Origin of the sequence: Bartonella sp. PS7NMGDW (assembly GCF_042193585.1) — a bacterium.
Classification (GTDB): Bacteria; Pseudomonadota; Alphaproteobacteria; order Rhizobiales; family Rhizobiaceae; genus Bartonella; species Bartonella grahamii.
In genome coordinates, this window is sequence record NZ_JBHILX010000011.1 from 1 (window position 1) to 57,419 (window position 57,419).

A 57,419-nucleotide genomic window follows, 5' to 3' on the forward strand; every position below is an offset into this window, starting at 1 on the left:
TTTAAAACTCTTTGAAAAAAAATAAATTGGTACAAAACCTAGTGGCAAAATATACAAAACCCGCTGGCAAGCTACACTGGCAAGCTACAAAGCTACAACAAGCTACATACATACAACACTGGCTGGGGAACTTGGATTCGAACCAAGATTGACGGAGTCAGAGTCCGCTGTTCTACCATTAAACTATTCCCCAATAAGCCAATTTTATCATCTCTAGCAGATTCTACAGTGTAGGCAAGCGCAAAAAATCTTTAGATTATCGATAATAAAGGGCGATAGGAATGTCATTGATTGTTTTAATTTGAATATCAACATCATAAATGTCTTTAAGGATTTCTGGTTGCATAATTTCTTTGGGAGTTCCACAATAGGCTGCTTTTCCATTTTTTAGTGCAACAATCATATCTGAATAAGATGAGGCGAAATTAATATCGTGCATGACAATAAGGATGGTTTTTTTCAGTTCATCAGCTGTGCGGCGTAACTGCTTCATCATAGAAACGGCATGTTTCATATCCAGATTGTTTAATGGTTCATCTAAGAGAAGATAATCAGTATCTTGGCAGATAACCATGGCTATAAAAGCGCGTTGACGCTGACCGCCAGAAAGCTCATCTAAAAAATGATCTTTTAAATCTTGTAAGCCGAGATAGCGTAGCGAACTGTCGATAAATTGTTTATCGTCATGTGTATACCAGCCTTTTGAATAAGGATAGCGTCCGAAACTTACTAAATCGTACACGGTTAAACGGAAGGATAAAGGATTATCTTGACGCAGAATTGAGAGTTTTTGAGCCAAAATATCGTGGGGCATTGTATCAATATCAAAGCCGTCGATATGAATTGTACCATTATGGTGTGGCAAAAGACGTCTTATCAGCATTAAAAGAGTTGATTTTCCCGAACCATTGGGCCCAATGAGAGAAATAATCCCCCCTTTGGGAAGATGAAGGCATAAATTATCGATAATCAATCGTGCTCCGTAAGCCTTGGAAAGATGATTGATCTCAATCATTTTAGTTTTCCCTTCATCAGTAATATTAAGAAAACAATACCCCCACAAAATTCAATGATAAAACTTAAACGTCCTGCCATGTGAAAAATTTGTTCTAAAATAAATTGTCCTCCCACCAAACAAATAATCGCTAATAATATTGCAATCGGCACAACAACACTGTGTTTTGCTTGAGGAGAAAGTTCATAGGAAAGGTTGGCAACCAACAGTCCAAAAAAGGTGACTGGGCCTACTAATGCGGTAGAAATGGAAACGAGAATGGAAACAAAAATAAGGACAGCTGTCGCACTTTTGTGGTAGTTAACGCCAAGATTAAGAGCATTATCACGTCCCAAAGCCAAAATATCAAGAAGATGACGGGAATGCCATCCAATCAGACTCACAATGAAGACAATGATTGTGGCAAAGCTTATGAGTGATGTATTAAATTTATTAAAATTTGCAAACATAATATCCGTTAAATTCATCATTTGGTCTGGATTTAGTTGCAATTGCATAAACATCCGTAAACTGAAAAAGAAGCCGCCTAAAACAACACCAATTAAAAGCGTCAAATGAAGTCCTTTTAGGCTTCCTGAAAAGAGCCAGCGAAAAAGGCTTATTGAAAAAAGAATAAGAATGAGGGCTTCGAGAATGAGTTGTCCTTCTTCATTTAAAAAGGGCAAAGAAAGAGAGCCTACAAAATATATCAGAACAGTCTTTATTAAAATATAAAGTTGATCAAATCCCATAATTGAAGGGGTAAGAAGACGGTTATTAACGATTGTTTGAAATAAAACCGTAGAAACGCTTATTGCATAGGCAATAAGAAGCAGAGAGGAAAGTTTTGTAAGACGAAATGTCCATGTATAAACATTGATATTCCACGTCATGTAAAGACTAATGACAGTACATGCTATGATGATAAGTGTTGTTAGTACACATATTGTTTTTCTTCTTCTATCCAAGACGCTTTCTCCAGCGTAAAAGCAGTATCATAAAAATAAAACTACCGATTACACCCATCATAGTGCTTATGGGAATTTCAAGAGAGGGATGAATTATTCGTCCTACAAGATCACAAATCAAGACCAATCCTGCACCGCTGATGGCCACCCAAGGAGCGGTACGGCGCATATTATCGCCCATGAAATTTGACACAAGGTTGGGCACAATGAGTCCAACAAAAGGAATACGGCCAATGGTACAGACAACAACAGCAGTGATTGAGGCGACAATAAAAAGACCAAAAAACATGACAACACGATAATTCAATCCAAGGTTATTGGTTAAATCTTCTCCCAAACTTGCAACCGTAAAGCGATCAGCAGTACAATAGGCTAGAATACAAAGGGGAAGGGATAGCCATAAGAGCTCATATTTTCCTTCAAGAACCATTGAAAAACTGCCAAATAAGTAAGCTTGAAGAGAGGGAAGTAACATTTCATAATCTGCAATGGCATTGGTTAAAGAGCCAATGATATAGCTTAGCATAATCCCTGTAAGGGGTACAATGAGAGCAGATTTTAGAGGAATGCGGCGCAATAAAAACATAAAAAGTAAAGTGCCTGTCATGGCAAAAAGTGTCGCAACGACCATTTTTCCTAAAACAGAAATATCGGGCAGAAAAATCATAATAAAAAGAATACCAAGGGAAGCAGATTCAACAGTTCCAGCGGTTGATGGTTCGACAAAGCGATTGCGTGTCAATAGTTGCATAATCATACCTGAAAGTGCAAGTGATGCACCTACTAAAAGGATTGCAGTGGTACGAGGAAGACGGGTTTGCCAAAAAATAAGCCACGCATGGGGATCGGCTGCGAAAAGGTCAGAAGGTGTGACATCAGAATAACCAACAAAAATGCTGAGGATAGACAGGAGAATGAGAAGTGTTATGGTTATCCAGTAATTCTTCACGTTAAATCATTTTCTAACAAAATTAAAAAAAGCAAAGACTGCTTAATAAACAATCTCTGCTTTTAAATTTTATTTATATAGCAAGCAAGCTCTTTTGTACGCTTATTTGCTCTTTGTAAAGGCTTCATTGATCTGCTTAGCGGTTTCAAAGAGTCCCGTTAAACCACCACTTGCACGATACCAGCTCCAAGAGTCCAAATAAATAACTTGGTTTTGTTTGCTTGCTGTTGTGCGGTGAACAAGCTCATTGTTAAGCAATTGTGCTGCGGATTGCCCTTCCCGTCCAATTGCGGCATCGCGATCAATCACTAACAACCAATCAGGATTTGTCTCAAGAATAAATTCAGGAGAAATGAGCTGTCCATGTTTTTGTACAGTGAGTTTATCGGTTGCAGGGGCAATTCCGAAAGCGGAATGCAAAATATCAAAACGTGACTTTGGTCCTAAGGCACTGATTTTTCCACCAGAAGTCATGAGTACAAGACCTTGGCCTTTTCCTTTAGTATTTTTACGAACTTCAGCTAAAGTTTCATTGAGTTTTGCAATTTCTTCTGCAGCTTCTTTTTCTTTGCCAAAAATTTTGCCAAGGATAGACAAATTCCGTTCAATATCTGCAAGAGAGTTTTCATTTCCTACAGTTAGATCAATTGTTGGAGCGATTTTGGATAAATCATTATATTTTGCTTGAGTTCTGGAGGAAATAATAATCAAATCAGGTTGAAGGGTGGCAATTTTTTCATAATCGGGTTCAAAAAGGGTACCAATTTTTTCATATTTTGCATCATCAAATTGTTGCAGATAGGAAGGTTTTTTTCCTTCAGGAAGGCCGATAACGGCTTGGATACCAAGGCGATTCATATTATCAAGAGAGGCAATATCAAACACAACAACCTTTTGCGGAGAAGCGGGAACAGAAGTCGTGCCTGAAACATGATCAATCGTTACATTTGTCTGGGTACTGGTATTTGCAATACTCGTATGAGTCCACAAAACCGTTGCAAAGCTGATGGCAACCAGTAAAACAGAAGTCATCCATTTCATATATTTTATCATCGTGATTTTATCCTTTTATCTGATATTACAAGGGGTTGTGCAATTAAAAACTTAACTTTGGTATTTTTATGCACAAAATGAAGCGTAAATAAATAACACTATGTTGTAAAGTTGACTTACATATGTTACAAATCGTTCACTTACCTCATTTTCACTTAATTCTAGTGTTTTTGCAACATTATTTAGAAAGTTTGACATATGATCAATGTATTTAAAAAGCGTACACGTTTGTACGCACTGACAACAAGTGCTTTCTTCTTTTTACAAGGTGTAGATACTTCTATGGGGAGTAGTTGGTTTACACTACCTTCAATTTCATTGCCATCATTATCATCATTATCATCATCATTATCATCATTATCATCATCTTTAACCTCTTTAGGTAGAGGATCGAGCTCAGGAGCTACAACATCACCCGAAGGAGTGGAGACTTCTGGAAGAGCACAATCTAGAACTGGTGATTCTGTTGATAGTGGTTCTGTTCAGGATCAGGCTCGGATTGAGTCTGTTTTAAGTTCTATTCGACCTATTAGTGCTTGTCATTCTAGAAAGAATAATGTTTTTGTTCCTGGCATGATACGGAATATTGCAGGGAGTAGTGTTCGTGTTGCGGGTGGTGCAGGTGCTGTGCCTAATGTTGCGAGTGGTGCAGGTGCTGTGCCTAATGTTGCGGGTGGTATTTCAGATGGTGTGGGTGCTGTGCCGGGGGTTCTAGGTTCAGGCGTCTTATCTACTCAGATAAAAACAGTAGAAAAAGTGGCGCAAGAAGGTGTACCAGGTGGCTTCAGTGGCTCATTAGCTCTTGTACAAGATACATTATCAGGTAATATAGCAGGAGCAGGAGGATTAAACACTGTAGGTCAACAAAGACCAATAATTATATCAGGTGTTCCGAGTGGCGAAAATATAACAAACCTGCCTGCTATTCCAGGTGTTGGTCCAGGTATTATGGCAAATGATACTTTGAGTAGCATGCCAGATGTTCCAGGTACAGGCGGTGTACCTACTAGGAGAGCAAGAGCAACAAGAGCAGAACATGTGGAAGCAAAAACAGCAACAACAGGTGGGAGGAGAGCACGTGCTGGGTTTGCAAGTGTACCAAGTGGATTAGATGGAGAGTTGGCTAGAGTACTAGATGTTCCAAAAACTGTAGATTTGGGGAAATTATTTAATATTCCGCGAGGAGATAATTCAAGTGGTGGTGCTCAAACATATTTTCCAGTGGGGGAAGAGGCGCTAAGCGTACAAAAAGCGAGTGTAGATGGTCTTGGTGGTATGCCAGGTATATCAAGTTCTCTATTGAATTCTTTACCAGCTGATGTATCAGGTAATGTAATCCCTGGTGTGAGTGTATCTGTGCCAGTTGGTAACGGTGTTGGGGCTATAGAATTTATAGATTCTGTGGAGGCTGGAGGATTAGCTGATTTAATCAATGGTGATCAGCGAATATATGGGTCTATTTACTGTAATCAGTCCGGAGTATATACTCTAATAGGGGGGACGATTATAGCGGATCAAGGTGAGAATGCTGTAAATGTGGAATCTCCTTCTGATGATGGGAAAGTAGTTGTTAATTTGGAAGAAGTATCCATTGAAAGTATGAAGATTGAGAAAGAACTTTCTGAAAGTTTATCTTCGGCGGGTATAAAGAATGATAAAGTAGATATAGAGAACATAAGTAATTTATATAGTCGTGATCCGCTTTATGTTGGTGTATATATCGGAGATTCTTCTCAAAATATGAATGCAGAAGTTAATTTGAAAAACTCAAATATTCAGGGGTTTTTTATTGGGCTTCGGGCTGAAGGGACTGGAAAGATCACGATGGTTGGGGGAGGGATTAGAGATACGTATATAGGTGCCCTTGCTAGTGATGGTGGGCAGATTTTTTTAGAGAATGTAGATATTAATGTTAAAAGAATCGGCTTAGTTAGTTCGGATGCATCTGTTATAGGGATGAAGTCTGGGGCAATTAATGTAAAAGAGGGTGGAAGAGGAGTTATTTCTACAGAAGAGGGGATTGTTCTACTAGACGGGACGGCTATTACAGTTGCTGAGGAACCAAAAACTCAAGAAGCAGATGCTTCGGAAATGAGTATAGGGTTATTGTCACTTGGGGGTACTATTTCCTTTAAAAATGGAGAGCTTAAAGCTTCTGATACTATTGCGCTGTTGGTAAGTGGTAACTCTGAGAATAATGTCTATGGAGTTTCGGATGCACTAGATGTGGGGGAGGATGATAGCGATGATGATGATAGCGATGATGATGATAGCGATGGTGGTGATGTAGCTTTGAAACAGCAGAATCTCGACACTGATGGCGTTGTTGGTGAGGTGATCTCTATTGAATCTGAAGCTGGTGCTGTCCTTGATAGTGTTAGTTCCGCGTTTTTTGAGGTTTTATCCTCTGTGGAGGATTTTTTAGGGGGGGATGCCGATTCTAAAGATGCTAATGCATCTTCTGGAATTAATGCATCTTCTAGAATTGCTGCTGAAGGTTCTGCAGATGCGTCGAATGCAGATTCTAGGGTTATCAAGTTAATAGTTTCTGATATTCAAAATTCAACTATTAAATTGACAGGTGAGTCTCGTGGTGTATTTTTTGGTGATGTACCTTCGAATGTGAGGGAAGAAAATGGTCAAACGAGTGTGAGAGAAGAAAGTGGTCAACATGGACAACAGAATCTAGTAGAGGGTGGAACAAAAGATAATAGAGATAGTTTGCATGCAGTTCTTTTGAAAAATACTTCTCTCAAAGTTCCTGATGGTGTGGTCGTTTATGCTAACAGTTTGGATGGGTACGTCGTTGTAAAAGATGACTCAACTCTTTCGGGTGATTTAGTGTTGAAAGCTGAAGAGGGAGCGCATTTGTCGGTTCTTGTTGAAGATTCTGTAGTCATGGGGGGAGCTTACGTTGATGAAGAATCTCAAGCTAGGCTTTTTCTATCTGGGGGATCAGAGTGGTATTTAACAAAGAATCTGCATAATAGTTTGGAAGATTCAGATACGGGTTGTGTAGATTCATGTCTTTCATCTATGAAACTTGTAGATAGTAATGTTAGATTTTTTACTTCTTTGAAAGATGGAAGTACATCTAAGAAAGATATTGAGTATCGAACTCTTCGCATAGGAAATGGGAAGGGAACAGTTTATAGTGCTTCTGCCGCTTCTGCCGCTTCTGCCGCTTCTGGTGCTCCTGATGCTTTTGGTGCTACAATTTACTTCAATGCAAATTTGATGCCTAGCAATACAGAAAAATCTACAGAAAAATCTCAAATATCTGACAGATTGTTGATTCATGGTGATGTTTCTGGGAAAACAATGGTAGTTGTGAATGATACTTCTGATGGTATACCACAAAAGGATACACCTCATAGTATTTCAATTATTCAGGTTTTTGGAAATGCAGAGAGGGATTCTTTTAAGCTGAAAGGTGATTATATTACACGAGAAGGGTTGCCTTATAAGTATGTTCTTCGTGCTTATGGTCCAACTGTTCCTCCGAAAATGCAGTATTTCGATAAGACATTACTTAGAAATAGTAGAAGTGTTTGGGATTTTCGTTTAGAAAATGAATATTTTATACCTCTCGTTTCTGCTTATACTGCTACTGCTAATTTTCAACCTGTTTTTAAAGTTAAGCCACTTGTTGCAGTTGCTTCTCCTAAAACTGAAGTAGATACTAATGCTGATACTGGTGCTGGTGAAGTAAATAATGAATTCACAACTTCTCTTGTACATAGAGAATCTGCATCTGTAGTCTCTGTTCAAGGTAATTCACTTTTGAGATCTGAAACATCTGACGAATTTTATGAAGATGATGAAGATGATGAATATGATGAATATGATGATTATAGTGAATATGATGAAGAAGATGATTTTGAGGAATTTGTATTGTCTGGAGATTTAATGCCTACCGTTTTACCTGTTACTCCATCTTCGTCATCTGTCACTTCTCCTGTGTCCGGAAATTTGGCACCTTTAGTACCTCCAAGAGTTAATTTAAGTGGGAAATCTGATACTGGTAGGGGGCTTGTAATATCTGCAGATGAAATTTCTGTAACACCTGGGTATCATACTGTATCTAAGAGGCCATTACCTATAAAGTCAGCTGCTGCTATGAGGTCTTCTTCTCCTGTGGTTTCTGAGACATCTGCTATACCTTCTAATGGAGCTGCTGCTATGAGGTCTTCTGCTTCTGTAGTTTCTGAGACACCTGCTATACCTTCTAATGGAGCTTCTGCTATGAAGCCTTCTGCTTCTGTAGTTTCTGAGACACCTGCTATATCTTCTAATGTAGCTTCTGCTATGAAGCCTTCTGCTCCTGTAGTTTCTGAGACACCTGCTGTATCTTCTAAAGGAGCTTCTTCTATAAATGCTTCTGCTCCTGTAGTTTCTGAGACACCTGCTGTATCTTCTAAAGGAGCTTCTTCTATAAATGCTTCTGCTTCTGTAGTTTCTGAGACGTCTACTGTATCTTCTAATAGAGCTGTTGCTATGAAGCCTTCTTCTCCTGTGGTTTCTGTAAAGCCTGTTGCATCTTCTAGAGCTGTTGGACGTGTTCTTATGATTAGTAATGCTGGTGGTGGAGATGTTTCTTCTAAGAAAACGGTTTCTTCTACGTGTGATGCTATACAGAATAATGGTGTGAAGGCGTTGCAAACTCCTTATTCATGTAGTGATGGTCAATCTCGGACAATAACCAACCTTACATTGAAGGCAAGCGATAAAACTCAGCATCCTATGCATGTAAAAAATCAGGATACGGTTATTAAGTTAGAGGGGGCCACCATTAGTGGTGCAGATTTTTCTGGTAGAAAAAATAATGTTGATTTTAATGAAATACATGCCGTGAGTGCTGTGCTTGCAGAAGATAAAGCAGAAGTTATTTTGGATAAGAAATCGAAAATCCAATCTTCTGTGATTGGGCTTGAAGCGCAAAGTGGTGGAAAGGTTAAGATGACTGGTGGGACAGTCGATGCGCTTTATGTAGGCGCTTTGGCGGGTTCTGGATCATCTGTTAATTTAAAGGATACAAAAATTAACGTGACGGGGGATTTGGCTGCGGCTGGTTTGGTAAGTCTAGCTGGTAAGGTGTCTATGGACTCTGGGGCTATTACTCTGACAAAAGGAGTGGCTGTGAGGTCAGAAGCTGGGGGAAGCGTTGAGTTAGACAAAGTTGATATTACTGCGAAAAAAGGACAGGGTAAGTTAGATTCCGCAGATAACTTTGGGCGTGCAGCTTTTCTGTTGAGTGATAATGCTTCTGTTGATTTTAAGAATGGGAATGTTGTGACTGATGCTCATGCTTTGTGGATTATGAAGTCTGATGATAATGTGGTTGAGACCGGCTCTTCTAGGAGAAGGAGATCTTCTGAGGTTCGTCCTACTACGAATCATGCAAATATCGAGTCTTCTATTGTTAGAGTGGAAGGTGATGGAACCTATGGTATATATTTTGATGGGGGAATACAGAAAGAAGCGAGTCAACAAAATCGGAGTGAGGATTTAGCAACTGAGAAAGCAATTGTTGTTAAGCGGAGTACTGTATCCAAACAGGAGAAAACACCTATAAGCATAACAGGGACAGTTTCGTTGAAAAAAACTGATTTTGAAGTTGCAAGTGGTATAGCGATCTATGGTAATAATTCTGGTGGTCATGTTTCATTAGAAAATAAAACAACTCTTGTTGGTGACTTGTTGTTGAAGGCTGACAATGATTCCAATATATCGGTTTTGGTTGATAGTTCTATTGTTAAAGGCGATGTGCGCGTTGATAAAAGTTCTTATGCAAAATTAGATTTAATTAATCAATCAGAGTGGATTCTAAAAAGAAGTGCACAGAGGAATTTGGGTACTCCAGATTTAGGATGTGTGGATTCATGCATTTCTTCTGTAAGTCTTGTAAATAGTACTATTGATTTTGCATCTTCGGAATCTGAAGGAAAATATCAGACTCTCCATATTGGAAATGGGAAAGGAATAGTTTATGCGGCACAGGGTAATGCTGCAATTCATCTCAATGCACGTTTAAATCCTCGTGATCCGAGTAATCAGCAAGTCACTGATCGGCTTGTCATTCATGGTGATGTTTCTGGAAAAACAAAAATACATGTACGAGGTGATGCGGGCAATGTAGGAGATGGTAAAGCGAATGCCAAGATTGCTCATACTGTTTCAATTATTCAGGTCTATGGTCAAGCAAAGAAAGACTCTTTCCAACTCGATGGCAATTATGTTGCACTGAGAAACTCACCTTATAAATATACTCTTCGTGCTTATGGTCCAGAAGCGACTTCGAAACAGGAGCATGTGCAACAGAAGTTTGTTAAGGATGGTGGGGAGTTTTGGAACTTCCGTCTAGAAAATCAGTATGTTAAGTCTGTTGGATCTGCTGTCCTTCCTGAACAATTTGTAAGGTCTGTTGTTCCACAGGTTCCAACTTATCTTGTCTTGCCTAATAGCGTATTCCACGCTGGTTTGATGGATATTAGCAATCAAAATAAGCAGTTGGAGACGTTACGGATGACTTCTACAGGAATGGTAGAGGTTCGTGAAAATCCCGCTTTATACTTGCGCGGCTATGGTGGAAGTTACCGTTATGCTTCAGATCTTTCCGCACTTGAATATGGTTACGGAGGTGATCTTGACTATCATGGTGTAGAGGCAGGTGTTCTGCTGCAAACTATTGAAAATGCTGACAGTGCTATATCCTTTGGCGTTATGGGAACTTATGGAAAACTTTCTCTGCAGCCTTTGAATGTTGAGCAAAGCCAGAAGAGTGCATTTGATAAATGGACTGCTACGGTATATGGTAGCATGCAGCATAATGCTGGCTTCTATGTCGACGGTCTTTTATCCTATGGTCTGTTCAAAGGTGATGTTCTCACTCTTGCACGGGGTAAAACAGCAACATTAAAAGGTAATCCTTTGAGTGTTTCTTTAGCTGGTGGTCAGACAATTGCGACAGGATATAAGGGTTTTGTCTTTGATCCGCAGGTTCAGGTTGTGTATCAACATCTCCAGTTTAATAAAGCTCGTGATATTGACAATTTTGATATTGAAATGGGTAACCTTAATCAGTGGGTAGCACGTGTTGGTGGACGCTTAACCAAGATTCCTACAGGTTCTGAAGGCGTGAATGCTATTGCTTTCTATGGTAAGCTTTATCTTGCTCATGGTTTTGAAGGAAAACAGTCTGTGCATTTCAATGATGCTTTCAAGTTAGGAGCTTTTGGTTCTTCTCTAGAGGCCGGATTAGGTTTTAATGCCAAATTGTTGCCACAGTTCTCTCTGCATGCTGATATTCTCTATCAACATAAGCTTAATAAGGCTGGTTTTTCTGGAGCAAGTTTTTCCGGAGGAGTACGTTATCAGTTTTAATATAAGGTACAGTATGTACTTTTTAAAAAAGGCAGCACAATGTGCTGCCTTTTTTCTTTGTAACAACTTGTGTTGCTCTTAAAAGCTTTTCATCTTCTTGATTGAGCAAAAAAAGACATAGTTTGTTTTATGCATGAGAGCGCTTTTCTACGCTAAAGCGAATTCTCTTAAAATTTATGCTGTTTTAGTGCGATAAAGTGCTTCGCTTTTATCGGCTTTTTAAGCGTTCAGCAGTCCAGTATGCGTTAATTTATCCTTTTTGGTACTGTATTGATATTATCTAATATAATATTTGATGTTTTCTAAAACTCGTTTTTGAGAGTTTATTTTCCACTGATTTAACTCATTGTTTTATTTATCTCCTTGTGGATTAATTTTTTAAGGTCACAAGGTTTAGTTGTTTTTTTAATTAATTGCACGCACTGATTTTATTTTTTCTTTACACGAAATACAGAATGCATTATACACCTATAAAGTGCGATTATTAATTATTCTCTTATAGGTGGTTTTGGCGTAGAGCTTCTGCCAAATGTATTGGGATAATTCATTGCACAGTTCAGATGAGCATGATGCATGTTCTTTTTGTTACACTTTTCGTGTTTTGAGGTGTGCAATGGGATGTTTTGCAGGTGCTTTTATTTTTAATGAGAGGGGAAGGAAAGTTTCGAGGGAACTATGATTAAAGTTTTTAGAAATCATGTATGTTTATGTGCTTGTACAACAGCTATCCTCTCTTTGCTTCAAAATGGAAGAGAAGTGTATGCGGCTGCAGAGGGGAAGGATAGTAAACCTTATGTTATAAAGGTTATCCCAGTTGTCTCTGCTAATTCTTCTCCTCATCTTAGCGGGAGTAATAAGCATAAGCTTCCTCTTAGTGGAGAAAGTGGGGGGAGGAATTATTATACTCCTCATCAGATCCATGTTGGCGATAACGATGAGGGTATTCGTGGGGGGAGCGATTATCGTGAGCTGAGTGGAGTGGATGGAGAGAACGGATATCAGAAAAATGTAGATAATACGGTTAAAAATGAGCACTCGGATGGAAGAGGAGTGAATCCTGGGTTTTATTACTATAATGGGTTGTATTATATATGCGATAATTGCGGGGAGTCTAAAGGGGAGTCTAAAATTGATAATAAGTCTTATAAGATTACGAATGAAAACGCTTCCCTCTATCCTGATGAACCTACTGCTATAACGGTAAAAGGAATAGGCACAAGGGTTAGTGGGGAGGATGTGACTGTTAGTAGTCAAGTTGCTGATAAAATTTTTCTCGTGGGGGTGCATGTATTAGAGAACGGTAAGATTGTTTTGAAAGATCCGATTATCAAAAATACAGTTATAGCCCTTCGTGCGAGTGATGGCGTGATTGAGGTAAAAAATGGCAAGATTAAGGAAAGTAATGAGGGTGTTGACGCAACAGAGAATTCGTTTGTTCTTTTAGAAGATACAGAAATTAAGACCGCTAATGGGAACGCAAGCCTTTTAAGTTATGATCATTCAGAAGTTTGGATGTCAGGTGGATCAGTTGATTTTATGAACAGCCATGGGATTTCTTCGATGTTAGGTGGGGAGGTAAATCTCGAGAATGTTAAAATTACTGGGAAGGGTGACAAAGGTAAGGATCGTGCGGTTGTGCATACGGATTTAGGGGGGGCTGTTAATTTAAAGGGGACTACTATTCGTGCTATGGATGTCCATGGCATATTATTAGAAAATACAGTCGATTCTATTCCTCTGCAGGAAGTTAAAGATTTATCAAATGAAGATTCTGGTTCAAAGATTCCTGTGACTGAAGTTAATATGAAATCCTCTTCTGTTACTGTAAAGGGTAAGGGATCTTATGGTATCTATTTGCGGGGAGAGAAGCCATGGAGTGAAGGTGGGGATAAAAAAGAAGAAATTTCATCAGAGGAAGAAAAAGCTTTACCACGATTAGAAGTTGTTAATTTGGATAAAACAGAGTTTTCTGTTTTAGACGATGCGGCTCTTTATGGTAGAAACATTATTTCTGGTGCGGTGGGGTTGGTGCACAGCACTCTTCGTTCAGGGAATTTTTTATTAAAAGCTGAGGAAGGTGCTTCTATAACAGTTTTGGCTGATGCTTCTACTCTTGAAGGTCGCACACATGTTGATAAAAATTCTAATGCCGAACTTTATTTGGGAGGCCGTTCTAAATGGATTTTACAACAACCGTTGCAAAAAGATCAACATGATGCTGCTCATGATTCTTCTATTTCACTCGTTAGTCTTATGGGTGAGAGCTCTATTAATTTTAAAAGAGATGAATCTTCTTCTGCTGATGATTATCAAACTCTTCGTATTGGAAAGGGAAAGGGTGAAGTTTATAGAGCACGGGACGGTGCCTCTATTTCCCTTAATACATACTTGAATAGTGGTGGTGCTCTTGATCATCAAAAGACTGATCGTGTTTTAATTCATGGTGATGTTTCGGGAAAAACAAAGCTCCAGGTGCGTGGAGTTTCAGGAAGTCCAGGAGGATATACGGGAAGGGGAGGAAATGATCAAGGTATTTCAATCATTCAGGTTTCTGGACAAGCAGAGCAAGATTCTTTTCAGTTGGAAGGTGGTTATGTAGCATTAGATAAATTACCTTATCAGTATAAGCTTTATAGTTATGGTCCAGGGTCTCATTTGGGAAAAGCAAGCATGGATCAAAGATTAGTTGAAGGGAACGGAGAATTTTGGGATTTTCGCCTTGAAAGTAGATCTATAGATTCTGATGTTAAACCTAAACCGGATCCCGATCCAATTCCAGGACCAGAACCTTCTCCAGAACCAGCTCCGGAGCCTCATCCTAAGCCGGGAGTTAGGGTTGTTGTTCCGCAGGTTCCGACTTATCTCCTTTTGCCTAATGCCTTACGTCATATTGGTTTGATGAATGTGAACAATCAAAATAAGAGATTAGAATCTTTACGAATTTCTTCTGGGAGCTTATCAGAAAGTCGTGAAAATCCTCTCTTTTTTGTGAGCGGTTATGGCGGCAATCATCGTTATACTTCAAATCTTTCTGCGCTTGAATATGGTTATGGCGGCGAGCTTGATTATAATGCCATAGAGGCAGGTGTTTTGCTGAAAGCAATCGAAAATACGTATGGTTCCACTTCTTTTGGAATTATCGGGGCCTACGAGAGATTTTCTTTGCAACCTTTGAATGTTGAGCAGAGTCAAAAAAGTACATTTGATAAATGGTCAGTTACAGCATACGGTGGTATGCAGCATGATGCGGGTTTTTACGTTGATGGTCTTGTGTCTTACGGTTTGTTTAAAGGTGATGTTCTAACAACTGCACGTGGCAAGACGGCAACATTAAAGGGAAATCCTTTAAGTGCTTCATTGACTGCTGGTAAAACGTTTATGGTGGGGGAGAACGGTTTTGTTTTTGATCCGCAAGTTCAAGTTGTTTATCAATATCTTCAATTTAATAAAGTGCCTGATGTGGATGGCTTTGATATTGATTTAGGAAAACTTCATCAGTGGATAGGGCGTGTTGGAGGGCGTTTAACAAAGAGGCTGGTCGCAACTGATAAGGCTCAAGTTGTTTCTTTCTATGGCAAGCTTCATCTTGCTCACGGTTTTGAAGGAAAACAATTTGTGCATTTTAAAGATGCTTTTCAGCTAGGCTCTTTTGGTTCTTCGTTAGAAACTGGATTAGGTTTTAATGCCCAATTGTCTCAAAAATTTGCGCTTTACGGCGATTTGGTTTATCAGCACAAGCTAACGAAAGCTGGTTTTTCTGGAACTAGTTTCTCTGGTGGTTTGCGTTATCATTTCTAGTTTTGTTGGTGTTTCTGATTAATCTTTGAAAAAGCCACAAGTATAACTTGTGGCTTTTTCTCATTCTCTATTCATTTTGTGTTATAGCATTTTTACGAGAGTGTGACTTTGCATATCTTTAATATGCTTTTGGGTTGGACTTCTTTCATTTTTTTGAAAAGTTTGAAGAGTTTGTACGTTATGGTTTCAAAACGCGTATTTAAGAGTGATGATTATATTATTTATAATATGCCGATTGATAAAGATATTTTTTAATTCAGGATGCTGAAATATTTTCAATGCTCTTATGATGAACCCATAAAAAGCATTCCTTTGCATATTATGTAAGATTGGCAAGGGGATAATTGTCTAAGAAAGGAGTCAATATAATTTGGGAAATCACCTTAAGAGGAGAGGATTTACAATATTAGAAATTGGCAAAGGAAAAGAAGATACTCAAGGGCAATGAGAGCTATATCCGATGAACTTTATATTATATCCGCTGTCGTTGTGAAATGGGGATGGCAAAAATGAGAGATATCTGAGAAAACTGATGAATGAGAACCATAATGACATATTGTTTTTGGAAAATGTGTTTTCTTAAAAGGAATGCGATAAATACCAGGATGAAGTCATGTATAATCTTTTACTTTTTAAAGATCCGGCTCTGAATGCGTTTAAATGTTATCAAGTTACATTAAAAGGAGGTAGTAAAAATAGGAACTGATTTTTACACATTCCTACTCTTTATTAGGCTGTCTTGCCACGAAGTTTGCTTAAAAAGGCATAGGTAAACTCTTGTTTTTCAATTTTGGTATATGTTTTGTCTGCTTACAAATACATATTGTTTCAATATAATATCTCTATCGTAAGGAGGTTGATTATACCCATTTTGGTGGGATTAGACAGCAATTAAAGCAGGCGTTTTTAATGCATGTCAACCGATTAAGGCTATTTTGGAATAACAACTTTAAAGGTGATTTTTCTGTCGTTCTTCAGTTATATTTTTGCAATTTTTTTGTAAAAGCAACAGATTTAGATTGTATTTTTGAGTAATTTTTTAATTCCATATTTACATAAAATACAAAAAATATTAATAAAATCACTATCTTTAAACCAAAACGTATTAAATTTTCTGGCTAAATCTCTTGATACGTTATGCATTGCTCTGTGATGGGCGGAATTATGGTGTAATTATGGTAAATCTATTTAAAAATCGTTTCTCCTTATGTACGTTCACGACAACACTTCTTTTTTTGACACATAATGTTGATGTGTATGCAATTTATTTTGAACATGTCGTTTGTTCTGAAAATGTTATACCTTTTCGGTGCGGTGATGGTAAGAGGTATGTAATTCATGATAAAAACTATCAGAAAACTGATGAAAATCAAGTTAAAGAGGCGGCCATAGAAGTATCTGGAACAGGGACATTGGTGGATGGGCAAAATATATTTATTACTGATATTTCGGATAAAAATACTGATTTGAAAAAAAACTTTTGGAAGTATGGTATAAAGGCGGATAATTATGGAAATGTTGAGATAGGAAGTGGAGGAATTCATTTGTCTCGTGGTATGGGAGTTCATACAGGAGAATGGGGAAAAGTTGGATTATGGGGTGTTTATATTATCGATAATGGTATTCAGGAGATAGATTTAGACAATCATGAACAAGGCTCAGTTTTTCAGATGACCCAAGAAGGTGGTTCTATTTATTACGGGGCAAGTAACGTTAAGGTTGCTAATGCCCACGGTGTATCATTGCTGGGAAAAGGAGGTTGGGTTGATATTGTACATTCTAACGTTTCCGTAAATAGTGATGTGTCTTATGGCATACGCTTTTTGGAAGGCGAAAAAGCTGGAAAAAAGCAAACAGAAAGCGCTTCTGTAAAAAAGGAGTCCTATATTTTTATGGGGGAGAAAGATTTATTTGGAAGTTTGCCAAAGACGAATTTACCTATGCGAGGGGAGGTGTTTTTGGGAAATACTTCTTTTAAAGTTCCATATAGTACAGCTATTTATAGCAACAAATCCGGTGGTCTTATTAGACTTTTAGAAAAATCTGAAATTTCTGGAGATTTATTGTTGAAGGCTGAAGGAGGCTCTTTAGTAAAGGTTTCAGCTAATGATTCTGTGCTTGTCGGGGGAGTGCATATTGATGAAAGTTCTTCTGCTGAGTTTCTGTTAGAAAGTGGTTCAAAATGGACTTTATCACAACCAAAAAATAAAAATTTACGAAGCTTTGATTCTATAGGTGACTCATCGAGTTCGTTGATCCATCTTATTGATAGTTCTATTGTTTTTGAGAGCCCCACAGATAATACAACGAGTGATTATCAGACACTTCGTATTGGAAAAGGAGAAGGTGTTGTTTATAAAGCGCAGGGTGATGCGCATATTTATCTTAATACATATGTAAATAAAGGGGGAACTATTAGAAATCAAAAAACTGATAGGCTTTTGATTTATGGTGATATTGAAGGAAAAACGATAATACATGTGAAAAGCGTTTCAGGAAGTCCAGGAGGAAAAACGGGGAGTGGTGGAAATAACCAGGGTATTTCTATCATTCAGGTTTCTGGAAAAGCAGAGGAAGGTTCTTTTCAGTTGGATGGTGATTATATTGCATTGGAGGGATTGCCTTATCAGTATAAGCTCTATGCTTATGGTCCAAGATCTCATTTAGGAAAAGCTAATTCTGTTCAAAGGCTTGTCGAAGGTGAAGGAGATTTTTGGGATTTTCGCCTAGAAAGTCCGGATATTCAAAGATCTGCTGATTATAGACATACTTCTATGGCTTCTGATGTGGCTTCTAAACCTATACTTCCTGCACATGTTTCTTTTGCGGATATTGTTCCAGTGTCTTCTGCGGATAGTCTTTCTAAGATTGAAAATGTTTTTCCGTCTCGACGAGGTGTAAGATCTGTTGTTCCTCAGGTACCAACTTATCTGCTTTTGCCAAATAGTTTATTCCATGCTGGTTTAATGGATATCAGCAATCAAAATAAGCAGTTGGAGAGAGTACGGACTAATCCTAGTGGAATGTTGGAAATTCGTGAAAATCCTGCTTCATTTTTGCGTGGCTATGGTGGGAGTTATCGTTATGTTTCAGATTTATCTGCGCTTGAATATGGTTATGGAGGGGATCTAGGGTACTATGCGCTAGAGACAGGTGTTTTGCTACAAAAAATTGAAAATGTTGACAGTGCTATATCCTTTGGGGTTATGGGGTCTTATGGAAAGCTCTCTCTACAGCCTCGAGATGTTGCACAAAGCCAAAAAAGTACATTTGATAAATGGACTGCTACAGTCTATGGCAGTATGCAGCATGATGCAGGATTCTATGTTGATGGTCTTTTATCCTATGGTCTGTTTAAGGGAGATGTTCTGACAACTGCTCGGGGTAAGACTGCAACATTGAAGGGTAACCCTTTAAGTGTTTCCTTAATGGGTGGTCAGAAAATTGCCACAGGATATGAAGGTGTTGTTTTTGATCCACAGGTTCAGGTTGTTTATCAACATCTTCAATTTAATGAGGTTCGTGATATTGATAATTTTAATATTGAGATGGATAAACTTGATCAATTGATGGTGCGTATGGGGGGGCGTTTAATAAAGACTCTTACTGCACCTGAAAAAGATCGTGATGTTTCTTTCTATGGAAAGATTCATTTTGCCCATGATTTTGGCAAAGAAAGAGCTGTGCGCTTTAAAGATTCTTTCCAGTTAGGGGCTTTTGGTTCTTCTCTAGAAGCTGGATTGGGTGTTAATGCTCAATTGTCTTCAAAGTTTGCTTTGCATGGAGATGTGACTTATCAGCACAAGCTTACCAAGGCTGGTTTTTCTGGAGTAAGTTTTTCTGGGGGTCTTCGCTACCATTTTTAGATAACCATAAATTATAAGATAAGTTTTACACAATTATAGAATTTTGTATGAAGTATAAAACGAATATTTAAGTTTTATACTTCTCATTTTTCGAATGTTTAACTTAGCGTTATTGCAGGTGTTATCTTCTTTTATATAAGGGGGGAGAGGTTGTAATAGAGTTATGGCTAATATATTTAAAAGTTATAAGTTTTTATATACTCTTACAACAGCTGCTGTTTCTTTTTTTCCAATCGTGGTTGTTAGTGCGAATTCTAACGCTTCTAGAGTTTCGTGTGATTCAGAGGCTCAGTTTTATACATGCAGTGATGGTAAGAAGCACGTAATCAAAAATAAAACCTATGATTTTCTAAACGCTTCTAAAGGTAAATCGGTTTCTGCTATATATGTAGGAAAGCAAGGCACAATTGTTAATGCGTCTCGTATAACTGTTACGGGTAGTAATCCAGATGAAATATCTCAATATGGTGCATTCGTACAAGATAGCGGAAAGCTTGTTCTAACGGATTCAAATTTTAAGAATATCCCCGGTCTTCGTGCTCTCAATGGAGTTATTCAAATGAACGACGGGAAGATTGAGGGAACTTCACACGCTATTTATGCATCGGGGAAAAAGACGGATATAGCTTTAGTTCGTGTAAATGTTGAGATTAAGCCAGACAATTTGAATGTAAAGGGTATAGGGATTGTAAGTGGTCTTGATGCATTTGTTAGGATGTCAGGTGGTACCGTTACTTTTAATGAGATTGGCGCATTTTCAACAAAATTTGGGGGGAAGTATCTTCTCGATACCATGATGGTTGAGGGAAAAGGAGAAAAATACACTGCTATAGTTGATAATGAAAGTGTTGATAAATTACCAGAAGCTTTTGACATATCTCAAGGGGGAGCTGTTCATTTGAGGGATAGTTCTATTCTGCTTACTGATATGCATGGCTTCTTGATTACAAATTTTTTAGGTTATGCCTATAAAAATGGCAAGCTAATTCAGAGTTATGATTCATCAGATGAATTTAAGAAAACAAATATTAATATTGAGAGATCAAATATTTCTGTGCACGGGATGGGGGTACATGGTCTGTACTTTGATACATTAGATTCAGATCGATGGGCTGATATGTTGAATATAGATGATAAAAAACGTTCAGAAACAGAAAAAATTGTTCTGGGAACTGCATCAGTTTATTTGTCAAAGACGTCTCTTACAGTTCCAGATGGTATTGCTATTTATGCTACGGGGACTGAAGGTTTGGGAGCTGAAGCTACTCTTGAATTATCGGAAGGAACCAGAATCTCTGGTGATTTGTTATTTAAAGCTCAATACGACTCCTTTATAACCGTAAAAGCTAGGGACACTACGCTTACAGGAGATATTCGTGTTGAAGATACATCTACTGTTGATTTAGAGTTAACGCGTGGCTCGACATGGTATCTTACCCAAAGTAAATATTATCTCATCCAAAGTAAAAACGAAGATTCACAAGAAGGTATTTCTATAGATACATCCGTCTCATATATAAGTCTTTCAGACAGTACTATTGTTTTTAATAGTATATCCAATAATTATCAAACACTGCGCATTGGAAAAAAAACGATTATAGATGATATAGATGATATAAGTAAACAAGGTGAGTTGATAGCATTATACGGACTAGTCCATAAGGATGCATATAGTGCACAGGGTAATTCTCGGATTAAGCTCGGTGCATTTTTGAATGACGATGGTTTATTTGATACTCAAAAAGTTGATCGTATTTTGATTTATGGTGATGTCTCGGGGGAGACTACACTTCTCCAAGTGGAAGGTTTTTCCGAAAAATCAAAAAAAGAAGTCCGTGATAAAGGAAGTGAAAGTGTTTCACTTGTTCAAGTTTCTGGGTACGCGTGTGAAGATTCTTTTCAACTTGCCAGTGGGTATGTTACAATAGGTAGTTTTCCTTATCAATACCATCTTCGTGTTTATGGTCCAAGTTCTTCTTCTGGAAAAGCAGATCCCAAGAATAGATTAGTTGCAGGCAATGGAGACTTTTGGGATTTTCGCCTTGAAGGTATTTATGTGAGTTCCAAAGTTGATTCTTCTGAAACTAAGACTATTGAACCTGTTCATACGGATCTTACTTCCACTCCATCTACGCTTCCTTTTGTTGAAGTATCTTTACCGTCCTCTCCTCCTGTCGATTCTACATCTGTACCATTGCTTTCTACTGATACAGTTGAAACTTTGCATATAGAATCTATACCTACACCATCTGATTCAGTTACACCTCCTCCTCTGGCTCCTATGCCTGAACCACCTATGCCGTCTGCTCCACCTACGGTTTCTTCAGATGAGTTGTCTTTTTCAACCGAGCTTTCTTCTACGGAGGGTATTTCTACACCTGTTCCAACCGTTTACTCTACACCTCCTTCGTCTGAGTCGCCTGTGCCATCTGCTTCTGTTGACCTTAAGTCTATACCATCTCCTTCTGTTTCAGTTGAAACTTTACCTAAACAATCTATGTCTGCATCTCCGTCTGACTTAGCTAGATCTTTTTCTGTAGAACCTATGTTGGAGCTATCTTCTCCAGTTGAAAATTCCTTTACGGATTCTATCTTTACTCCTTCTGCTAATACAGTTGAAACTTCTCATATAGAATCCATATCTGCACCATCTGATTCAGTTACATCTCCTTCTTTGGCTCCCATGCCTGAACCACCTATGCCGTCTGCTCCACCTACGGCTTCTTCAGATGAGTCGTCTTTTTCAACCGAGCTTTCTTCTACGGAGGGTATTTCTACACCTGTTCCAACCGTTTCCTCTACACCTCCTTCGTCCGAGTCGCCTGTGCCATCTGCTCCTGTTGACTTTAAGCCTATACCATCTCCTTCTGTTTCAGTTGAAACTTTACCTAAACAATCAATGCCTGCATCGCCGTCTGATTTAGTTAGATCTTTCCCTGTAGAACCTATGTTGGAGCTATCTTCTCCGGTTACGTCTTCTCCATTTGAGTTGTCTGTGCCATCTACTTCTGTTAGTTCTGAGCCTTCTGCATCTGTGTTATCTAAGTCAGTAGAATCTTCATCTAAAGATTCGGCACCCACTCCTCTATCTCCAGCCGTTATACCTGCCTCTTCTCCGTCTACGCCCTCTGAGTTAGGTGATCCTTCATCTACAGGTTCTGTGCCCACTCCATTACCTACGCCTACAGATCCTTCATCTTCTGCGCCCTCTGCGTCGGTAGATCCTTCAGCTTCTTCCTCTCCAGTTGCAGTTGTTACACCAACACCTACTCCGTTTGAGCTTTCTGATCCAAGTGATCCTATACCTACAGATCCTGTTCCCACTCCGCCTGTTCCAGTTGAACCTACACCAGTTGTGTTTGTTCCTGTTAGGCTTGATATTCAGTCCGAGCCAAGAATTAGAGCGGTTGTTCCACAGTTACCAACTTATCTCCTTTTACCAAATGCTTTATTCCATACCCGCTTGATGGATCTTGTCTCTCAAAATAAAAAATTGAAGGCAATACGAAGCTCTTCTCGAGGTTCTTTGAAGAGTGATGAAAATCCAGCATTTTTTATCCGTGGTTATGGTGGAAGCTATCACTATGCTTCAAATCTTTCTGCTTTTGAATATGGCTATGGAGCCGAACTCGATTATAGTGCACTGGAAGCAGGCGTTTTATTGAAAGAAATTGAGAGTTCAGAGAGTTGCTCATTGTTTGGGGTGATGGGAACTTATGGAAACCTCTCTCTCCATCCTCTAAATGTTGAACAGAGCAAAAAGAGTCCATTTGATAAATGGTCCGTTGCTGCTTATGGAAGTCTGCAACATGATGCGGGTTTTTATATGGATGGGTTGTTATCTTACGGCTTGTTTAGGGGTGATGTTTTCACTCTTGCACGGGGTAAGGTCGCAACATTAAAAGGTAAACAGTCAAGTGCTTCTTTAACCAGTGGTAAAACATTTGCAATAGGGCGTAATGGTTTTGTTTTTGATCCACAGCTTCAGCTTATTTATCAGCATCTTCAGTTTGATGGTGTGCGTGATGTTGATAGTCTTGATGTTGATATGGGAAAATTTAATCAATGGACGGCACGTGCTGGTGGGCGTTTAACTAAGTTTCTTGCGCCCTTTGAAGAGGGGCGTGTTATTTCTTTCTATGGTAAGCTTTATCTTATGCGTAGTTTTGGAGATAGACAGTTTGTTTCATTTAAAAATGATTTCCAGTTAGGTGATTTTGGTTCTTCTTTAGAAGCGGGGCTCGGTTTTAATGCCAAATTATCTTCGAAATTTGTACTTCATGGAGATATAAATTATCAGCATGGACTGACAAAAGCAGGGTTTTCTGGAATGAGCTTTTCCGGTAGATTACAATATCTTTTTTAGTTATCCATGAAATATAGAATAATTTATATATAAGTATATAAGTGTTATATTAATAATTAAGTTAAATATTTATCGTATATTTATTTTAATAAGTTTATAATATACATTATGTGATTGTTCTTCGTTAATAAATAGGGGTAAGGAAGAATGGTGATAAATGTATTTTACAAACATGCATTTTTATACAATTTTACAACAGCTATTCTTTATTTTTTTCAGGTTGCTTATGTTAGTGCTGCAGGATCTTCAAGTGATGCAGGAGAGGCATTTTATAAATGCGATGATAGAAAAACACACTTTCTCGCAAATAAAGTTTATTACTTAAAAAATTCTCAGGAGGTTGCGCCTATTGCAGCTATATATGTAGAAAAAGTAGGCACTGTTGTTAATGCCTCTCAGATAACAGTTTATGGCGATAATCCAGATAAAATATCTGCCTATGGGGCGTATGTAAGAAATGGTGGAAAACTTAATCTAACATTTGCAGATTTCAAGGACATACCTGCTCTTCGTGCTCAAAATGCAGTTATTAGCATGACAGTAGGGGAAATTAAGGGTGCTTCACATGCTATTTATGCATGGGGGAAAGAAACGGATATTGCTTTAGAGAGTGTGAATATCGATATTGAGCCAGATAATTTGAAGGTAAAAGGGATCGGTATTATGAGTGGTTTTGATGCAATGGTTAGAATGTCAGAAGGTACCGTTAATTTTAATAAGATTGGCTCATTTTCAACTCGGTTTGGGGGGCGCTATATTCTTGATACTATGTGTATTACGGGGCAAGGAAGGAGGGAGGAAGCTAGAACAGATGGTGATGGCGCTATGGGGGTATTGCCGGAAGCTTTTGAGGTTTTTCAAGGAGGTGATGTTTATTTGAAAAAAGGTTTTATTCATCTTAACAATATGCACGCATTCTTGATTAAAAATTTTTCAGGTTATGTAGAAAACAATGGCAAATTAATTCAAAAGTATGTTTCGCCAGATGGCTTTAAGAATACAAGTATTAAGATAGAAAAAAACGATATTTCTGTGAAAGGGGAGGGAGTACATGGTCTGTATTTTAATGTTTTAGCTCCAGAAGAGCTTGCTAAGATGACTAGGCAACGAGATGATGAAAAAGTTTTAGAAACCCAAAAAGTTCTCACGGGGAAGGCATTTGTTTATTTATCACAGACAAATATGACAGTTCCAGATGGTATTGCGATTTATGCGAAGGGAAATAGAGGCTATAGGGCTGAAGGTATTCTTGAATTATCTGATGAAACAAAGATTTCTGGTGATTTGTTGTTAAAAGCTGAAAACAACGCTTCTCTATTGGTGAAAGCGAATTCTTCTTCTCTGACAGGAGGGACGCGTGTTGACGATAAATCAACTATTGATTTAGAGTTAACCCGTTATTCAACATGGTATCTTACTAAAAGTAAATACAACGGTTTACGGGAATCTGTTTCATCTCTTTCTTCTCTAAGTCTTTCCAATAGTACACTGATCTTTTATGATGAAGATATATTGAATGGTTATCAAACGCTACGCATTGGAAAAAGGCCGGATATAGGCGCAGGAGATAGAATTCTCGCATCAAAAGATAAAAAAGTTTACAGTGCTGAGGGAAATGCTCAGATTAAGTTGAGTGCATTTTTGAGTGATGAGGGTTTGTTTGATCCCCAAAAAACCGATCGTATATTGATTTCTGGTGATGTCTCGGGAACGACATTCGTTCATGTGCGAAATTTTCCAAAAGCTGCAAATAAAGAAGTCCATGAAGGAAGAGATCAAAGCATTTCACTTATTCAAGTTGCTGGAACAGCGCAGGCAGGTTCTTTTCAACTCGCCAATGGTTATGATAGTTATACTACAGTGAAAGGTTTTCCTTATCAATATCGTATTCGTGGTTATGGTCCGAATTCGCCCTTTGGAAAAGCGGATGCTAAGCAAAGATTAGTGGAAGGTGAGGGGGATTTTTGGGATTTCCGTCTTGAAGGTATCTATATTTCTTCTAGAATAGGTACTTATAATGGTCCATTTATTAAACTGGCTTCGTTTTCATTATCTCATCCTTTAGATTCTCCGCCTCCCAATCCACTTCCTACGTCATTGACATCTGCCACACCTTCTTCTTCTACATCTTCTGATCCTGTTGATCCTCCACCTTCTCCCCCTGATCCACTTCCCACATCATTGACATCTGTTACACCTTCTGTTTCGGCATCACCTTCATCTGCAGATTCTGTTTCTCCTGCTTCTGCCCCTATTGAACCAAAGCCTTCTACATCTTCTGACCCTGTTGAACCTTCGTCTAATCTTCCTGTGTCGCTTAATGTTCAGTCTAATCTCCAAATTAGAGCTGTTGTTCCTCAATTGCCAACTTATCTTCTTTTGCCAAATACCTTATTTCATGCTGGTTTAGTGGATATGACCACGCAAAATAAGACGGTAGAGACAATGCGGAATGCTTTTCATTCCTCTTGGAAGGATGATGAAAAGACAGCCTTTTTTCTGCATGCTTATGGTGGTAGTCATCATTATGCTTCCAATTTATCTGCTTTTGAATATGGCTATAACGCTGAGCTGAATTATAGTGCACTCGAAGCAGGTGTTTTGTTAAACGAGATTGAGAGTTTATACAGTCGTACATTCTTTGGGGCTTTGGGGAATTATGGAAATCTTTCTCTAACCCCAGAGGATGTTGAACAAAGCAAAAAAAGCGCATTTGATAAATGGTCTGTTGGAGCCTATGGAAGTTTACAGCATAATACGGGTTTTTATATCGATGGAGTATTATCGTATGGACTTTTTAAGGGAGATGTTTTGACACTAGCACGGGGCAAGGTTGTAGCGTTAAAGGGTAAACAGTTTAGCGGTTCTTTAACAAGTGGCAGAACGTTTGCAACAGGGTATAAAGGTGTTATTTTTGATCCGCAGATTCAGGTTGTTTATCAGCATCTTCAGTTTAATCCGGCACATGATGTTGATAATATTGATGTTGATTTAGGAAAATTTCATCAATGGGTGGGGCGTGTTGGTGGGCGTTTAAGCAAGACACTTAATGTTTCTGAAAAGGGACGTGTCATTTCTTTTTATAGTAAGCTTTCTTATTTGCATAGTTTTGAAGATAAGCAATTTGTTTCTTTTAAAAACGATTTCCAATTAGGTGATTTTGGTTCTTCTTTAGAAGCGGGGCTTGGTTTTAATGCCAAACTATCTTCGAAATTTGCACTTCATGGAGATATAAATTATCAGCATAAACTGACAAAAGCAGGATTTTCTGGAATGAGCTTTTCTGGTAGATTACAATATCATTTTTAGTTATCCATAAAATATAGAATAATTTATATATAAGTATATAAGCATTATATTAATCACTAAATTAATTATTTATTGTATATTTATTTTATGAAGTTTATACTATATATTATATGATTGTTATTCTTTGATAAATATGAGTAATGAAGAATGATGGTTAATGTATTTTATAATCATACATTTTTATGCACTTTTACAACAGCTATTCTTTATTTTTTGCAAATTTTCCATCTTGAAGCTGCTGGAAGTTTATGTGATCCAGAGGCTCCATTTTATAGATGCGATGATAGAAAAACACACTTTCTCGCAGATAAAGTTTATTACTTAAAAAATTCTCAGGAAGCTGCGCCTATTGCAGCTATATATGTAGGAAAGCAAGGCACAATTGTTAATGCGTCTCGTATAACTGTTACGGGTAATAATTCAGATGAAATATCTCAATATGGTGCATTCGTACAAGATGGCGGAAAGCTTATTCTAACGGATTCAAATTTTAAGGATATCCCCGGTCTTCGTGTTCTAAATGGAGTTATTCAGATGAATGACGGGAAGATTGAGGGAACTTCGCACGCTGTTTATGCATCGGGGAAAGAGGCGAATGTTGCTTTAGTTCGTGTCAATGTTGAGATTAAACCAGACAATTTGAATGCGAATGGTATAGGGATTGTAAGTGGTCTTAATGCATTTGTTAGGATGTCAGGTAGCACTGTTACTTTTAATGAGATTGGCGCGTTTTCAACAAAGTTTGGGGGGAGATATCTTCTCGATAACATGACGATTGAGGGAAAAGGGAAAAAATACACTTCTATAGTTGATAATGAAAGTGTCGATAAATTACCAGAGGCTTTTGACATATTTCAAGGTGGCGCTGTTCAATTGAGGAATAGTTCTATTGTGCTTAATGATATGCATGGCTTTTTGGTTAAAAATTTTTCAGCTTTTGTAAATAGTAGAGGCCAGCCTATTCATAATTATGATCTATCAGACGCTTTTAAGAAGACAAATATTGAGATTGAGAGCTCAAATATTTCTGTGCAGGGAAAGGGGGCTTATGGTCTGTATTTTAATCTATTAGATCCAAACACAGTGGCCGAATATTATGGACAAAAAGGTGTTTCAAAAGAGCCAAGAATCACTATGGGAAAGGCATCTGTTCGTTTAAAACAGACAACTTTCACAGTTCCAGATGGTACAGCTATTTATGTTACTGGGCAGGGCGGTTATGGAGCTAGTGTTTCTCTTGATTTATCAGAAGCAACAAAGATCTCTGGTGATTTGTTATTAAAAGCTGAAAAGAACTCTTCTATATCTATTAAAGCAAGCGCTTCTTCCCTTACAGGGGGTGTGCACGTTGAAGATACTTCTACTGCTAGATTAGAATTAACGCGTGGTTCTACTTGGTATCTCACAAAAAGCAAATATAAAGGTTTGCAGGGTTCTGTTTTTACAGATTCATCACTTTCATCTGTGAGTCTTTCTGATAGTACATTTATTTTCAATCGGGATGTATCCAGCGGTTATCAAACATTGCGTATCGGGAATGAACGATACAAGGAGGCATACAATGCGGAGGGTAATGTTCAGATTAAGCTCAGTACGTTTTTGAATGATGATGGTTTGTTTGATTCTCAAAAAACCGATCGTATTTTGATCGATGGAGATGTTTCCGGCACTACACTGCTCGTGATGGAAAATTTTTCCAAAACTTCAGAAAAGGAAGTAAGCGGTGAAGGAAGCAACAGTATTTCACTTATCCAAGTTTCTGGATATGCGCGTGAAGATTCTTTTAAACTAATGGGCGATTATACTGCAATAAATGGTTTGCCTTATCAATATCGTCTTCGTGCTTATGGCCCAAGTTCTTCTTTTGGAAAAGCAGATCCTATGAATAGATTAGTTGCAGGAGATCGGGACTTTTGGGATTTTCGTCTCGAGGGTATTTATATTAGTCCTAAACAAGATTCTTCTACAATTTTACCTATTCCACCTTCACCTTCTGCGCCGGTAGATCCTACACCTACAGACCCTGTTCCCACTCCATTACCTACACCTATTACACCAACACCTGCTCCGTCTGCGCCCTCTGATCCAAGTGGTCCTATACCTACAGATCCTACAGATCCTTCATCTTCTTCCTCTGTGCCTATTACACCAACACCTTCTCCGTCAGCGCCCTCTGATCCAAGTGATCCTGTACCTACAGATCCTTCATCTTCTTCCTCTGTGCCTATTACACCAACACCTTCTCCGTCAGCGCCCTCTGATCCAAGTGGTCCTATACCTACAGATCCTTCATCTTCTTCCTCTGTACCTATTACACCAACACCTTCTCCGTCAGCGCCCTCTGATCCAAGTGATCCTGTACCTACAGATCCTTCATCTTCTTTCTCTGTGCCTATTACACCAACACCTTCTCCGTCAGCGCCCTCTGATCCAAGTGATCCTGTACCTACAGATCCTTTACCTTCTTCCTTTGTGCCTATTACACCAACACCTTCTCCGTCAGCGCCCTCTGATCCAAGTGATCCTGTACCTACAGATCCTTCATCTTCTTCCTCTGTGCCTATTACACCAACACCTTCTCCGTCAGCGCCCTCTGATCCAAGTGATCCTGTACCTACAGATCCTTCATCTTCTTTCTCTGTGCCTATTACACCAACACCTTCTCCGTCAGCGCCCTCTGATCTAAGTGATCCTATACCTACAGATCCTGTCCCCACTTCGCCTGTTCCTGTTAAGCCTGATATTCAGCCCGAAATGGGAATTAGGGCGGTTGTCCCACAGTTGCCAACTTATCTCCTTTTACCAAATGCGTTATTCCATGCCGGCTTGATGGATTTTGCCTCTCAAAATAAAAAATTGGAGGCAATACGAAGCTATTCTAGAGGTTCTTTGAAAAGTGATGAAAATCCAGCATTTTTTATCCGTGGTTATGGTGGAAGCTACCACTATGCTTCAAATCTTTCTGCTTTTGAATATGGCTATGGAGCAGAACTTGATTATAGTGCACTGGAAGCAGGCGTTTTGCTGAAAGAAATTGAGAGTTCAGAGAGTTGCACATTCTTTGGGGTCACGGGAACTTATGGAAACCTCTCTCTCCATCCTCTAAATGTTGAACAAAGCAAAAAGAGTCCATTTGATAAATGGTCCGTTGCTGCTTATGGAAGTTTACAGCATGATACGGGTTTTTATATCGATGGGGTATTATCGTATGGACTTTTTAAGGGAGATGTTTTGACACTAGCACGGGGCAAGGTTGTGACGTTAAAGGGTAAACAGTTTAGCGGTTCTTTAACAAGTGGCAGAACGTTTGCAACAGGGTATAAAGGTGTTGTTTTTGATCCGCAGATTCAGGTTGTTTATCAGCATCTTCAGTTTAATCCGGCACATGATGTTGATAATATTGATGTTGATTTAGGAAAATTTCATCAATGGGTGGGGCGTGTTGGTGGGCGTTTAAGCAAGACACTTAATGTTTCTGAAAAGGGACGTGCCATTTCTTTTTATAGTAAGCTTTCTTATTTGCGTAGTTTTGAAGATAAGCAATTTGTTTCTTTTAAAAATGATTTCCAGTTAGGTGATTTTGGTTCTTCTTTAGAAGCGGGGCTTGGTTTTAATGCGCGTCTTTCTTCAAAACTTTCTCTTTATGGAGATATAACTTATCAGCATAAATTTAAGAAAGTTGGTTTTTCTGGAGCGAGTTTCTCAGCTGGTTTGCGCCATCTTTTTTGACAGAGTATGGTATGTCCTTTTATAAAAAGGCAGTAGAAAATGCTGCCTTTTACTTTATTAAAATCTTCTCTTATTTTTTAGAGAGGAAGATGGGTTTTATGCGCAATTGCTTCTGGAGGATTGTGCGGCTATCTTAGCTGTGATGGTTGTTGTTGTTTTCTTAAACAGAGATGTTGATAATACCACACTCACCATTTTCGCTACCAAAGGCAAGGTTGTGCCCTGTCTGATCCCAGTTGAGCGCTGAAATGGCGCTTTTTCCATAGCCTTTTAGAAGAACTTCTTTTCCATCGTGAAAATGTGCACACAAAATCATTCCATCATTGAAGCCTATTGCTGCAATTTCTTTGCTTGGATGGCATGCAACGGTGCTGACAAGTGCATTTGCTCGTGTGCCCAGTTCTAATGGTGTTTTTCCCATGGGGCCATCTTTTGTATGAAAGGGCCAGACAATGGCTGCTGATGCACCGGATGTTGCTAACCATTTTCCCTTCGCACTCCAAGACCAGCTTTTGACTTTGCTTGGGTAGCCACTCATGCGGAGATGCTGATTATCAGTGAGACGCCAGCCATGGAGGGCGTTTTCTTGCATGGTAGAAATGACATAGCGGTTGTCTGGTGAGAAGGTGACACCAAAGTGTGCTCCTTTCCAGACCAATGTGGTGGGAGATGTTTGCGTTGATAACCAATGAAGAGTAACTCCATTGTAATGGGCAACGGCAAGTCGTAAACCTTTTGGGGCAAAAGCGAGGCCTTCTACACTGCGTTCATGTGTGAGCTCTTGTCTTTCTTTTCCAACATCCACAAATGCGAAACGTGAGGAGGAAAAAGCAAAAACTTTCCGTGGTCCAAATGCAACATTGCTTATCCATTTGCCTTCCTGTTTGCCCAGTACTTTTGTATGACCATCTACTGTTGTTTGACAGACCTTTCCGTCTTCTCCACCTGTAATGATAGCTGTGTTATCATGGGAAAAATGGCTAGAAATTATTCCTTGGTGAACTTCAATGTTTTGTGGGATTGGGTTTAAAAAAACAATGAAACCTTCGACCGAGACAAAAGCTGGTTTATTATCAATAAAACCGCAGGAAAGACAATAATTTTGTAAATTGTAATTGGTAATGCTTGGCATTTTTACTCGCTTATGCACAATTTTCAAAACCGGTTTTCAGTTTTTCGGCATCAAGGGTACGGCCAATAAAAACAAGTCGACTTTCACGTTTTTCATCTTCACGCCATGGACGTTGGTGCTGTCCTTCAAGGATCATGTGTATGCCTTGAATGACATAACGATCATCGTCTCCTTGAAATGCGATAATGCCTTTTAAACGCAAAATATCAGGACCTTGTTGTTGCGTGATCTGTTGAATCCATGGGAAAAATTTTTCTGGTTGAAGGGCACCTGTTTTTAAACTTACAGAGGTTATTGTAATATCATGAATGGTGGATTTGTGGTGATGTACATGATCATGATTACAATCGGGACCACAGACATGGTCTGCGTGCTGATGGTCAAGAAAATGGGGATCATTATCTAAAGTGCGTTGGAGATCAAAGGAACCTCGATCGAGGAGTTTATCAAGAGGGATGTTAGCGCGCTCTGTTGCGTAAATTATGGCTCTGGGATTAATTGCAAGAATGAGCGATTGCGCGTGTGCACGTTCTTCTTCGCTGACAAGATCAATTTTATTTAAGAGAACAATATCAGAGAAAGCAATTTGTTCTTCAACTTCACGACTTTTTTTCAGTTGAGAGGGCAAATGCTTTGCATCAACGACCGCGATAACACTGTCGAGAGCTGTTTTTTCATGGACCGTATCATCCATGAAAAAGGTCTGTGCTACGGGAACGGGATCTGCAAGTCCTGTCGTTTCTATAATGATCGCATCAAATCGATGAGAACGTTGCATCAGACTTTCCAGAATGCGAATAAGATCACCACGCACAGTGCAGCAAACACAGCCATTATTCATTTCATAAATTTCTTCATCTGATTCAATGATCAGGTCATTATCAATACCAATTTCACCAAATTCATTGACAATGACGGCATAACGTTTGCCATGATTTTCACTGAGAATGCGGTTGAGAAGGGTAGTTTTTCCTGCACCAAGATAGCCTGTGAGAACCGTAACGGGAAGTTTTTTGGGGTGTGTTGTTTCCATGGAGAGACCTTTTATTGTTCTTTATTGCCATGTATTTATTTTAAATCGATTGATATCATCAAGTAAACCACGAAGCCCACAAAGAACATGAGAGAAAATTGCTTCACCGGCTTGCGGTGTTGCTTTGCTTGCGTTTCCTGCTGCACCTTGCGTATTTAGATCTCGCATTGTCCACCCAAAGGCATGAGGACCATAAGCGCGTAAATACTGATAGTTGGCAATCATATCAGCTTGCTTATTATAAAAATTTTCTGCTTTCTCCATATGCACTTTTTCGGGTGCTAAATAGAGCATGAGAGAGGTTTCGATAAATCCTCCATGGATATCAAGATGCTGTTGAGACGGTGCCATTAAACCTTGCGGTAGGCCAAAACGACTCCAACTTGTTGCTACCGCAAGCATTGAAAAACGCCTCCGTAATTCGGTGATAACAATGCTCATTAAGGGTGAATTGCCTCCATGGGCATTGAGAAGAAGAAAACGCTTTATTCCTTTGCGATAGCAGTTTTCACCAATGCTTATCCATCGCTCAATAGCATCAGAAAAGGTAAGGGTTTGTGTGCCTGTAACATCCATATGTTCTATAGAATAGCCAATCTTTTCAACCGGTAAAAGTGCGATATGAAATTGCTCTTTTGTTTGTAAAGTGAGGGCTTTTGCAAAAGCTTCAGCAATGATCCAGTCGGTTTCGAAGGGAAGGTGCTCTCCGTGATATTCGTGTGCGCCCAAAGGTAAAAGAGCGAGAAAAGGCGTGTTAGATACCATAAATTATTGCCCAAAAGAGAAGTTAACACAGAAAAAATGATCAAAAGTGCTGTCACTATTTAATCTATCTATAAGAGAAACGCAAATAGGCGTCTTTTTACATCACATATGGATGCTATAAAAATGAGAGCTTTGTCAAACAATAGTGAAGATTTTATTGAGCAAAGCCAACTCAAATTTTTTGTAATATGAGGCGAGCTTTCTAAAGATAGCTATCTTTGGTAAGACTTTCTGATGCATATTCTCATTTTTAATAAGTAAATATTCATACAGGTTAAATACTTCACATCATGTAATGAAAAATAATTTTTTCATTGTTTATTGAAAGCGCAATTTTTTCTGTAAGTTGTATATTCTTCTTTTTACTATGGAGCGAGGATAACAAAACTATTTCTATTGTTGCAATAGTACAGACTTTGGTTGAAATCAGGAGTTCTAAATTCTTAATTCAAGTATCTGTATAGTACAAAAGAATAGAAATTTTTTTGATTGATTTTACTTTGGATAGTGTCTTAACAGACTTTAGTGTTCATGAGAAAAAATGAATATAAAGGGAAAAATTCACGTAAGATGAACTTGAATCTCAGAGAGCTCGATGAGTTTATAAGATGATTCAAGAAGAAATACCGTTGGATACATGATAAACAGAACGCTATTGTGTTGCACATTGATACGCTTGTTTTAAAGAAACCTTTCTCAAGGTATCCAAGCCTATTTTGTGATACTGTTCGTGAATGGTATAATGGTAAATCCTCATAATATAAAATCTATTGCACTTCACTATCTTTACATTTTTAAATTAAAAAGGGGCTCCACCATTCACTTTTCCAGTTTTCAATACTGTGTTAACCGCGCTTGATATTTAAAATATCTCATAAGTGATATTTTCCTTTCTTCAAGTGTGTTTACACACACACATCGTTTTCTTTTGTGCTTTGAAAGCGAAGAATATTGATTAATTCAATATAAACAGCGTTAAAATTAAGAGAATCCTATAATAGTCAGCTCTCTCATTCAACATGCAAAACAATAAATTATTATTATAGATGAGTATTCTGCTATTAAAATGATCGGTTGGTAAATTTATCATTTAATATCATTTTTCTTTCAAGCATTTGATCAATTATTTATTTTGTACAAATTGCAGACAGTTATGTGAATATTGCCAAAAATTTATTTCAAAGAGAATTTTTTTATTAATACAGAGTAAATATAAATAAGGCTGTGCTCTACAATATTGAAGCAAAATATGGAATAAAATTTATGAAAATTAAGAAAGAAAATTGTTTTTCAGTATTTTGGGGGATCATCTCATTTTTTATGACTCTCTTTTTATTTAATTTTAGGTAGTTTGTTGGTGCTCTATTGTTGCTTATAATGTTTTTGTAAATCTGATAGATTTACTTATTTTATGCGTTTGTTTTGTTAGGTTTGAATGTCAATATTTTGAGTTTTTATGCTGTATGAGATAAAGGGGCTGAATTACCTTTTGAAGATGCTATGCGCTATTTTTCTTTATATATCAGTAAAAGTTGAGAATTATTTTATTAACGTCTTTTCTATTTGAAAATAGAGATCTTAATTTCTTTTTACATTTTATAAATTTTTTATAGAAAAATAATACAATATTTTAATTTTTATTTATTATGATATATTTGTTTTATATCGAGTTTTTTATTCGCTATCAATTTTATTTTCAAGTTTATTGATGATCGATATAATAAAAATCCATTAATTACTATTTCATTTGTATATTTATTTAAAATAATAGATGATAATTATCATTATAATAACGGTTTTTAATGTTATATTTCTTTAAAATTTAATTACATTTTAAATTATTTATAAAAGTTCTATTATATAAATTTTCAAATGAATTTATTTTTTTAATCTTTATTATAATAAGCAATTTGACAAATTTTTATTATTTTGAAGTAGATAAATAACAATGACAATATCTTACTGTTAAGATATTAGTTATTATAGTGTAAAATGAATAAATTATTTTTATCATTTGCTGTTTTATGTCTTTACATGTAATACACAATGTGTTATATAATATAATTACATATAATATTTTATTATGTGCAATTATATAAATGATTAAATAGAAGTTTTGGTTTTTATATATGTGAATATTCTTTCATTTTTTCAGTGAAGAAAAGAGGAGCAAAGAAAGCTATGTTTAAAATATTTAAAAATCGTGTATGTTCATTTACTTTTACACTATTTATTCTCTTTTTTGTACAAACTATAGAGGGAAATGCAAGTTTTGTAAAAAATCAATTTCAAGAGAGAATGGCAGTTACTATTTCTACACTAGAAAAAGATGTAGCTATTAAAGCTGTGGATAGAGCTGTTATTCAAGGCGTTGAGGAACAAGATGGCATTGCTTTGGGGAAAGCTGAAAAAACTGCTGCCTTTTCAGGTGCAGCCTGTTGGGGGGGAATAGGTATTTTATCACTTCTTGCTTCTTTATGTGTTGGGGATGTATTAGGTGCTGTTATATCTCTTTGGGGAATATTCACTACACTTTAGTAAAAAGATCATCGACAAAGTCGATGATCTTTTTGTTCGCCTTATGATTTTGAAAAAATAAATATTTGAAATTATTTATACTGTATTGGATAAAAAATTACTATTCTTAATACTAAATATAGTTTTATTAACATTATTAAAGTTCAAGATCCTACATTTATGTTTATTCTCTAGTAATAAGGTTAGTATACTCATTATCTTTATCAGCTTTTTAATATTGTCTATCTTCTCTCATATGAAGATTATTCATCAAAGGCATATTTTATCCTTTTTAAATTTTTTGATTTTTTATAAGAGAACAAAATAAAAAGATCCCTGTATTCATAGCTCTTATGCAATAAGAAAAATGATAAATTATTATTTCAAATTTGTTTATGTTAAATCCATCAAAAGTATTTTTTACGTATCACAAGTTGCGTTCGTGTATGGATAAAATTATTAAAAAAAAGAGTAAAAATTCTTCTTATGAATCATCTCTAAGGTCCAAGGGCTGTCGTAATATTGACCAAATAAATGATGATGCCGGTTTGTATTTTTATAGAGTAAAGATAGTGATACACAATGAATCTTATGCCATATCATGGGGTGGTTTATATTGTAGCATTTACGCGCCATATTGTGAGAGGGAAGTGGTGATATGCATCGTTAAAAAATGCCTTTATTAAAACACAAACACTTGTGTTTGCGATACAAGTGCATTCTGGGTTGTTCTGTTGTGTGAGGCAAAGATACTGTTAAGTGAGGTAATTAAGGAGTGTTTATAGCTTAGCGGAAGAAGGGCAATGAAGTAAAAGGTCTTGTTTAGCACGAAGACGTGCAATCCATTGATCTTCACGAATAGCAGTATTATGTAGTGTAATGAGTTCGTTTTTTTTAATTTCAGCTGTTACTGTTGCTTTTTCTAAAAGACCACAAGGAATGGCGTGGTGAGCGCGTGCTTCTGCGATGTTCATTATCCAAGCGCGATAAGTATAAAGACCGATAAAGTCTAGCTGATCACCTGGATGTAAATCTTTTTTAGCAACAGCACAGACTTCTACTACGGGATGGCTAAAAGGAGCCATATCTTTTTTGCCATAAAGCATAACGCGTGCACAGGTGAGGGGAACTTCCATTGCTGTTAAATGATAGGGACGGTGAAAGGTGAAATAAGGCCCCTGACCAATTTTTAAATCTTCCATACGTTCGCGTAAACGTGGGTGCGCTATTTCTGCAATGACAAAGACACCTGGAGAAACACCTTGGCCTGTTGAATAATCTACAATACCATATCGCTGCAAAATGCCTCCATCTTGTTTTGGGATAAGCACTTTGTTTAGATCTTGCAGCGCCGCTTGTGGTCCATGCATTCCTGGGCAATCGGGGAGAAGTCCAGTGGCATTGGCAATTGCTGCCATTTCAACCATCGTTTTGGAACCATCAATAAATTCAACCAACATGCGCACATTCATATTACGCCGGAATGCTTCTTCTTCGTAAGCATCAGGTGTAGCATCAAAGCGCAGAGGATTATTTTTTCCTTTACCTGCTGCAACAATCTTATGTCCAAGGGCTGAAACAAATTCTATGAGTTCCATACAAGAAGTTGGTTCATCTCCGGCACCAAGTGTATAAATGAGCCCTCGTTTCTCTGCTTCATGTTTGAGATAAGCGCCAATTGTAACATCTGCTTCAACATTCATCATGACAAGATGTTTGTTATTTTCAAGCGCTTTGATACCAATTTCTGCTCCTGCTTCGGGATAGCCTGTTGCATCAACGATAATATCAATTTGTTCATGACGTAAAACAAGGTTAATATCATCTGTTGCTGCAATCAAATTTTTTTCAATGCTTTGCGTGAGAGCATAAGTATTTTCAACTTCACAGGCATGTCCATCCTCGCCATAGGCTATTGTAGCGGCATCAAAAATACGTGACGGCGTCCTAGTGGCTACTGCAGCGACTGTTATACCATCCATATGCGCGATACTTGATAATAAATCTGTGCCCATTTCACCACAACCAATCAGTCCAATACGGATGGGGGGATGCTTTTCTGCACGTTGTTTTAAATCATGCGCTAAACCTGTTAGGTTCACATTGCTTGCCATTCTTTTTTCCCATTTGAAAACTATTCTGCTAAAGAATTTTTCTCATTCATAAGGTGCATTTGTTTTTAAGACAATTAATCTTTTATTCTTGATGCTCTAATCAATGGATTTTATAAAAGCAAGAGGGGTGGTTGTTTTTATCAAGTAAAATAGGAATAGCGTTATGCAGCAAAAAATAGCAATACAAGATGTTACCAGTTTTATTGGGAAAGAAGTGGGATTATCGGGGTGGCGTCTTGTTACACAGGATATGATTAATCAGTTTGCATGCGCTACAGATGATCATCAATGGATACACGTTGATGAGGAAAAGGCTAAAAAGACACCTTTTGGAGGCACAATTGCTCATGGGTTTTTAACATTATCGCTTTTATCTACGCTCGCTTATGAGGCTCTTCCAGAGTTGGAGGGAAGCACAATGGGGATTAATTATGGTTTCGATAAAGTACGCTTCATGAGTCCTGTGAAAACAGGGGTACGGGTACGTGCGCGTTTTGTGTTAGATGATGCAGAAATTCGCCCTTCTGGTCGAGTGGTTTTCCATTATGGGGTTACGGTAGAAATTGAACAGTTAAAAAAACCAGCTCTTACGGCTCAATGGCTTATTGTGGCAGTGATGGGGGAAAAATCTTCCAATATCTAGATTAGTTTGAGTACTTTATTTTATAAAATTTTTGTACAATTCTATTAGAAGTTTCTTCAATGATAATATTGAGAATAATCTATAGGGTGATAGATATCCTGGAGCTATCATAGCGTTTATAGCCATAGTAGATTGCTATCTTTCCTAGATCGTTTTGAAGAGGAGTTTCCTAATGAAGATAGTGCATTGCTTCACGCTTTTGTTTATAGCATTCTTTAATGGTATCACAGCTCTCACATAAAACAGAATGTTTCAAATGGAATATACTTGCGTTGCTAATTCACGGGCTTATTTTAAAGAAACATCTCTCAACGCTCGTCACACCCATTTCGCAATGGCGCCTGTGAATAGTATAACGGTAAAGCCATTGAGCATCCCTATATCTTTATGCTTGTGAAGAAGAAAACCGGTACTATCATATTATATGCTAGCACCTTATATGCTAGCACCCAATGTTAAGACAGGTCTTGGTGCTTGAGATAATTCATAAGAGGCACGCCTTCCTTTCTTGTATAGTTTTTACTCACACGGCTCTTCCCGCTTGTAACATGCAAGCGAGAGGTTTTGATTGATTCGATATGGAACAAATTTTGAATGAGAGAATCTTACGGTATTCAGAATTCTCATTCAATATGAATAACGTCATATTATCACTATAAATTCAATATGTTATCTAAGGTTTTGAAAGGTCGTGACCAATGTCTTAATTTGACATGATAATTTATCATTTTTATGTTAAGAGAGAGTCTCACATACTGTGAGATCTCTCATTTTATTCCCTTTTATGTTCAATCCGTTAAAACTATTTTCTTTCATGTTACAAACGGATGGGGAGAGATAAAAACTGTTTAAGAAAAAAGTTTCTAATCTCTTATGAGCGTTTTCGATAGGCAAGGGTTGTTGCACTTGGAAAGTGGCAAAGAGGATGATGGTACTGGTATGTGAAATTCTAAGTCTTTTAATGTTTTGTTTTATCAAGTTTTTGTACGATTTTATCAGAAGTCCATTGGGTTATAATATTGAGCATGATCAAAAGAATGATGACAATGGTCATGATGAAGGTATTATAGCGTTGATAGCCATAGCGGATTGCCATATCCCCTAAACCGCCTCCACCAAGATATCCAGCAAGTGAGGTGGCTCCTATGAGAGAAATGACCATGACTGTAAAACCTGTAATCAGGCTAGGGAGAGCTTCAGGAATAAGAACATGTCTGATAATTTGAAGACGGCTTGCGCCCATAGAGCGGATCGCTTCAATGAGACCGTTTTCAACGGTTTTAAAAGAGAGTTCCGCCATGCGTGCATAAAAAGGGATAGCTGAAATGGTCAGTATAAAAATTACAGCAGGCATTCCTATCCCTCTTCCTACAACGATACGCGTAACGGGAAGAAGATAAAATGCAAGAATAATAAAGGGAATGGCACGAATACTGTCAATGATGATGCTTAAAGGGCGATTGATGAGAGATGAGGAAAAAATCCCCCCACGTGCTGTTGTGTGAAGAAGAAGACCAAGGGGAAGTCCTATAATAAATGCCATAAAAGAAGCACTAAGTGTCATCAATATTGTATCAATAACAGCTTGGGGAAGTTCATGAGACAAAACATTAAACATAACCTAACACCTCGCAATATCGTCCTTTTTCTGTTAACCATTGAACGGCTTTTTTTAAAGCTTCTTTATCTTGAGCAGGAAGAGCAAGGAAGAGGCGCCCGATGGTTTCGCCTTGGACTGTATCAATGCCACCATGGAGAATACGTGCTCTTAAACCACTCTCATTTTCTAGAAGATGAAGAAAAGGCTGCTGGGCAATTTCACCGGCAATATTGATTTCAATGACAGCTTCTCGCCCGATTGGTTTGAGATTTTTCGCAAATTTTTCAGGAAGTTGCGGGGTGACAAGCTTGAGCATGGCTATGGTTGTATCGTCTTGCGGTGATGTAAAGATGTCTTTCACACGTCCTTCTTCTACGATGTTCCCCTGATTAAGAACAACAACGCGATGCGCTATGGTGCGCACAACTTCCATTTCATGGGTGATGAGCACAATCGTGAGATTGAGGTGTTTATTAATATCAGCAAGGAGCTCTAGAATAGATTGTGTTGTTTCAGGGTCAAGAGCAGAGGTGGCTTCATCTGATAACAATATTTTAGGATTAGCAGCGAGCGCACGAGCAATGCCAACGCGTTGTTTTTGCCCCCCTGACAATTGTGCCGGATAACAATATTCCTTTCCATATAACCCAACCAATTCAATCAGTTCAAGGGCACGTTTGTGGCGTTGTTTTTTACTTACACCACTTAATTTAAGCGGCAATGCAATGTTATCAAGAATATTTTGCGATGAGAGAAGGTTGAAATGTTGAAAAATCATCCCAATTCGTTGACGGTAAGGCGCCCACTCTATCTCTGATAGATTTGAAATATCAACACCTTCAAAAAAAATGGACCCTGCATCAATCTTCTCTAACCCATTTAAACAGCGGATAAGTGTTGATTTTCCTGCTCCACTGCGCCCAATAACCCCAAGGATTTCACCAGCATGGATATTTAAAGAGAGATTATTAATTACCGGAACACCAGCCGTTTTGTTAAAACAACGGCTGATGTTTTTTAAGGAGATAAGAGTAGGTTTTTCCATTCACAATTACTCGGATATTTGGCACAATTACCAAGAAGTTTGGGCGGTTTTGCCAAAAATCTCTTTTATTTTTGCACGGATGAGATCGTTGTTGTAAGCGGCAACTAATTTTTTAACCCATGGCTCATCTTTTTCGCTCGTGCGTACAACGATGATATTATCATAAGGATTATTTTTTGCACTCTCCCATGCGACGACATCTTTTTCGAAGTTTAATCCGGAAACAATAGCCCAGTTTGTGTTTATAATTGCAAGATCAAAATCGTCAATAGCTCGCCCTAACATACCAGCATCGAGCTCACGAATTTGCAGGTTTTTAGGATTTTCGATAATATCAAGTGGAGATGCAAGAATATTATGAGGATCTTTTAACTTAATGAGACCTAAAGAATTGAGAAGAAGTAAGGCTCTTCCACCATTAGATGGGTCGTTCGGAATACCAACATGTGCACCATCACGTAGATCTTTTAAGTCTTTGATTTTGTGCGAATAAACACCAATTGGAGCAATAAAAGTATAGCCAACAATTGAAAGTTTATAGCCACGTTGTTTCATTTGTTCATTAAGATAAGGGGCGTGCTGAAAAGCATTCGCATCGATCTCTCCTGCGTTAACAGCGTCATTAGGCAAAGCGTAATCAGAAAAATAAACGAGTTCAATATCTAAACCGGATTTTTTAGCCTGTTCAGCAGCAGTTTTCCAAATAATCGCATCCCGCCCTTCCATAATACCAAGTTTGATTTTTGATTTGTCTGTAGCCATGACGCAAGCAGTAGATAAAAAAAGTGCAAAGAGAGAGAGGAATAATCCTATAATCTGACTGCGAGAAAAAATTTTTAATGTCATGTGCTTTTAACTTTCTTTTCCAAGAGATTTTTTGAGGGAAGTTTCAATATACTCTGTATTTTTTTAGGAAGATTTAAAGTTATACAAGCTTTAGAGAATATTCAATCACTTTTATTTTTAAAAGATTATTATTTTTCCTTTTATTTTTAGTATTTTGGGGGCGTATCATCATTCATTCTCTGTAATTCAGGCAATCAATTCTTTTATTGCAATCATTTGTTGAGGGAACCAATAACACTTTAAAAACTTCTTTAAAGGACGATTGGTTGAAGAACCAAACAATTAGATGATGCTTTAGGCGTAAATTCATGAAGAACATACTGCGCAACCAAGATCAAAAGTCCGTGTTCGTGTAGAGGGGGGAATAAAGAGAGATTTTGTTGCAATGTTGTGGGGTCTTTTTGGCGGGAAATAAAGGTTGCTGATCATTGGATTTAAACGCGGCAAATTTTTGCAAAGGCGAAATTTTGCCCTTCACATGTTTTGAGAGAGGAAGAAAAATAATGTTAAGAAAGAAATTTTTATCAACAACAATGATTTTATGGGCTTTGGGAGCGTCGGGGGTGGTTGTGACTGCTTCTCACGCGGAAGCTGGAACCATTGCTGGAACAGTTGCTCGTGTTGCATCAGGTCAGGTATCTTTACGCACAGGTCCTGCAACAGCTTATAAAGTGATCACAATGGTTCCAATGGGAGCAAAAGTGCAAATTTATGGCTGTTTATCCAATAAAACTTGGTGTTCTCTTGGTTATCATGGAAAAGTTGGTTGGGCATCTGCACGTTATGTCAATGTTAGCGATGTTCCTACCATTGCTTTTACAAAGATGCCAGTAAAGCCAAATGCTATGATAAAATCGTCACAAGTAAAAAAAGAAAAAGTAAAACAGGCTGTTTCCGATTTTAAAGTTCTTCCGGCGATTCAAAAAACACGGAAAAATATGCAAAAACTATACAGAACAGATATGATTATCGATTCTACAGGTGTCAAGAAAAGGGATGAACGAACAATTTTAAATCCGTCGCCAAAAGCACAAGAAGTCTCTGTAAAGCGCGTGAATGCTTATAACCCTTTGTTTCCTGATAATGTCAATTACAAAAATTTTGAACGTAACGAAACGCGTTACCGTGTTGTGACCTATCCTGCTCGATAAAGGTAAAGTTAATTTCACAACCGGAATGACAAAAAGGATCAGCAGCATGAAGCAAAAAATGCTTATGCTGCTAATCCTATTCTACGATAAAATGGCATTAAGGTGGCGATGATTAACTTAAGGCGGCAAGGTATATTATGGATATTCAGAGTAAAATTGTTAATATCCCGAATCACAGTCCTTTAAAATGGCGATATGAATCCTCAGCAGGAGATAAGATCCTGCTGAAGAGAAACCGGACTTTTGACAGACCTGCGAGGGCTCTTCATCCTTTTGGACAGGGCGTTAATTTGCGGACTTAGGCTTTATCAAATTACGAGAAATGAGCAATTCAGCAATTTGAACGGCATTCAATGCTGCTCCTTTTCTTAAATTATCGGCGACAACCCAGAAAGCTAAACCATTTTCAACGGTGATATCTTCACGAATGCGGCTAATAAAGGTGTCATCTTCTCCTGTACATTCATAAGGTGTGGTATAGCCACCATCTTCGTGTTTATCGATAAGCTGACAACCGGGAGCATCGCGGAGAAGCGCTTGTGCTTCAGATACGCTTAGTGGTTTTTCAAATTCAACATGGACAGCTTCGGCATGACCGATAAAGACAGGGACCCGAACAGCAGTGGCCGTTAACTTAATCTTCGGATCGAGAATTTTCTTTGTCTCAGCAGTCATTTTCCATTCTTCTTTTGTATAACCATCTTCCATGAAAACATCGATATGAGGAATGACATTAAAGGCAATGCGTTTAGTGAATTTTTTTGATGTAATTGGGTCAGCAACAAAAACTGCACGTGATTGTTCGAAAAGTTCATCCATTCCTTCTTTACCAGCTCCAGAAACCGATTGATATGTAGAGACAACAACACGTTTAATGATTGCAGCATCATGGAGTGGTTTTAAAGCTAAGACCAGTTGAATTGTTGAACAATTAGGGTTTGCTATAATATTACGTTTAGAAAAGGCATTTATAGCTTCGGCATTGACTTCAGGGACGATCAACGGAACATTGGAATCATAGCGCCATGTGGAGGAATTATCGATGACGACACAGCCGGCAGCAGCGATTTTAGGAGCATATTCTTTGGAAATGCTCCCTCCCGCAGACATAAGACAAAAATCTGTGTCAGAAAAATCGTAAGTATCCAGTGCTTTTACTTTTAAAGTTTTATCTCCATAAGAAACTTCTTGTCCTAATGAGCGTCGTGATGCTAGAGGGACAATTTCATGCGCAGGAAAACCACGTTCTTCTAAAATTGTAAGCATTTCACGACCAACATTTCCGGTTGCGCCGACAATTGCAACTTTAAAACTCATTTTCTATATACTCCTCATGTCTCTCCACGTTTATTCCCCGTGCTATACTCAGGAGAGAGTGAGTTGGTCAAGGAACATCATTAAATTATATTTTTGATTTTCAACAACTCAATTTTGTGCACACCAATCATCATCGTCAGCACAATAAATTGTTTTATTTCAAATGATAAGTCTTTTTTAATCTTTCAGAATTGAAAAAATTGAATATTGTACGCTAAACTATTAGCTCGTTAGAGAGCACTTTAATTAAGTGAATTCTTTATCTTCTGTCAATGTTTACCTTTACACTTTTGAATTTTTTAAGGATGGTATTACGTATCGCGTTGGGGGAATCTTTTAATACTCTATCTGTTAATTGTTGAATTATTTGATCTTCTCCCTATGCCTTTAAAAGCGAAGCTTCCTATTCAGTCTGTAAACAGCCAGATTCTAGCGGTACTTTTAGCAGCTTCCCATTTTTCACTTGAAACTTAAGGCTCAATAAGAAAGCCTAAAAATATTTAAAAAGACATTTAGCATCTAAAAACATTTGAATGTTTCAAGGAGGTATGCATGCTTCATATTTTCATACCTTAAATGATAGAATTTATGGCACAACAAGATAAACTTAAGTATCCATTATATAAATAAATTCTTATGAAAGTTATACATATAGTTTTTTCGTGTCTGTTTTTTACTTTAATCCTGTTATGCTATAAAATATCGTCATTTGAAGTATGGTGGTATAAGATCTTTAAGCTTTCTTGATATATTTAAGTGTTTTTTAGTGTGTGTGAATATTCGTAGGCTTGTTTGGCGAGCCTTTTGTTTCAAGTGGATTATATCAGTGGAAAGCCGTTGAACACCCCCATGTTTAATAAAAGAGTAAGTTAGCATCATCATACATTTTTCCGGCATTCAATGCGGCTACAGTTCTTGGTATGTGAGACGATTCAATTAAGAGATATGCCTTTTTTGTACATTTTTACTCACACGCCAACTCTGCTTGTAATGTGCAAATAAATGATTTTGATTGATTCAATATAGAACAAGTTTGAAATGAAAGAATTTTATGATATTTGAGACACTTATTCAATATACATAACGTTAGATTATCATTATAAATCAAAGCGCTATTGCTAAGTTAAACTCGTTAGAATTCGGACTATTTACAGACCAGATTAGATTTAAGAATTTTCGTTCTCATAAGGTGTGTGGAGACAGTCAAAATTCTTTTCAATGTTATTAAGGACGTTGATTGTTCTTTCAGTGAACTTATGAAAATAAGGGATCATTTTTTTCACCAGAAATTAACTGCAAAATAGCTCGTTGTTTTTTGCGGGTTAGCATTCTAAAACTTTGCAAAAGTAAATATTCTGCTTTGCTTTCTATTCTGTCATCACAATGATAGAGGGGATCTTCTTTTTTTGTGCTATCAGCATAAAAGAAGGAAACGGGAACATCTAATATATGAGCAATTTCTTGTAAACGTCTTGCACTTACGCGATTTAAACCTTTCTCATACTTTTGAATTTGTTGAAACGTTACGCCCAAATGACTCCCTAATTGTTTTTGAGAAAAACCCATGAAGTTTCTTCTAAAGCGAATTTTTTTGCCTAAAGAAATGTCATAAAAATGTAGACTTTTGGCTTGCACTTTGCTCCCCCTCCGGTTGCGAGCGCCCTCGCATTAGTATTCCGGGGTCTGGCAACACATTGATTTATAATAATAAATCATCCTTTTTCAACTTGAATCATAACTCCGAATATAGTAAGATTTTCTCATCACAAACCCTCTCAGATTGAATCAATTAATATCACTTGCTTGCACGTCAAAAGCGGGGCTGGTGTGTGGGTAAAAATGAGGAAAGAAAGGAGTAAAAATGCCTCTTATGAATCGTCTTAATGCAAGGGCTGTCGCAACATTGGGGGCTGGCAAATATAATGATGGTGCCGGCTTGCTTCTCCATAAGCGTAAAGATGGTGGTGCTCAATGGCTTTATCGTTATACCATTCATGGTCGGCGCCGCGAAATGGGCTTGGGTGCGTTGCGAAATGTTTCTTTAAAAAAAGCCCGTGAATTAGCAAATCAATGGCGTTCTGTTTTGCATGAGGGGCGTGATCCCATTAAAGAACGTGAGAAACAAAAGCGTGAGGCAATAAGTAATCTCCATTATTTAAAAGACATTGCCTTAGATGCTTTTGAAAGTCGTAAAGCTGAATTAAAAGGAGATGGCAAGGCTGGGAATTGGTTTCTACCTTTACAACTTTATATTCTCCCCAAATTAGGCTGTATTCCTATTTCAGAAATTACACAAACAGAGATACGCAATGTTCTTGCTCCCATCTGGCATGCAAAAGCTGCAACCGCAGAGAAAGCAATAAATCGTCTTAATATTTGTCTCAAACATGCTGCTGCTTTGGGGCTGGATGTTGATTTACAAGCAACGATAAAAGCACGCGCTCTTTTAGGGAAACAACGCCATAAAGCACAAAATTTACCAGCAATGGACTGGAAAGATGTTCCTGCCTTTTATCAGTCACTCTGCAAAACAACAACAATGACACAACTGGCTTTGCGTTTGCTTATTCTTACAGGCGTTCGTACACGTCCTTTGCGCTATATGCATGAAGATCAGATTGATGGGGATATATGGACCATTCCTGCTGAAAGTATGAAAGGACGACGCGATGCTACAGAAGAATTCCGCGTTCCTTTATCATCAGAAGCACTAAAAGTGATTAAACAAGCACGCCTTTTATCTCGTAATGGGTTTCTTTTTTCTGCAACCGGTCGTGGTCCCCTTGCACAGAACAGCATGTTACAATACATGAAAAAAACAGGACTTGAAGCCTGTCCGCATGGTTTTCGCTCTAGTTTACGTGATTGGCTCGCAGAAACAACCAATGCCCCTTATGAGGTCGCTGAAACCATTCTAGGTCATACGGTTGGGGGAAAAGTGGAGCGTGCCTATCGTCGGACTGACTATTTAGAACAGCGTCGTATTTTTATGGATAGATGGGCTTCTTATGTTACTGATCAAAACAATAAAAGTTGTGGATAGCTCTATGTCTCCATTTTCCTTATTTTATCCATAACGGATAATACAATCACAAATTATTGCTTCTCTTGATAAAAAATCACAAGATATTGTTTTTTTGCTGGAAAAGTTTGCTACGAATTGCTATTTATATATAGTTAATAAACAGTGATTCTATCATTTAATATAAAGGGGATTCCATGATTCCAAACGGACCACTCCTCACAGTACGTGAGAGTGCAAAACTACTTAATATAAGCGTTTCAACACTTTGGCGGCGGGTCGCTGATGGCTCAGTACCAAAGCCTTTAAAGATTGGTTCCTTAGCGCGCTGGTTACAATCTGACCTTTGCGATGTAATCGAAAAGGCAAAAAACCAACGTGGCAACGACGCCGCCTAAAGAAAACTTCGCCTTATAGGACAGACAAAGTATTTCGACTTTCGCAAATCCCGAAATAACAGAATCTGTCCTGTAATGCAAGTAGCAGGAAGGGATTTTATGCATTTTACAAATGCTACAACAAGCAATGCTTATGCATTGCATACAACAGCTCAAAAAATTACTTGTGCATTACGTGGAGTTTGGCATGGGCGTTATGGAATAGCCCGTTGCCCTGCTCATGATGATAGGCTGCCTAGCTTATCCCTTGCCAATGGACATGATGGGCGTCTTTTACTCTATTGTTATGCTGGCTGCTCTTTTAGAGAGATCATACAAGCGCTCATTAGAATTGGATTGCTTGGAAAACAAGCTTATGATCAGATGCTTTCTTTCTCCAAACAGTTTTGTGCTGATCTCAAACGAGCAAAACAGAAAGCAGAGAGAGCAAAAGCAATTTGGCAACAAAGCCAACCAATCAAAAATACTTTAGCAGAAACCTATTTACGTATGCGGGGTATTACATGTGATTTGCCTCCCGATTTACGCTTTTACGACAAATGTTCGCACCCCTCTGGGTTTACACTGCCCGCGTTGGTGGCTCTTGTTAAGGGCGCTGGCTCTTTCGCCATTCATAGAACCTTTTTACAAGCCAATGGCTGCAAAACAGACCAAAAACCAGCAAAAGCCATGTTGGGATCTGTAACAGGTGGTGCTGTGCATTTAAGTCAAGCCAATCCAAAACATCTGGTCATTTGTGAGGGCATTGAAACGGGGCTGTCTCTGCTGTCTGGGTTGTTATCAGAGCCCGTTGATTTATGGGCGTCTCTTTCAACCAGTGGCATGATGCGTGTGAATTTACCCCATACAAAAGGGCGTCTCACCATTGCAATGGACGGCGATGATGCGGGTCGTAAAGCAGGTTTTACCCTCGCTGCACGTGCTTATAGCCAAGGCTTTGAGGTCTTTATGATGCAAGCTCCAAAAGGAACGGATTTTAATAACGTATTACTTTCTTAAAAGAGGGAAACTATGAAAGATAGTAATTTACAAAACAATAATGAAAATACTCCCATCAATGATAACGATAATGTCTCTTTAAACGAAAATACTTGTTTAAAAGCCATTTCTTATGAACAAGCCTTGCAACAAAATGGTTGGGGGCAATTAAAACCGATTGCTACGGCTCTCTTACCTGTCGAGCCTTTTAGCTTATTACAGCTTCCAATGCCATTAATGGACTATATTTATGAGGTTGCCGATCTTCAACAATCTTCTATCGATTTTATTGCTATTTCTGCTTTATGTGGCTTGGCTGCTGTCATTGGCAATGGCGTGCGGATTGCTCCCAAAAAACATGATAATAATTGGAAAATTGTTCCTAATCTCTGGGGTGCTCTTGTGGGGCAACCTTCAACACTCAAAACACCTACCATGCAAGCCGCTTTAACTCCTCTCTATGCCTTTCAAGAGGAATGGCATCAAGAATGGTTAAAGAAGAAAGAACAGCAAGAAAAGAAAGATATTCTTATTGAATTAGATAAAAGAGAAAAGAAAAAACAAGCCTATAAAGCACTCAAAGATCAAGATGAGGAACAAGCCCTTGCCCTTCTTTCACAATCTATTGAACACAAAGAAAGTGATGATAACACTCTTGATAAACGACGTCTTATTGTCAACGATGTGACTGTCGAAAAGCTTGGGGAACTCTTAAAAGAAAACCCCCGTGGTCTCTTGATGGTACGAGATGAATTGGCTGGGTTTTTAGGTAATATGGAAAGAAAGGAATACCAAACAGACCGTGCCTTTTATCTAACAGCTTTTAATGGCAATACGTCATACACCTATGACCGTATTGAACGTGGAACCATTCATATTCCCAATGCAACCATTTCCATTATTGGGGGCATTCAACCCTCACGCATTATTCCCATTATTCAAGCCATGTGCCATGGAATAAATGATGATGGTTTCATGCAACGATTTCAAATGATTGTATGGCCCGACGAACGAAAAAAGCGGTTATGGACGGATAGACCTCCCAATCAAAAGGTATGGGAAAGCTATCAAGGGGTCTTTCGTTCTCTTTATGATAAACCGTTAGGCTCACCAAAGCATCCGATAACCATACGCTTTTCTGCTGAAGCTCAAGAAATGTTTCGTGTATGGTGGGAAAATTTTCAGAAAAAAATAAATAGTGGTCATTTCTCTACAAATTTACAATCGTATCTTTTGAAAATGGATAAAACCATACCAACACTTGCGTTGATTTTTGAATTGACCGAAGGGGGTCGTTTTGAAATCAATAGAAATGCTCTTGAGAGAGCCTTGTATTGGGAAAAATATCTGTTAAGTCATGCCAAACGTCTTTATGCGGCGCATGATACATTAGCAACAGAAAGTGCAAACTTGCTTGTCAAGCGCTGTGATTATTTACCTAATGTTTTTACTGCACGGGATGTTTATAAACGTGATTGGAAATGTTTAAAAGACAATGAAGCTGTGAAGCAAGCTTTAGAGCTTTTATGCCGTTGCAATTATATTCGTGAAATCTCTGGAGACAATAACTCCCAAGGCGGTCGACCTACCATACGCTATGAATGGCATCCTTTAGTGAAAAGTCATAAAACATTTCAATGAATGAATTTTAAATTCCAATAAAACATATAACTTATGTATTCATAAAATGAAACCTTCAAAACATTTCCCATCTATTGGTTTTGGAGGTTTTGGGGGTTTTGGAGGTGCTTTTTATTCCCCTCTTTATATATTTTAAAAATCAAAATAAAAGTCATTATATTTCAATATGTTAATTTTTATCAACTTTTCAAAAAACAATCTATATCAACATTACAACCTGTAAATTCAACTTATAGCATAGGTTTTGTAGGGGTTTTGGGGGTATAGGGGGGGGTATATGCTTTTTATCTTTCTTACAAAGCAAGCAATAAAAGCCTATCAAAACATACATTCTGATATCTTAAAAGCACATATCAAATTTGTCTTTTTTCCATAAAACGAACAGAAAATTTCACTATTTTGCTGATCTTACCTCATGTCATAGGCTGTGGATAAGTAGCCTTTAATAAAATTTCTTTTTAAGCAGGTTGTGGGTCTTTAGCACCCTTTTTTTATTTTATTATTGCTATTTGTTTTAAATAGATCTAGCAAATTCTATTTAAAGTTTTTTGACACCGATAGATCAACGCTTATAAAGCGGTGGGGTTTTATTATAAATGCTTCAATCTCATAACAAACCACTGACATTACGCTCTCTGTTACAATCCTACCGTGATCATACAGAAAGTGCGCGCGATAGAGGAACTTCTTTTGAAAAGTTTGTAATTGCTTATTTGACGCAAGACCCTCTACAATGCCAAGAATATGAAAAGGTGCAAACCTATTGTGAATGGGCAAAAGAGCATGGGGAAGATGGGCGTGATATTGGCATTGATCTGGTTGCTAAAATTCGTGATGAAGAAGGATATGCCGCTATTCAATGTAAGTTTTATAGTGCAAATCATCAGATCAAGAAAGAAGATATTGATAGCTTTATTGCTGCCTCGGGAAAAAAGATCTTCACACGCCGTATTCTGGTTGATAGCACCGAAGGTAATTGGAGTAACAATGCCGATCTCACCTGTGAAGGACAAGGAGTCCGCATTCAACGAATTAATCTTTTTGATCTGGAAAACAGTCAAATAGATTGGTCAACCTTTGAAAGCAAAGGGGAAGCTACTCTTAAGAAAAAAGAACCGAAAAATCTTTTAGATCATCAACAAGAAGCGCTTAAAGCTGTTTATGACGGTTTACAAGAAGCAGACCGCGGCAAGCTGATTATGGCGTGTGGAACGGGAAAGACCTTTACCAGTCTGAAGATAGCAGAAGCTCTTGCTGGTCAAGGTAAACGTGTTTTATTCCTTGTCCCCTCTCTTTCTTTAATGTCACAAACAATAAGAGAATGGACAGCAGATACAGCAATACCCTTGCGTTCCTTTGCCGTGTGTTCTGATACACAAGTTGGTAAGCGTCGTAAAGCCCAAGATGATGCTGCCGAACTCGATGTCTCGGATCTCGCTCTACCAGCAACAACAGATTCTCAAAAGCTTGGAGAAAAAGCCAATAAGACTTCTCCTGATGCCATGACTGTGGTCTTTGCTACCTACCATTCGATACAAGTGATTTCGGATGCGCAAAAGAAATATGCTTTACCGGAATTTGATCTGATCATTTGTGATGAAGCACACCGTACCACTGGAGCTGTGTTAGGAACAGACAAGAGTGAATCTGAGTTTATCAAGGTTCATGACAATAGCCTTATTCGGGGCAAGAAACGTCTGTATATGACAGCAACACCTCGTATCTTTAGTGACAATGCCAAAAAACAAGCTAATGAGATTGATGCTGTTCTGGCTTCTATGGATGATGAAGAGCTTTATGGGAAAATCCTTTATTCTTATAGTTTCTCCCATGCTGTAAAAAATGGACTTTTAACGCCTTACAAGATTATCGTTTTAGGTGTTGATGAAGGAGAAGTGAGTAAATCTATCCAGCATCTGATGACAGATGAGAATTATGAACTTATTCTTGATGATAGAACAAAGATCATGGGTTGTTATCAAGCTCTTACCAAAATGGATCTGAAAATTGATCTTGGAGATGATACAAGACCCATGCATCGGGCTTTGGCTTTTTGTAGAGATATTGATACTTCTGAACGCATATGTAGAACATTCAACGATGAAGAAGTTAAGAAAGATTTACGTGATCTTCATGAAAACCATAAAAATATTCCCCCTCTTAACTGTCAAGCAGATCATATTAATGGAAAATCTGGTGCCAAAAACCGTACGATAAAACTTGATTGGTTGAAAGAAGATGCGGGTGAGAATGTCTGCCGTATATTAACCAATGTACGCTGCCTTTCAGAAGGTGTTGATGTTCCTTCCCTTGATGCGGTTATGTTTTTACATCCGCGTAAAAGCCAAGTGGATGTGATACAAGCAGTGGGACGTGTGATGCGTCGTGCAAAAGGCAAAAAGATGGGTTATATCATTTTGCCGGTTGGTGTTCCTGCTGGTGTTTCACCAGAAGAGGCATTAAAAAACAATAAGAGATACAGTGTTGTCTGGCAAGTTCTCAATGCTTTGCTTGCCCATGATGAGAATTTTAGTAAAACCCTTAACCAGATGGTCTTAGGGCAAGACGTAAGCTCTATCATCGACATTGTTACAGTTTCTAAAAAGACCGAATTAGAGAATGTCACCACGGTTATTGACGAAATCACGCTCCACGAAAAATCAGAAAAATCCGGACTTCGTATTGGGACACAAGCTCATGAACCGCACCAAACATATGAAGGACAAGGAAGATTGCCCTTTTTTGTTGAGTTTCCCAATGCTCTCAAAACACTGATTGTTAAAAAATCTACTATGAGTGATTATTGGGGCATTTGGGCTGGCAATGTTGCTGAGATTGCACAAAACCATATCACACGCCTTCAAACTATGCTTTCTGATCAAACAAGCGAAGCTTATCATGCCTTTGATGCGTTTTATAAGGAATTAAAAAACAACTTAAACAGTGAGATAAAGCAAGAAGAAGCGATTGAGATGTTAGCGCAACATCTTGTGACGCGTCCCGTGTTTGAAGCCTTGTTTGAGGGCAATGAATTTGTACAAAACAATGCCATTTCGCAAGCAATGGAAAAAATCTTAACAGAACTCGATAAAACCAATATTGAGGAAGAATCCAAGGAATTACAAGAGTTTTATGACAGCGTAAAGTTCCGTGCCTCTGGCATTACAGAACCACAGGCAAGACAAAATCTTATTATCAAGCTTTACGAAGATTTTTTTACCAAGGCATTTAAGAAAACCACGGATAGGCTTGGCATTGTTTATACCCCCGTTGAAGTTGTGGATTTTATCATTCATTCTGTTGATGATGTGTTGCGTAATGAATTTGGAAAAAGCTTAGGGTCACGGGGTGTTTCTATTCTTGACCCTTTTACGGGTACTGGGACCTTTATCACACGGCTTTTACAATCCAATCTCATAAAACCAGAGGATATGGAATATAAATTCCGTCATGATATTCATGCCAATGAAATTGTTTTGCTTGCCTATTACATAGCAGCGATTAACATTGAATCGACTTATCATAGTATCATGAAAGGTGAGTACATTCCTTTCAAGCATATTGGTTTGACCGATACTTTCCGCATGCTTGAAGAAAAGAACCTTCTGCAAAAATTATTCAAAGAAAACAGTGAATATTTAGAGCATCAAAAGAAACTGGATATTAAAGTTATCTTTGGTAACCCTCCTTATTCAACAGGTCAAAAGAGTGCGAATGACAATGCAAAGAAGACCCCTTATCCACTATTAGATAACCATATTCGTGAAATCTATGCTGCTCAATCTAAAACACCTTTTGTTCAAGCACTTTATGACAGCTATATTCGTGCCATTCGTTGGGCTAGTGATCGTATTGATAATGCTGGAATAATCGGCTTTGTTTCTGGTTCAGGTTACATAGAAAAATCGACAATGGACGGTTTACGAAAATCTTTAGCCAAAGAATTTAGCAGTATTTACGTACTCAATTTACGAGGAGATATTCGTAAAAACATGTTAAGTAATGGGGCTGCTCAAGAAGGGGAAAATGTTTTTGGCAATGGTAGTATGACCGGTATCGCTATAACGCTCTTTATCAAAAAGCCCAATGTGACTGAATCATGTAAAATTTACTATCACGACATTGGTAGTAATCTTACAACTAAAAGGAAACTTGAGATCCTTGACGAATTTTGCAGTATTGATGGTATTACCCATGAACAAGGCTGGCAACTCATTACACCAGACAAGCATGGTGACTGGATTCATCAACGTGATGACAGTTTCAACGCATTTTTAGCTTTAGGCGTTAAAAGAGGGCATGATAAAAAGCTTTTTGAGACTTATTCTTGTGGTATTGTAACTAATCGTGATGCCTGGGCATATAACTCGAGCCTTGAGGCTTTAGGGAAGAACATGAGCAATATGATTGCTTTCTATAATAGTGAAGTAAAGCGTTTTAATGAAGCCTATGGGCATGTTGATAGTATAATACGTGAAAAGGCTGTAGACAGTTTCATCAATGCCGATACAAGTAAAATCAGTTGGAGTTATCATCTCAAAAAAAAATTGCTTAAAGCAAAACTCTTTCCTTTTGACAATAACTGTCTTACACAAAGTCTTTATCGTCCTTTTACAAAGCAGTGGCTTTATTACAATCGCAGTTTCAATGAAATGGTTTCTCGAATACCACGTATGTTTCCGATAGGACAAGCGGTTGAAAATCAAGTAATTCAAATTACAGGCATAGGAGCAAGGTGTGGTTTTTCTGTTTTGATGAGTAAGGATTTACCTAATCTAGATGCAATAGAAAAAGGTCAATGTTTTCCACGTTATATTTACGAAGATACTGAATCTTTAAAAAATAAAAAACAATCCCTTTTATTTACAAACTCTATAGAAGAAAGCACAACAGCTGATTTACAAAGGCGTGATGCTATTACTGATGAGGGGCTAGAACATTTTAAAGCAGCTTATCCTAATGAAACTATCACGAAAGATGATTTATTCTATTATATTTATGGTCTACTTCATTCGGAAGATTATCGTACACGTTATGCTCATAATTTATGCAAAGAACTGCCTCGTATCCCTTGTGTAAAAACTGCTGATGATTTTTGGAAATTTGTAACAGCAGGACATAAACTGGGTCATTTGCACGTGAATTATGAAACTGTAGAACCTTATCCAGTGACCTTTAAAAAGGGTAATCCAAAATTTACAGAGATCTCTAATCCTGAGAAATTCTATTACGTTACAGAAATGAAATTCGCAAAAGCAGGTAAAGAAAAAGATAAATCAACTGTTATTTACAATAGCAATATCATCATGACAGATATACCTCTTGAAGCTTATGAGTATATCGTCAATGGTAAACCCGCTCTTGAATGGGTTATGGGGCGTCAATGCGTAAAGACTGATAAAAAGAGTGGCATTGTGAATGATGCCAATCACTATGCTGTTGAAACCGTTGGCAACCCTGCTTATCCATTAGAGTTGTTTCAAAGGGTTATTACCGTAAGTTTAGAAACAATGAAGATTGTTAAGAACTTACCAAAATTAGAAATAAGAGAAACTGAATAAGCTTATTAAAGCATGCTCACATAATGAGTGTGATAACCTTACAAGGGGTATAAGGTCTTATAACCATATAATCTATACCTCTCTTGTTAAATTGCTTACATACAATCTTTAAAAGGAATGTTTATATGCATTATTCTAAAAAGAAGAAACTTGCACTTTTAAATACTCTTATTTTGATTGCTTTAAGACTTTTAAGAAATCCCATCTTAAAGTGAATACGCTTCTTTTACATTGCCTTTAAGAGGTTATACCGTAATCTAAAATGATAGCTTTATTGTTATCAGAAGCTTTGTTTAAAGAGAGTTATGTATATTCATTTTTTTATATTACTTATAGGTTTTGAAGGTTTCTCAAACCCCCAAAACACCTACAAAACCCTCTTAAATATATATTAAAGATTGTATTTATGTTTTGTGTTTAATATAGGTTGTTTATTTGAAAGATTAACATATTGAAATATAATAACTTTTATTTTTGACTAAAAAATATATATAAAGGGGGGGTAAAAAGAACACCCATAACCCTCAAAACCTTCAAAACTAAGTACTATAATAGTTTTGATAGCATTTCTTATGATTATAATCCCTTTCTTTTGAAAGGCTTTAAAGGATTATATGCTTTTCATAAAGCACATTTTAATCATTTACTAAAATCATAAGATTCGTCTGTTAAATAAACAGACATAACCGATAAAATAGACAATAATCCATTAAAAGGGATTTTGATCATCTATGGAATAATTTTATAGATCTTTTTTTATAGGTTGTTTCATTACAATCTTGCACCAAAACCATGATCAGAGCCATACCACTGTTGAGTTTCTCAACTAGTGATCAAGGCTTTGGAGCGCGTCTTATTTTCTAAATTTCTGAAATCTTTTTGATATTTTTTAGGTGCTATTTCTTGTCTTTTTTTCCGATAAAATTGACTATTTTCTCTTTCCACGAGCGGGGTTGCTCCTTGCTGATAACCTCTTGTTGATCACCAAAATCTTTTGCTACCCGTTCAATCAAAGTGTAGCTCACTTGCTTCACCTTTGCTACTTCTTTGGCTAAAGCTAATGCACGTTCAAGGTGGGTTTTGTTGATGCTCTCGTCAAAGCCTAGGTGATCACCTGCCGTAAAGCTTTTCTGATAAGATTGTAAGGTCTCAACATCACCCAACAAAGCAAGAGCGCCAAGATGAAGTAAAGCATAATCCGTATTATCTGCTTTAGATGTTGCATCTTGTTGCCAAGGAGC

28 protein-coding genes and 1 tRNA gene are annotated in these 57,419 nt (G+C 37.8%); 14 read left to right on the forward strand and 15 right to left on the reverse strand.

What is annotated here, in order from left to right; all coding sequences use genetic code 11:
- Nucleotides 1-119: 119 nt before the first annotated feature.
- The 5 genes from ACFIKJ_RS07040 to ACFIKJ_RS07060 all read right to left on the reverse strand — a co-directional run bounded on the left by ACFIKJ_RS07040 (nucleotide 120) and on the right by ACFIKJ_RS07060 (nucleotide 3,964).
- Nucleotides 120-193, reverse strand: a tRNA-Gln gene (locus tag ACFIKJ_RS07040).
- Between the two features lie 63 nt (nucleotides 194-256).
- Nucleotides 257-1,015 (reverse strand): ABC transporter ATP-binding protein, encoded by a 759-nt coding sequence (locus ACFIKJ_RS07045; protein WP_375670385.1) that lies wholly within the window; start codon nucleotides 1,013-1,015, stop codon nucleotides 257-259.
- On the reverse strand, nucleotides 1,012-1,962 hold the full coding sequence (locus ACFIKJ_RS07050; RefSeq protein WP_375627314.1) for an iron chelate uptake ABC transporter family permease subunit: 951 nt from the start codon (nucleotides 1,960-1,962) through the stop codon (nucleotides 1,012-1,014). Before ACFIKJ_RS07050 ends, ACFIKJ_RS07045 begins: the two co-directional genes overlap by 4 nt.
- Nucleotides 1,955-2,911: an ABC transporter permease gene (locus ACFIKJ_RS07055; protein ID WP_375653945.1), complete on the reverse strand. Its 957-nt coding sequence runs from the start codon at nucleotides 2,909-2,911 to the stop codon at nucleotides 1,955-1,957. Before ACFIKJ_RS07055 ends, ACFIKJ_RS07050 begins: the two co-directional genes overlap by 8 nt.
- Nucleotides 2,912-3,013: 102 nt before the next feature.
- Nucleotides 3,014-3,964 carry a siderophore ABC transporter substrate-binding protein gene (locus ACFIKJ_RS07060; RefSeq protein WP_375653944.1) on the reverse strand — a complete coding sequence of 317 codons (951 nt, stop codon included), beginning with the start codon at nucleotides 3,962-3,964 and terminating at the stop codon, nucleotides 3,014-3,016.
- Between the two features lie 198 nt (nucleotides 3,965-4,162).
- Between ACFIKJ_RS07060 and ACFIKJ_RS07065 the strand changes: the two genes are divergently transcribed.
- The 6 genes from ACFIKJ_RS07065 to ACFIKJ_RS07090 all read left to right on the forward strand — a co-directional run bounded on the left by ACFIKJ_RS07065 (nucleotide 4,163) and on the right by ACFIKJ_RS07090 (nucleotide 30,415).
- The gene (locus ACFIKJ_RS07065) at nucleotides 4,163-11,347 is read left to right on the forward strand and encodes an autotransporter outer membrane beta-barrel domain-containing protein (RefSeq protein WP_375670386.1); all 7,185 of its coding nucleotides are present in this window, start codon (nucleotides 4,163-4,165) and stop codon (nucleotides 11,345-11,347) included.
- Between the two features lie 675 nt (nucleotides 11,348-12,022).
- Nucleotides 12,023-15,145 (forward strand): autotransporter outer membrane beta-barrel domain-containing protein, encoded by a 3,123-nt coding sequence (locus ACFIKJ_RS07070; protein WP_375670387.1) that lies wholly within the window; start codon nucleotides 12,023-12,025, stop codon nucleotides 15,143-15,145.
- A 1,175-nt stretch (nucleotides 15,146-16,320) separates the two neighbouring features.
- Nucleotides 16,321-19,011 (forward strand): autotransporter outer membrane beta-barrel domain-containing protein, encoded by a 2,691-nt coding sequence (locus tag ACFIKJ_RS07075; protein ID WP_375651963.1) that lies wholly within the window; start codon nucleotides 16,321-16,323, stop codon nucleotides 19,009-19,011.
- Nucleotides 19,012-19,174: 163 nt separating this feature from the next.
- Nucleotides 19,175-23,377 carry an autotransporter outer membrane beta-barrel domain-containing protein gene (locus tag ACFIKJ_RS07080; RefSeq protein WP_375670388.1) on the forward strand — a complete coding sequence of 1,401 codons (4,203 nt, stop codon included), beginning with the start codon at nucleotides 19,175-19,177 and terminating at the stop codon, nucleotides 23,375-23,377.
- A 147-nt stretch (nucleotides 23,378-23,524) separates the two neighbouring features.
- Nucleotides 23,525-26,686, forward strand: a complete 3,162-nt coding sequence (locus ACFIKJ_RS07085; protein WP_375670389.1) for an autotransporter outer membrane beta-barrel domain-containing protein — start codon at nucleotides 23,525-23,527, stop codon at nucleotides 26,684-26,686.
- Nucleotides 26,687-26,836: 150 nt separating this feature from the next.
- Nucleotides 26,837-30,415, forward strand: a complete 3,579-nt coding sequence (locus ACFIKJ_RS07090; protein WP_375670390.1) for an autotransporter outer membrane beta-barrel domain-containing protein — start codon at nucleotides 26,837-26,839, stop codon at nucleotides 30,413-30,415.
- Nucleotides 30,416-30,575: 160 nt separating this feature from the next.
- On the opposite strand, the gene ACFIKJ_RS07095 is transcribed toward ACFIKJ_RS07090, so the two are convergent.
- From ACFIKJ_RS07095 to ACFIKJ_RS07105, 3 genes are read right to left on the reverse strand one after another with little or no spacing between them, the layout of a single operon-like run.
- Entirely contained in the window at nucleotides 30,576-31,547 is a 972-nt protein-coding gene (locus ACFIKJ_RS07095; RefSeq protein WP_375626647.1) for a WD40 repeat domain-containing protein, read from the reverse strand.
- Between the two features lie 10 nt (nucleotides 31,548-31,557).
- Nucleotides 31,558-32,580, reverse strand: coding sequence for a CobW family GTP-binding protein (locus ACFIKJ_RS07100; protein ID WP_375627321.1), 1,023 nt, complete (start codon nucleotides 32,578-32,580; stop codon nucleotides 31,558-31,560).
- A gap of 21 nt (nucleotides 32,581-32,601) precedes the next feature.
- Nucleotides 32,602-33,345: a creatininase family protein gene (locus tag ACFIKJ_RS07105; RefSeq protein WP_375670391.1), complete on the reverse strand. Its 744-nt coding sequence runs from the start codon at nucleotides 33,343-33,345 to the stop codon at nucleotides 32,602-32,604.
- Between the two features lie 2,181 nt (nucleotides 33,346-35,526).
- On the opposite strand from ACFIKJ_RS07105, the gene ACFIKJ_RS07110 reads away from it, so the two are divergent.
- Nucleotides 35,527-35,883 (forward strand): hypothetical protein, encoded by a 357-nt coding sequence (locus ACFIKJ_RS07110; RefSeq protein WP_375627322.1) that lies wholly within the window; start codon nucleotides 35,527-35,529, stop codon nucleotides 35,881-35,883.
- 758 nt (nucleotides 35,884-36,641) lie between these two features.
- Here ACFIKJ_RS07110 and ACFIKJ_RS07115 read toward each other — a convergent pair.
- A complete protein-coding gene (locus tag ACFIKJ_RS07115; RefSeq protein ID WP_375627323.1) occupies nucleotides 36,642-37,976 on the reverse strand; it encodes an NAD(P)H-dependent oxidoreductase in 1,335 nt (444 codons plus the stop codon).
- Between the two features lie 163 nt (nucleotides 37,977-38,139).
- Here ACFIKJ_RS07115 and ACFIKJ_RS07120 point away from each other — a divergent pair, with 163 nt between their 5' ends.
- Nucleotides 38,140-38,619, forward strand: coding sequence for a MaoC family dehydratase (locus ACFIKJ_RS07120; protein WP_273723586.1), 480 nt, complete (start codon nucleotides 38,140-38,142; stop codon nucleotides 38,617-38,619).
- A gap of 958 nt (nucleotides 38,620-39,577) precedes the next feature.
- On the opposite strand, the gene ACFIKJ_RS07125 is transcribed toward ACFIKJ_RS07120, so the two are convergent.
- The 3 genes from ACFIKJ_RS07125 to ACFIKJ_RS07135 are packed head-to-tail and all read right to left on the reverse strand — an operon-like array spanning nucleotide 39,578 to nucleotide 42,110.
- A complete protein-coding gene (locus ACFIKJ_RS07125; protein ID WP_375626657.1) occupies nucleotides 39,578-40,237 on the reverse strand; it encodes a methionine ABC transporter permease in 660 nt (219 codons plus the stop codon).
- Nucleotides 40,230-41,264: a methionine ABC transporter ATP-binding protein gene (locus tag ACFIKJ_RS07130; protein WP_375626659.1), complete on the reverse strand. Its 1,035-nt coding sequence runs from the start codon at nucleotides 41,262-41,264 to the stop codon at nucleotides 40,230-40,232. Before ACFIKJ_RS07130 ends, ACFIKJ_RS07125 begins: the two co-directional genes overlap by 8 nt.
- A gap of 27 nt (nucleotides 41,265-41,291) precedes the next feature.
- Nucleotides 41,292-42,110 carry a MetQ/NlpA family ABC transporter substrate-binding protein gene (locus tag ACFIKJ_RS07135; protein WP_273723580.1) on the reverse strand — a complete coding sequence of 273 codons (819 nt, stop codon included), beginning with the start codon at nucleotides 42,108-42,110 and terminating at the stop codon, nucleotides 41,292-41,294.
- Nucleotides 42,111-42,613: 503 nt separating this feature from the next.
- Here ACFIKJ_RS07135 and ACFIKJ_RS07140 point away from each other — a divergent pair.
- Complete coding sequence (locus ACFIKJ_RS07140) at nucleotides 42,614-43,261, forward strand: SH3 domain-containing protein (RefSeq protein ID WP_375626661.1); 648 nt, start codon at nucleotides 42,614-42,616, stop codon at nucleotides 43,259-43,261.
- Nucleotides 43,262-43,546: 285 nt separating this feature from the next.
- Here ACFIKJ_RS07140 and ACFIKJ_RS07145 read toward each other — a convergent pair whose 3' ends face one another.
- Nucleotides 43,547-44,578 carry an aspartate-semialdehyde dehydrogenase gene (locus ACFIKJ_RS07145; RefSeq protein WP_375627325.1) on the reverse strand — a complete coding sequence of 344 codons (1,032 nt, stop codon included), beginning with the start codon at nucleotides 44,576-44,578 and terminating at the stop codon, nucleotides 43,547-43,549.
- 1,254 nt (nucleotides 44,579-45,832) lie between these two features.
- The gene (locus tag ACFIKJ_RS07150; RefSeq protein ID WP_375651969.1) at nucleotides 45,833-46,213 is read right to left on the reverse strand and encodes a helix-turn-helix domain-containing protein; all 381 of its coding nucleotides are present in this window, start codon (nucleotides 46,211-46,213) and stop codon (nucleotides 45,833-45,835) included.
- 226 nt (nucleotides 46,214-46,439) lie between these two features.
- On the opposite strand from ACFIKJ_RS07150, the gene ACFIKJ_RS07155 reads away from it, so the two are divergent.
- From ACFIKJ_RS07155 to ACFIKJ_RS07175, 5 genes are all read left to right on the forward strand, one after another.
- Nucleotides 46,440-47,621, forward strand: coding sequence for a tyrosine-type recombinase/integrase (locus ACFIKJ_RS07155; RefSeq protein WP_375651970.1), 1,182 nt, complete (start codon nucleotides 46,440-46,442; stop codon nucleotides 47,619-47,621).
- A 176-nt stretch (nucleotides 47,622-47,797) separates the two neighbouring features.
- Nucleotides 47,798-47,998, forward strand: coding sequence for an AlpA family transcriptional regulator (locus tag ACFIKJ_RS07160; RefSeq protein ID WP_015856773.1), 201 nt, complete (start codon nucleotides 47,798-47,800; stop codon nucleotides 47,996-47,998).
- 99 nt (nucleotides 47,999-48,097) lie between these two features.
- Nucleotides 48,098-48,997 carry a toprim domain-containing protein gene (locus ACFIKJ_RS07165; RefSeq protein WP_375670392.1) on the forward strand — a complete coding sequence of 300 codons (900 nt, stop codon included), beginning with the start codon at nucleotides 48,098-48,100 and terminating at the stop codon, nucleotides 48,995-48,997.
- Between the two features lie 12 nt (nucleotides 48,998-49,009).
- Nucleotides 49,010-50,617: a YfjI family protein gene (locus tag ACFIKJ_RS07170; protein ID WP_375670393.1), complete on the forward strand. Its 1,608-nt coding sequence runs from the start codon at nucleotides 49,010-49,012 to the stop codon at nucleotides 50,615-50,617.
- A gap of 596 nt (nucleotides 50,618-51,213) precedes the next feature.
- Complete coding sequence (locus ACFIKJ_RS07175; RefSeq protein WP_375670394.1) at nucleotides 51,214-56,178, forward strand: DEAD/DEAH box helicase; 4,965 nt, start codon at nucleotides 51,214-51,216, stop codon at nucleotides 56,176-56,178.
- Between the two features lie 896 nt (nucleotides 56,179-57,074).
- On the opposite strand, the gene ACFIKJ_RS07180 is transcribed toward ACFIKJ_RS07175, so the two are convergent.
- Nucleotides 57,075-57,419, reverse strand: a 345-nt coding sequence (locus ACFIKJ_RS07180; RefSeq protein WP_375670395.1) for a DUF6990 domain-containing protein, incomplete at its 5' end; no start/stop codon positions are given.

Bases quoted from the DNA above. Each gene is read 5' to 3' on its own strand.
- ACFIKJ_RS07105 (WP_375670391.1), bottom strand. From the start codon at position 33,345: ATGGTATCTAACACGCCTTTTCTCGCTCTTTTACCTTTGGGCGCACAC.
- ACFIKJ_RS07075 (WP_375651963.1), top strand. From the start codon at position 16,321: ATGGTAAATCTATTTAAAAATCGTTTCTCCTTATGTACGTTCACGACA.
- ACFIKJ_RS07120 (WP_273723586.1), top strand. From the start codon at position 38,140: ATGCAGCAAAAAATAGCAATACAAGATGTTACCAGTTTTATTGGGAAA.
- ACFIKJ_RS07145 (WP_375627325.1), bottom strand. From the start codon at position 44,578: ATGAGTTTTAAAGTTGCAATTGTCGGCGCAACCGGAAATGTTGGTCGT.
- ACFIKJ_RS07085 (WP_375670389.1), top strand. From the start codon at position 23,525: ATGGTGATAAATGTATTTTACAAACATGCATTTTTATACAATTTTACA.
- ACFIKJ_RS07140 (WP_375626661.1), top strand. From the start codon at position 42,614: ATGTTAAGAAAGAAATTTTTATCAACAACAATGATTTTATGGGCTTTG.
- ACFIKJ_RS07100 (WP_375627321.1), bottom strand. From the start codon at position 32,580: ATGGAAACAACACACCCCAAAAAACTTCCCGTTACGGTTCTCACAGGC.
- ACFIKJ_RS07065 (WP_375670386.1), top strand. From the start codon at position 4,163: ATGATCAATGTATTTAAAAAGCGTACACGTTTGTACGCACTGACAACA.
- ACFIKJ_RS07045 (WP_375670385.1), bottom strand. From the start codon at position 1,015: ATGATTGAGATCAATCATCTTTCCAAGGCTTACGGAGCACGATTGATT.
- ACFIKJ_RS07125 (WP_375626657.1), bottom strand. From the start codon at position 40,237: ATGTTTAATGTTTTGTCTCATGAACTTCCCCAAGCTGTTATTGATACA.
- ACFIKJ_RS07170 (WP_375670393.1), top strand. From the start codon at position 49,010: ATGAAAGATAGTAATTTACAAAACAATAATGAAAATACTCCCATCAAT.
- ACFIKJ_RS07060 (WP_375653944.1), bottom strand. From the start codon at position 3,964: ATGATAAAATATATGAAATGGATGACTTCTGTTTTACTGGTTGCCATC.
- ACFIKJ_RS07160 (WP_015856773.1), top strand. From the start codon at position 47,798: ATGATTCCAAACGGACCACTCCTCACAGTACGTGAGAGTGCAAAACTA.
- ACFIKJ_RS07130 (WP_375626659.1), bottom strand. From the start codon at position 41,264: ATGGAAAAACCTACTCTTATCTCCTTAAAAAACATCAGCCGTTGTTTT.
- ACFIKJ_RS07135 (WP_273723580.1), bottom strand. From the start codon at position 42,110: ATGACATTAAAAATTTTTTCTCGCAGTCAGATTATAGGATTATTCCTC.
- ACFIKJ_RS07175 (WP_375670394.1), top strand. From the start codon at position 51,214: ATGCTTCAATCTCATAACAAACCACTGACATTACGCTCTCTGTTACAA.
- ACFIKJ_RS07080 (WP_375670388.1), top strand. From the start codon at position 19,175: ATGGCTAATATATTTAAAAGTTATAAGTTTTTATATACTCTTACAACA.
- ACFIKJ_RS07070 (WP_375670387.1), top strand. From the start codon at position 12,023: ATGATTAAAGTTTTTAGAAATCATGTATGTTTATGTGCTTGTACAACA.
- ACFIKJ_RS07110 (WP_375627322.1), top strand. From the start codon at position 35,527: ATGTTTAAAATATTTAAAAATCGTGTATGTTCATTTACTTTTACACTA.
- ACFIKJ_RS07155 (WP_375651970.1), top strand. From the start codon at position 46,440: ATGCCTCTTATGAATCGTCTTAATGCAAGGGCTGTCGCAACATTGGGG.
- ACFIKJ_RS07090 (WP_375670390.1), top strand. From the start codon at position 26,837: ATGGTTAATGTATTTTATAATCATACATTTTTATGCACTTTTACAACA.
- ACFIKJ_RS07115 (WP_375627323.1), bottom strand. From the start codon at position 37,976: ATGGCAAGCAATGTGAACCTAACAGGTTTAGCGCATGATTTAAAACAA.
- ACFIKJ_RS07165 (WP_375670392.1), top strand. From the start codon at position 48,098: ATGCATTTTACAAATGCTACAACAAGCAATGCTTATGCATTGCATACA.
- ACFIKJ_RS07095 (WP_375626647.1), bottom strand. From the start codon at position 31,547: ATGCCAAGCATTACCAATTACAATTTACAAAATTATTGTCTTTCCTGC.